At 73.6% G+C, this 57,671-nt stretch carries 44 protein-coding genes (1 of these 44 running past the window's edge); 32 read left to right on the plus strand and 12 right to left on the minus strand.

Annotated elements, in window-relative coordinates:
- On the plus strand, positions 1-1,074 hold a 1,074-nt coding region (locus ACWDYF_RS27940; RefSeq protein WP_389469173.1), incomplete at its 5' end, for a sulfate adenylyltransferase subunit 1.
- Between the two features lie 53 nt (positions 1,075-1,127).
- Positions 1,128-1,676 (plus strand): AAA family ATPase, encoded by a 549-nt coding sequence (locus ACWDYF_RS27945; RefSeq protein WP_389469175.1) that lies wholly within the window; start codon positions 1,128-1,130, stop codon positions 1,674-1,676.
- Between the two features lie 6 nt (positions 1,677-1,682).
- Here ACWDYF_RS27945 and ACWDYF_RS27950 read toward each other — a convergent pair whose 3' ends face one another.
- Positions 1,683-2,591 carry a phytoene/squalene synthase family protein gene (locus tag ACWDYF_RS27950; protein ID WP_389469178.1) on the minus strand — a complete coding sequence of 303 codons (909 nt, stop codon included), beginning with the start codon at positions 2,589-2,591 and terminating at the stop codon, positions 1,683-1,685.
- Positions 2,592-2,796: 205 nt separating this feature from the next.
- Between ACWDYF_RS27950 and ACWDYF_RS27955 the strand changes: the two genes are divergently transcribed.
- Both ACWDYF_RS27955 and ACWDYF_RS27960 read left to right on the plus strand, forming a co-directional pair.
- Positions 2,797-4,293, plus strand: a complete 1,497-nt coding sequence (locus ACWDYF_RS27955) for a catalase (protein WP_381744476.1) — start codon at positions 2,797-2,799, stop codon at positions 4,291-4,293.
- 155 nt (positions 4,294-4,448) lie between these two features.
- Positions 4,449-4,820, plus strand: a complete 372-nt coding sequence (locus tag ACWDYF_RS27960) for an ankyrin repeat domain-containing protein (protein ID WP_389469182.1) — start codon at positions 4,449-4,451, stop codon at positions 4,818-4,820.
- A gap of 124 nt (positions 4,821-4,944) precedes the next feature.
- On the opposite strand, the gene ACWDYF_RS27965 is transcribed toward ACWDYF_RS27960, so the two are convergent.
- Positions 4,945-5,556, minus strand: coding sequence for an NAD(P)-dependent oxidoreductase (locus tag ACWDYF_RS27965; protein WP_389469185.1), 612 nt, complete (start codon positions 5,554-5,556; stop codon positions 4,945-4,947).
- A 133-nt stretch (positions 5,557-5,689) separates the two neighbouring features.
- Between ACWDYF_RS27965 and ACWDYF_RS27970 the strand changes: the two genes are divergently transcribed.
- Positions 5,690-6,358, plus strand: a complete 669-nt coding sequence (locus tag ACWDYF_RS27970) for a TetR/AcrR family transcriptional regulator (protein ID WP_389469188.1) — start codon at positions 5,690-5,692, stop codon at positions 6,356-6,358.
- Positions 6,359-6,506: 148 nt separating this feature from the next.
- Here the strand turns inward: ACWDYF_RS27970 and ACWDYF_RS27975 are convergent, their stop codons facing one another.
- Positions 6,507-7,481 (minus strand): L-threonylcarbamoyladenylate synthase, encoded by a 975-nt coding sequence (locus ACWDYF_RS27975; protein WP_389469190.1) that lies wholly within the window; start codon positions 7,479-7,481, stop codon positions 6,507-6,509.
- A gap of 189 nt (positions 7,482-7,670) precedes the next feature.
- Entirely contained in the window at positions 7,671-8,618 is a 948-nt protein-coding gene (locus ACWDYF_RS27980) for a methionyl-tRNA formyltransferase (RefSeq protein WP_381744481.1), read from the minus strand.
- A 331-nt stretch (positions 8,619-8,949) separates the two neighbouring features.
- On the opposite strand from ACWDYF_RS27980, the gene ACWDYF_RS27985 reads away from it, so the two are divergent.
- The 8 genes from ACWDYF_RS27985 (at position 8,950) to ACWDYF_RS28020 (ending at position 29,109) form a co-directional block, all read left to right on the plus strand.
- Entirely contained in the window at positions 8,950-10,317 is a 1,368-nt protein-coding gene (locus tag ACWDYF_RS27985) for a lysine N(6)-hydroxylase/L-ornithine N(5)-oxygenase family protein (protein WP_389469193.1), read from the plus strand.
- 156 nt (positions 10,318-10,473) lie between these two features.
- The gene (locus ACWDYF_RS27990) at positions 10,474-11,535 is read left to right on the plus strand and encodes a FecCD family ABC transporter permease (RefSeq protein ID WP_381744483.1); all 1,062 of its coding nucleotides are present in this window, start codon (positions 10,474-10,476) and stop codon (positions 11,533-11,535) included.
- Complete coding sequence (locus ACWDYF_RS27995; protein WP_389469197.1) at positions 11,532-12,593, plus strand: FecCD family ABC transporter permease; 1,062 nt, start codon at positions 11,532-11,534, stop codon at positions 12,591-12,593. The genes ACWDYF_RS27990 and ACWDYF_RS27995 overlap by 4 nt, the downstream gene beginning before the upstream one ends.
- 41 nt (positions 12,594-12,634) lie before the next feature.
- Complete coding sequence (locus ACWDYF_RS28000; RefSeq protein ID WP_018567750.1) at positions 12,635-13,501, plus strand: ABC transporter ATP-binding protein; 867 nt, start codon at positions 12,635-12,637, stop codon at positions 13,499-13,501.
- An 83-nt stretch (positions 13,502-13,584) separates the two neighbouring features.
- Positions 13,585-14,649 carry an iron-siderophore ABC transporter substrate-binding protein gene (locus tag ACWDYF_RS28005; protein ID WP_389469202.1) on the plus strand — a complete coding sequence of 355 codons (1,065 nt, stop codon included), beginning with the start codon at positions 13,585-13,587 and terminating at the stop codon, positions 14,647-14,649.
- Entirely contained in the window at positions 14,646-16,448 is a 1,803-nt protein-coding gene (locus ACWDYF_RS28010; RefSeq protein WP_389469205.1) for an ABC transporter ATP-binding protein, read from the plus strand. Before ACWDYF_RS28005 ends, ACWDYF_RS28010 begins: the two co-directional genes overlap by 4 nt.
- Before the next feature lie 54 nt (positions 16,449-16,502).
- Positions 16,503-27,419, plus strand: a complete 10,917-nt coding sequence (locus ACWDYF_RS28015) for an amino acid adenylation domain-containing protein (protein WP_389469208.1) — start codon at positions 16,503-16,505, stop codon at positions 27,417-27,419.
- The gene (locus ACWDYF_RS28020) at positions 27,406-29,109 is read left to right on the plus strand and encodes an ABC transporter ATP-binding protein (RefSeq protein WP_389469211.1); all 1,704 of its coding nucleotides are present in this window, start codon (positions 27,406-27,408) and stop codon (positions 29,107-29,109) included. The genes ACWDYF_RS28015 and ACWDYF_RS28020 overlap by 14 nt, the downstream gene beginning before the upstream one ends.
- Before the next feature lie 17 nt (positions 29,110-29,126).
- Here the strand turns inward: ACWDYF_RS28020 and ACWDYF_RS28025 are convergent, their stop codons facing one another.
- Positions 29,127-30,239: an alpha/beta fold hydrolase gene (locus tag ACWDYF_RS28025; protein WP_389469214.1), complete on the minus strand. Its 1,113-nt coding sequence runs from the start codon at positions 30,237-30,239 to the stop codon at positions 29,127-29,129.
- A 154-nt stretch (positions 30,240-30,393) separates the two neighbouring features.
- Here ACWDYF_RS28025 and ACWDYF_RS28030 point away from each other — a divergent pair, with 154 nt between their 5' ends.
- Together ACWDYF_RS28030 and ACWDYF_RS28035 are read left to right on the plus strand one after the other, a co-directional pair.
- Positions 30,394-30,606, plus strand: coding sequence for an MbtH family protein (locus tag ACWDYF_RS28030; RefSeq protein WP_018567756.1), 213 nt, complete (start codon positions 30,394-30,396; stop codon positions 30,604-30,606).
- A 17-nt stretch (positions 30,607-30,623) separates the two neighbouring features.
- Positions 30,624-30,854, plus strand: a complete 231-nt coding sequence (locus tag ACWDYF_RS28035; protein WP_018567757.1) for a hypothetical protein — start codon at positions 30,624-30,626, stop codon at positions 30,852-30,854.
- Positions 30,855-30,941: 87 nt separating this feature from the next.
- Here ACWDYF_RS28035 and argB read toward each other — a convergent pair whose 3' ends face one another.
- The 3 genes from argB to ACWDYF_RS28050 all read right to left on the minus strand — a co-directional run bounded on the left by argB (position 30,942) and on the right by ACWDYF_RS28050 (position 33,651).
- Positions 30,942-31,880, minus strand: coding sequence for an acetylglutamate kinase (gene argB, locus ACWDYF_RS28040; protein WP_389469218.1), 939 nt, complete (start codon positions 31,878-31,880; stop codon positions 30,942-30,944).
- Between the two features lie 121 nt (positions 31,881-32,001).
- Entirely contained in the window at positions 32,002-32,727 is a 726-nt protein-coding gene (pepE, locus tag ACWDYF_RS28045; protein ID WP_389469220.1) for a dipeptidase PepE, read from the minus strand.
- A gap of 63 nt (positions 32,728-32,790) precedes the next feature.
- Positions 32,791-33,651, minus strand: coding sequence for an IclR family transcriptional regulator (locus tag ACWDYF_RS28050; RefSeq protein WP_389469223.1), 861 nt, complete (start codon positions 33,649-33,651; stop codon positions 32,791-32,793).
- A 173-nt stretch (positions 33,652-33,824) separates the two neighbouring features.
- Here ACWDYF_RS28050 and ACWDYF_RS28055 point away from each other — a divergent pair, with 173 nt between their 5' ends.
- The 4 genes from ACWDYF_RS28055 (at position 33,825) to ACWDYF_RS28070 (ending at position 40,292) form a co-directional block, all read left to right on the plus strand.
- Positions 33,825-34,778, plus strand: a complete 954-nt coding sequence (locus ACWDYF_RS28055) for a DUF1177 domain-containing protein (RefSeq protein ID WP_381744492.1) — start codon at positions 33,825-33,827, stop codon at positions 34,776-34,778.
- A 2-nt stretch (positions 34,779-34,780) separates the two neighbouring features.
- The gene (locus ACWDYF_RS28060) at positions 34,781-36,187 is read left to right on the plus strand and encodes a cytosine permease (RefSeq protein WP_389469231.1); all 1,407 of its coding nucleotides are present in this window, start codon (positions 34,781-34,783) and stop codon (positions 36,185-36,187) included.
- On the plus strand, positions 36,184-37,521 hold the full coding sequence (locus ACWDYF_RS28065) for a M20/M25/M40 family metallo-hydrolase (RefSeq protein ID WP_389469234.1): 1,338 nt from the start codon (positions 36,184-36,186) through the stop codon (positions 37,519-37,521). Before ACWDYF_RS28060 ends, ACWDYF_RS28065 begins: the two co-directional genes overlap by 4 nt.
- A gap of 353 nt (positions 37,522-37,874) precedes the next feature.
- Complete coding sequence (locus ACWDYF_RS28070) at positions 37,875-40,292, plus strand: SpoIIE family protein phosphatase (RefSeq protein WP_389469237.1); 2,418 nt, start codon at positions 37,875-37,877, stop codon at positions 40,290-40,292.
- A 126-nt stretch (positions 40,293-40,418) separates the two neighbouring features.
- Here ACWDYF_RS28070 and ACWDYF_RS28075 read toward each other — a convergent pair whose 3' ends face one another.
- Positions 40,419-41,348 (minus strand): helix-turn-helix domain-containing protein, encoded by a 930-nt coding sequence (locus tag ACWDYF_RS28075; protein WP_389469240.1) that lies wholly within the window; start codon positions 41,346-41,348, stop codon positions 40,419-40,421.
- A gap of 261 nt (positions 41,349-41,609) precedes the next feature.
- Here ACWDYF_RS28075 and ACWDYF_RS28080 point away from each other — a divergent pair, with 261 nt between their 5' ends.
- The 5 genes from ACWDYF_RS28080 to ACWDYF_RS28100 all read left to right on the plus strand — a co-directional run bounded on the left by ACWDYF_RS28080 (position 41,610) and on the right by ACWDYF_RS28100 (position 45,592).
- A complete protein-coding gene (locus ACWDYF_RS28080; protein ID WP_389469243.1) occupies positions 41,610-41,798 on the plus strand; it encodes a hypothetical protein in 189 nt (62 codons plus the stop codon).
- 236 nt (positions 41,799-42,034) lie between these two features.
- Positions 42,035-42,610: a MauE/DoxX family redox-associated membrane protein gene (locus ACWDYF_RS28085; RefSeq protein ID WP_389469245.1), complete on the plus strand. Its 576-nt coding sequence runs from the start codon at positions 42,035-42,037 to the stop codon at positions 42,608-42,610.
- A complete protein-coding gene (locus ACWDYF_RS28090) occupies positions 42,607-43,131 on the plus strand; it encodes a S26 family signal peptidase (RefSeq protein WP_389469247.1) in 525 nt (174 codons plus the stop codon). The genes ACWDYF_RS28085 and ACWDYF_RS28090 overlap by 4 nt, the downstream gene beginning before the upstream one ends.
- Positions 43,119-43,697, plus strand: coding sequence for a TlpA family protein disulfide reductase (locus ACWDYF_RS28095; protein WP_389469250.1), 579 nt, complete (start codon positions 43,119-43,121; stop codon positions 43,695-43,697). Before ACWDYF_RS28090 ends, ACWDYF_RS28095 begins: the two co-directional genes overlap by 13 nt.
- On the plus strand, positions 43,694-45,592 hold the full coding sequence (locus ACWDYF_RS28100) for an ABC transporter ATP-binding protein (RefSeq protein ID WP_389469253.1): 1,899 nt from the start codon (positions 43,694-43,696) through the stop codon (positions 45,590-45,592). Before ACWDYF_RS28095 ends, ACWDYF_RS28100 begins: the two co-directional genes overlap by 4 nt.
- Before the next feature lie 146 nt (positions 45,593-45,738).
- Here ACWDYF_RS28100 and ACWDYF_RS28105 read toward each other — a convergent pair whose 3' ends face one another.
- Positions 45,739-46,272 (minus strand): hypothetical protein, encoded by a 534-nt coding sequence (locus ACWDYF_RS28105; RefSeq protein ID WP_381744499.1) that lies wholly within the window; start codon positions 46,270-46,272, stop codon positions 45,739-45,741.
- A gap of 272 nt (positions 46,273-46,544) precedes the next feature.
- Here ACWDYF_RS28105 and ACWDYF_RS28110 point away from each other — a divergent pair, with 272 nt between their 5' ends.
- From ACWDYF_RS28110 to ACWDYF_RS28120, 3 genes are all read left to right on the plus strand, one after another.
- Positions 46,545-47,729 (plus strand): TerD family protein, encoded by a 1,185-nt coding sequence (locus ACWDYF_RS28110; RefSeq protein WP_389469256.1) that lies wholly within the window; start codon positions 46,545-46,547, stop codon positions 47,727-47,729.
- Positions 47,730-47,890: 161 nt separating this feature from the next.
- Positions 47,891-48,565: a lytic transglycosylase domain-containing protein gene (locus ACWDYF_RS28115; RefSeq protein ID WP_389469259.1), complete on the plus strand. Its 675-nt coding sequence runs from the start codon at positions 47,891-47,893 to the stop codon at positions 48,563-48,565.
- A 265-nt stretch (positions 48,566-48,830) separates the two neighbouring features.
- Entirely contained in the window at positions 48,831-50,369 is a 1,539-nt protein-coding gene (locus ACWDYF_RS28120; RefSeq protein ID WP_389469261.1) for a sigma-70 family RNA polymerase sigma factor, read from the plus strand.
- Here ACWDYF_RS28120 and ACWDYF_RS28125 read toward each other — a convergent pair.
- Positions 50,273-51,127: a transposase gene (locus ACWDYF_RS28125; RefSeq protein WP_389469264.1), complete on the minus strand. Its 855-nt coding sequence runs from the start codon at positions 51,125-51,127 to the stop codon at positions 50,273-50,275. The two genes, ACWDYF_RS28120 and ACWDYF_RS28125, sit on opposite strands and share 97 nt — an antisense overlap.
- Before the next feature lie 265 nt (positions 51,128-51,392).
- Between ACWDYF_RS28125 and ACWDYF_RS28130 the strand changes: the two genes are divergently transcribed.
- The gene (locus ACWDYF_RS28130) at positions 51,393-53,168 is read left to right on the plus strand and encodes a M4 family metallopeptidase (RefSeq protein ID WP_389469268.1); all 1,776 of its coding nucleotides are present in this window, start codon (positions 51,393-51,395) and stop codon (positions 53,166-53,168) included.
- Positions 53,169-53,442: 274 nt separating this feature from the next.
- Positions 53,443-54,189, plus strand: coding sequence for an alpha/beta hydrolase (locus ACWDYF_RS28135; RefSeq protein ID WP_389469273.1), 747 nt, complete (start codon positions 53,443-53,445; stop codon positions 54,187-54,189).
- A gap of 63 nt (positions 54,190-54,252) precedes the next feature.
- Here the strand turns inward: ACWDYF_RS28135 and ACWDYF_RS28140 are convergent, their stop codons facing one another.
- Positions 54,253-55,092, minus strand: a complete 840-nt coding sequence (locus tag ACWDYF_RS28140; protein WP_389469276.1) for an SDR family oxidoreductase — start codon at positions 55,090-55,092, stop codon at positions 54,253-54,255.
- Positions 55,093-55,198: 106 nt separating this feature from the next.
- On the opposite strand from ACWDYF_RS28140, the gene ACWDYF_RS28145 reads away from it, so the two are divergent.
- The 3 genes from ACWDYF_RS28145 to ACWDYF_RS28155 form a co-directional block, all read left to right on the plus strand.
- Positions 55,199-55,576, plus strand: coding sequence for a winged helix-turn-helix transcriptional regulator (locus ACWDYF_RS28145; protein WP_389469278.1), 378 nt, complete (start codon positions 55,199-55,201; stop codon positions 55,574-55,576).
- Positions 55,577-55,771: 195 nt separating this feature from the next.
- On the plus strand, positions 55,772-57,376 hold the full coding sequence (locus ACWDYF_RS28150) for an ABC-F family ATP-binding cassette domain-containing protein (protein WP_389469281.1): 1,605 nt from the start codon (positions 55,772-55,774) through the stop codon (positions 57,374-57,376).
- 117 nt (positions 57,377-57,493) lie between these two features.
- Positions 57,494-57,671, plus strand: the beginning of a protein-coding gene (locus ACWDYF_RS28155) for an NAD(P)-binding domain-containing protein (protein WP_389469284.1). Its footprint extends 1,367 nt past the window's final position; 178 of the gene's 1,545 nt are visible here — the first part of the coding sequence; its start codon is at positions 57,494-57,496; the stop codon falls past the right edge of the window.

Genomic DNA, 57,671 nt, shown 5'->3' on the forward strand with positions numbered 1-57,671 from the left:
GTCGCCTACCGCTACTTCGCCACGCCCCGGCGCCGGTTCATCCTGGCCGACACTCCGGGGCATGTGCAGTACACGCGGAACATGGTCACGGGTGCCTCCACGGCCGAACTGACCGTGATCCTGGTGGATGCCCGTAACGGTGTCGTCGAGCAGACCCGCCGTCATGCCGCGATCGCCGCGCTGCTGCGGGTGCCGCACGTGGTGCTGGCGGTGAACAAGATGGACCTGGTGGGCTACCGGGAGCCGGTGTTCGCGGCCATCGCGAAGGAGTTCACGGCGTACGCGACGGAGCTGGGCGTGCCGGAGGTCACGGCCGTCCCGATCTCCGCGCTGGCCGGGGACAACGTGGTGGAGCCCTCCGCGGTCATGGACTGGTACGGCGGACCCACCGTCCTCGAACACCTGGAGACCGTCCGGCTGGGCGACACCTCGGCGAGCGGACCCTCCCGCTTCCCCGTGCAGACGGTGATCCGGCACGGCGGGGAACGCCACTACGCCGGGCAGTTGCTGAGCGGCCGGCTCCGGGTCGGGGACACCGTGACGGTGCAGCCCTCCGGCCGCGTCACCACCATCACCTCGCTCGACGTCCTCGGACAGCCGGCGGACGCCGTCCGCGCGGGCCGGTCCCTCAGCGTGCGGCTCGCGGACGAACTCGACGTCGGGCGCGGCGACATGCTCACCGCCGGACCGCGGCCGCCACGGATCGCCAAGGAGACCGAGGCGACCGTCTGCCATGTCGCGGACACCCCGCTGACCGTCGGCCACCGGGTGCTGCTCAAGCACACCACACGCACCGTCAAGGCGATCGTCACGGAGATCCCCTCGCGGCTCACCCTCGACGACCTCTCCCAGCATCCCGAACCGGGACGGCTCGTCGCCAACGACATCGGCCGGGTGCGGATCCGCACGGCCGAGCCGCTCGCCCTCGACTCCTACGCCGACTCGCGGCGCACCGGCTCGTTCCTGCTGATCGACCCCGCCGACGGCACCACGCTCGCGGCCTGCATGGTGGGCGACGCGTTCGCGACCCGTACCGCGCAACCGGCCGCCGACGGCGACGGGTGGGACTTCTAGGATGGGCGGACGGGCGGGCGCCCGAGGGGACCGCCGGAGGTGGGGGAGAGCCTGTGATCGTCTGGGTGAACGGCGCGTTCGGCAGCGGGAAGACCACGCTGGTCGAGGAGCTGCGTCTGCGCCGGCCCGACGCACTGGTCTTCGACCCGGAGCTGGTGGGCTTCGTCCTGCGCCGGATCGTGGAGGTCCCGACCGGTGACTTCCAGGATCTGCGGCAGTGGCGGCGCCAGGTCGTCGGCATGGCCGTGGGCCTGGTGGAGGAGTACGGGCGCCCCGTCCTGGTGCCGATGACCCTGGTGGACCCAGCCTATCTCGCCGAGATCCTCGGTGGCCTGAAGGACGCGGGCGTCGAGGTGCACCACTTCTTCCTCCAGGTCCCCGAGGACGTCCTCGTCGGGCGGATCGACGGGCGGAGCTTCACCCCGGACGATCCCGCCAAGGACGAGGAGGTCCGCGCCTGGTGCAGATCCAGGATCGCGTCGTGCCTGGCCGCGGTGGACGCCCTGCCGCCGGACACCGTGCTGCTCGACGGCCGCTCGGCCCCGTCCGAGCTGGCCGACGCCGTGCTCGCGCGGATCCCGCGGCAGGCTCAGGGGAGCTGAGTCCGCTCAGCGCTGTCGGCGGGCCCGGCGGCGGGCGCCCAGCAGGACCCGCAGCGCCCCCGCCACGGGCGGCTTCGCCGATCCGCGCAGCAGCCCGGTGCCGCGCGCCAGCGCGGCGTCCGCCGTCAGCAGCTCGATGTCGATGAGCGCGACGATCAGAGCGCTGTACGGGGACGAGGTGAGGGCGGGCAGCTCCCGGGCGGTGAGCAGATCCGCTCGGGCCGCCTCGATCTGATGCCGGACCAGTGCGCCGACGCCCGGCGAGGCCCGGCCGGCGGCGATGTCCCGCGCCGTGACGGAGAAGCGCTCCAGCGTCCGTGCCGGGACACCGGTCCGCCCCTCCCGTGCGTCCTCGGCGAGGTCGTTGACGAAGTCCAGCCGCTGGGTGCCGTCGATGAGCGTCCGGCAGGCGGTCCGGTACGGCCCGTCGTCCCCCTCCGGCGCCAGCAGGATGCCGACCAGCAGGAAAGCGGGCATCGAGTAGGCGTCCAGGTAGACCTGGTAGTCCGCCTCGTCGGCGAACCCGGCGAAGTCGAGCTCCGCGTCGGCGGTGGACAGATACGCCTCGACCACGTCCCGCAGCCGCGGATGGGCGCCGATCGTGTGCGTCAGCGCGCGGATCATGGGATCGGTGCTCCGCCCGGTCGCCAGCGCCTCGCGCACGTCCCGCCGGAACTCCGCCCATGCCTCTGCCCGCCGGGGCATGGGACCGGTGTCGAGAAGATCGTCGCCGTGGTGCATCACCGCCGTCGCCGCCACCACGTGCGGCAGCAGCGGCCGGGGCAGCAGCGTCCTCGCCGCCAGGTACGCACTGCGCCGGAAGCGCGCCACCAGTTCCCGCTGTGCGCCGTAGTCGCTGTGCAGCCCCGGCTCCCGTATTCCCGCCGCGTCCAGGGACCGGCTCCATGCGCTCATGATCGCATCGTAGGCGTACCGCCCGAAGTCCGGTCACGCACGGTCCCCCGGCCGACTTCACACGTATGCTGAGGGCGAGCCGAAGACATGTGTTTCGGAAACCCGGTCCGGCAGGGACGGCGTCCGCTATAGGGTGTGCGCAGATGTGAGACGCGGGCACACATACGCGGGCACCCGGCCGACCGGGACCACCGGGCCGTGCGCCATGCCGAGAACCACTTCCACCGAGGAGCGAGCAGTGCCCGAGAACAACCAGAGGCCCCTGACCACGGTCGCCGGTGCGCCGGTCCCCGACAACCAGAACTCCCTGACGTCCGGCCCGCGCGGTCCGATGCTCCTCCAGGACGTGTGGTTCCTGGAGAAACTCGCCCACTTCGACCGCGAGGTCATCCCGGAGCGCCGGATGCACGCCAAGGGCTCCGGCGCGTTCGGCACCTTCACCGTGACCCATGACATCACGCGGTACACCAGCGCGAAGATCTTCTCCGAGGTCGGCAGGCAGACGCAGTTGTTCGCGCGGTTCTCGACCGTCGCGGGCGAGCGCGGCGCGGCCGACGCCGAGCGCGACATCCGCGGCTTCGCCCTGAAGTTCTACACGGACGAGGGCAACTGGGACCTGGTGGGCAACAACACCCCGGTGTTCTTCTTCCGCGACCCGCTGAAGTTCCCCGACCTCAACCACGCGGTGAAGCGCGACCCGCGCACCAACCTGCGCGACCCCGAGAACAACTGGGACTTCTGGACCAGCCTCCCCGAGGCCCTGCACCAGGTCACGATCGTGATGTCCGACCGCGGCATCCCCGCCTCGTACCGGCACATGCACGGCTTCGGATCGCACACCTACAGCCTGGTCAACGCCGACGGCGAGCGGTTCTGGGTGAAGTTCCACCACCGCACCCAGCAGGGCATCGAGAACCTCACGGACGCCGAGGCCGAGGCCCTGATCGGCAAGGACCGGGAGTCCCACCAGCGCGACCTGTTCGACGCCATCGAGCGGGGCGACTTCCCGAAGTGGAAGCTCTTCGTCCAGGTCATGCCGGAGGCGGAGGCCGAGCACTACCGCTTCCACCCCTTCGACCTCACCAAGGTCTGGTCGAAGCGGGACTACCCGCTCATCGAGGTCGGTGAGTGGCAGCTCGACCGCAACCCCGAGAACTACTTCGCGGACGTCGAACAGGCCGCGTTCACCCCGGCCAACGTGGTCCCGGGCATCGGTTTCTCCCCGGACCGCATGCTCCAGGGCCGGCTCTTCTCCTACGGTGACGCCCAGCGCTACCGCCTCGGTGTGAACCACCACCAAATCCCGGTCAACGCCCCCAGGAACCCGGTGAACTCCTACCACCGCGACGGCGGCATGCGCGTGGACGGCAACCAGGGCGCCACCCCCGGCATCGAGCCCAACTCCTACGGCCGCTGGCAGGAGCAGCCCGCGTACCGCGAGCCGCGGCAGGCCGTGGGCGCCTTCGCCGACCGGTTCGACTTCCGCGAGGACGACGACAACTACTTCGAGCAGCCCGGCGACCTGTTCCGGCTGATGAGCCCCGAGCAGCGGCAGGCGCTCTTCGAGAACACCGCGCGGGCGATCGACGGCGCCTCGCGGCGGACCGTCGAACGGCACATCGCCCACTGCACCAAGGCCGACCCCGCCTACGGCGAGGGCGTCCGCAAGGCGATCGAGGCCCTGGCCGCGGGCGACCGCTGAGCCCCGCCCGGCCCGGCGCGGGCGCGGCCCGTCCCCGCCGGGCCGGACCCGTTGCCGTGCCCGCGCGGCCGCCCCGTACGACCACGATCACTTGTACGGGCGGCATCGCCCGTACGGCCGGACCAGGAGGAGCCGCGCATGAGCGGAGGCGGGTTGTGACCCCCGAACAGACGCGTCGCGTCGTCGACCTGGCCCTGGACCTGGCGCGGGAGGGCCGCACCGGGGAACTGGCGGAGTTCGTGGAGCACGGGCTGCCGGTGGACATCGGCGACCCGTCCGGCAACACCCTCCTGATGCTCGCCGCCTACCACGGCCACGCCGACACCGTCCGCGCGCTGATCCGGCTCGGCGCCGACCCCGACCTGCGCACCGTCCGCGACCAGACACCTCTCGCCGGTGCCCTGTTCAAAGGCGCCGACGACGTGGTGGGGGTCCTCAGGCAGGCGGGTGCCGACCTCGACTCCGGCACCCCCACCGCACGGGCCGCCGCCGCTCTGTTCGGCCGCGCCCACCTGCTCGCCGACTGAACCCGAGCCCCGGACCGGTCCGGTCCGGTCCGGACTGGGTCGGGTCAGGTCAGGTCGGGACGTGGTTCCCCGTGGCGCACTCGCTGCGGGACGGGGAACCGGCGGGCACCCTACCCGCCGCCGGTCAGCCGAGCGGTACGACGACCTCACCGCGGTACGCGGCCTTCTCCGCCTCGTCCAGCATCAGCGCGGCCACGGAGGCGCGGGACATCCTCGGCGGCAGCAGGGGCCGACGCAGCTCCGCGAGCCGTACGACGCGGCGCCCGGGACCGAGGGGCCCGCCGGTCAGATCCGGTGCGTGGAACACGGTGGCGCCCGCGCCCAGGGCGATCCGGTCGGCCTCGGCCTTCTCGGCCAGTTCCCCGCCGACCGCCAGCCGCATCACCGCCTGGTAGAGGCGCCCGCCCGCACCGATCGACACGCCGGACCCCAGCGCGCCGAGCCACACCGTGCGGACGCGCGCCGCGGCGAGCAGTCCCGCCCCGGCGACCAGGGCGCCCGGACCGTCCTTCTTCCCGATGCCGATGGCCGAGACGGCCGCGTCGACGTCGTCCAGGCCGGGGAAGGTGTCTGGGGAGAAGACGTCCGCCCGCCGTACGTCGATGTGCCGCCCCGGCGGCAGAGCGGCCCGCTCCGGGTCGCGGACGAGGGCGACGACCTCGTGCCCCCGCTCCAGGGCCTGGGTGGTGAGCAGGCCGCCGACCCTGCCCGACGCGCCGAGTACCGCGATGCGCATGATGATCCGCCTCTTAACTGAACAACCGTTGGTGTCGTAAGTAAACGGCTGTTGGTAATGGCTGTCAAGGCGCCTCGTGGCTGTAGCATGAACACCTGTTGGTCAACGGTCCACGCTGGTCGGAAGGGGGAACGTGTCGACTGACGAGGAACCCGCCACCACCCGGCGCCGCCGTAATCCGCGCGGGCAGGGGCAGGTGCTCAGGGCCCAGCTGGTGGAGGCCGCGGCGAAGCTCCTGGCCACCCTCGACCAGCCGGAGACGCTGACCCTGCGGCAGGTCGCGCGGGAGGTCGGGATCGCACCCGCCAGCATCTACGGCCACTTCCCGGACCTGGGCGCGCTGGTCGAGCACGTGCTGCGGCTGCGCTACGACGAACTGGCCGGTCTCATGCACCAGGCCGCGCGGTCCGCGCCGGACCCGCTGGCGGACCTCGTCGCCCGGTGCGCCGTGTATGTGCGCTGGGGTGTCGAGCAGCCCGGCCACTACCGGACTCTCTTCGGCGGGCGGATGCCGGCCGACCTCGTCCCCGGATCCGCCCACGGCGCCGGTGCCGAACTGCTGGAGTCCGTCGTCGCCTCCCTGGCGGCCGTCACCGGCACCGACGCGAGCCCCGACGCGGAACGCCGGTGGCAGGCCGGGCTCCTGCTCTGGACCGCGATGCACGGTCTGATCAGCCTCTACAACGACCACGGAGACATGCCCTGGCCGCCCCTGGACGACCTGCTCGCCGACCTGATCGGCCTGCACACCGCCCGGCCTTCGGCCGAGATCGCCGCACTCCTGGTCCAGGACGGCGGCTGACCGCTCCCGGACGGCAGACCGCACCGGAGCGGGCCCGGCGCTCCTGAACACGCTGCGCCGGCTCGGCAGCGCCCTCGGCGCGACGCACCGGACAGGACCGGTCGCGCCCGCACCCCGGGGAGGGGTGCGGGCGCGGTGTCCGTGCAGGTCAGGCGGTGGAGCGGGGGCCCGCGGCGCGGCGGAGCCGGTTGGCGATCGCCAGGCCGAGCCCCTCCTCGGCCGGAAGGGAGGCGACGATGAGATCGCACTCCTGCCGGTCGAGCTCGCGCAGGAACCCGTACAGACCGCGCGCGTAGGCGGCCGTCGAGGCGGGGACCGCGACCACGGCGTGCGCCTCGACGGCGGTACCGGCGAGGGCGGGCGGGAGGAAGACACCCACCCGGTGCCCGCGCTCCCGCGCGAGCCGCGCCTCGGCGACGACCTCCTCGGGCTCGACGAGGACGACCCGGGCCCGCGGCGCGTAGTGCGACGGATGCTGGCCCGGCACCCGGACGGCGCTGGTCGAGGGGACCGCGAGCGGGTGGCCCAGCACCGCCTCGAGATCCTCGCGGGTCACCCCGCCGGGCCGGAGGATGCTCGGGACATCGCCCGTGACGTCGACGATGGTCGACTCGACACCGACCTCACACGTGCCGCCGTCCAGCACGAAGTCGACCGTGTCGCCCAGCTCCGCACGGACATGGTCGGCGGTGGTGGGGCTGACCGAGCCGAAGCGGTTGGCGGACGGTGCCGTGACCCCGCCGCCGAAGGCCGACAGCAGCGCGAGCGCGACGGGGTGGTCCGGCACCCGCACGGCCACCGTCTCCAGGCCGCCCGTCGCTTCGAGGGGCACACGGGCGCCGCGCCGCAGCACCAGCGTCAGCGGCCCCGGCCAGAAGGCCCCGGCCAGCAGGCGCGCCGTCTCGGGCACCTCCTGGACCCAGTCGTCCAGGTGCTCCGCGCCGCCGATGTGGACGATCAGCGGGTGCGAGGGCGGACGGCCCTTGACCTGGAAGATGCGCGAGACGGCGGCGGGGTTCTCGGCATCGGCCCCCAGGCCGTACACGGTCTCCGTGGGCAGGGCCACGAGCCCTCCGTCGCGCAGCACACCGGCCGCCTTCTCGATGTCACTGGTTCTTGCCATCACCCTCGCCATCCTAGGCGCGCCGGGGACCGGCGACGGCCGCCGGAGGTCCGGGCGCGGGCCGCGGACGGCCGCGGCCCCCGGGACGGCAGGGCGCCCGGCCGCGCACCGGACCCGGAGCGTCATCCGATCGGGACGTACCGGTGTGCCGCAGCGGCGCTCGGGCGGGGGAGAGGTGTGCCGGCCGGGTCAGGGGCGGTCGGTGAGATAGCCGCCCATGGACCGGAAGTACTCCGTCGCGGGCAGCTCGCGGCCGTCCTCGGTCCGGACGCGGGTGACGGCCAGGCCGTGGTTGCGGCCCGTGCGGGCGTCGGCACCGGCGACGATGACCACGCCGTCGCCCTCGCGGTAGAAGACGCGGCCCGGGGTGCCCCCGTAGCGGCCCTCGGACACGACGGCGGCGAGGATCTCCAGGCGCCTGCCCCGGTGGAAGGTGAAGGCGGCCGGGTAGGGGGCGGACTGGGCGCGGACCAGGCGCTCCAGGTCCTCGGCGGGCCAGCCCCAGTCGATGCGGATGTCCTCCTCGGCCCGCTTGTGGAAGAAGCTGGCCTGCGACCGGTCCTGCCGGGTGAACTCGGTCTCACCGGAGGCGATCCGGTCGAGGGCGCCGATCGTGACCGGGGCGATCAGGTCGACCGTCTTGTGGAACAGGTCGGTGGCCGTGTCCTTCGGGCCGACGGCGACCGCGCGCTGGAGGACGATGTCACCCGCGTCGAGCACCTCGTCCATCAGGTGCGCGGTGACGCCCACTTCGGACTCGCCGTTGATGAGCGCCCAGATCAGCGGGGAGAATCCGGCGTACTTGGGCAGCAGCGAGTCGTGCACGTTGAGGGTGCCGTGCGGCGGCAGGGCGTAGACGCGCGGCGGGATCCAGGTCCGCCAGTTGTTGGCGACGATGATGTCCGGGTCGGCCTCCTTGAGCCGCTGGAACAGCTCGTCGTCGTCGGGGCGGTTGCGGATGACCACCGGGACGCCGTGCTCCTCGGCGAGTTCGGCGACCGAGTCGCTCCAGATCTTCTCGTAGGCGTGCTCGCTCCTGGGGTGGGTCACGACCATCACGACGTCGTGTTCGGAGTCCAGGAGCGCTTTCAGGGTGCGATGGCCCCAGGTCTGATAGCCGAACATGACGACCCGCATCAGGGGTTCCTCCTCGGGGAGAGCGATATCACCAGAGGTGAGTAAAGCAAGCCTTACCTAACGTTGCAACAGCCATGTTTCCGGGTGCGGTTGGCGGGCGGCCGGACAGGTCGTCCGCTTTGTCTGGTCGACAGCGTCGGGCGATGAGGTTAGCTTTACCTAAGTTCCGTTCGGCCGTCGGTCCTCGGCGTGCCTGGAACCCGTACCGCCCCGTCCCCGCAACCCCCGTATCCGCACATCCCCGCATCGGTACCGGACTTCCTCCGGTCTTCCGGCTTCCCCACCCCGACAGGACGCCCGCAGGCGGCTGTCCCGCACGAATGGGAGTGACATGTCACAGGCTCTTCCTGGCGACGCTCCACTGATCCACGATCTGATCGGTGTCGGCTTCGGGCCGTCGAACGTCGCCATGGCGATCGCGCTGAGCGAGCACAACGCGCGCGTCGGAAGACACGAGACGGTCACCGCTCACTTCTTCGAACAGCAGACCGGCTTCGGCTGGCACCGCGGCATGCTGATCGACGACGCGACGATGCAGGTGTCCTTCCTGAAGGACCTGGTGACGCTCCGGAACCCGGCGAGCGAGTACAGCTTCCTGTGCTATCTCCAGGACAAGGGCCGTCTGATCGACTTCGTCAACCACAAGAACCTCTTCCCGCTCCGGGTCGAGTTCCACGACTACTTCGAGTGGGCCGCGGCGAAGGTCGACGACATGGTCTCCTACGGGCACCGGGTCGTCGCCGTCGACCCCGTGGTGCGCGACGGCGTGGTGGAGTACTTCGACGTGACCGCCCGGTCCGGCGACGACGTCGTCGTCCACCGCGCCCGCAACCTCGTCCTCGGCACCGGACTGCGCCCGCTCATGCCCGAGGGCATCGAGCGCGGCGACCGCATCTGGCACAACTCCGACCTGCTGGCCAAGGTGGACGGCCTGACGGGCACCGAGCCGACCCGCTTCGTCGTCGTGGGCGCCGGCCAGAGCGCCGCCGAGAACGTCGCCTATCTGCACCGCCGCTTCCCCCGCGCCGAGGTCTGCGCGGTCTTCTCCCGCTACGGCTACAGCCCGGCGGACGACAGCAGCTTCGCCAACCGCATCTTCGACCCCGAGGCGGTCGACCAGTACTTCGCGGCGCCGGAGGACGTCAAGCGCCGGCTGATGGACTACCACGGCAACACCAACTACTCCGTGGTGGACATCGACCTCATCGACGACCTGTACCGGCAGGCGTACCAGGAGCGGGTGCTCGGCACCGAGCGGCTGCGCTTCCTGAACGTCTCGCGGCTGACGGACGTGGCGCGGACGCCCGACGGTGTCCGGGTCACCGTCAGGTCCCTCGTCACCGGCGAGGAGACCCGGCTGGACGCCGATGTCGTGGTGTGTGCCACCGGGTACCTGGAGGCCGACGGCCTGGGCCTGCTCGGCGAGGTGGCGGACCGCTGCCTCCGCGACGACCAGGGCCGCGTCCGCGTCGAACGGGACTACCGGGTGGCGACCGATCCCGAACTGGCCTGCGGCATCTACCTCCAGGGCGGCACCGAGCACACGCACGGCATCACCTCCTCCCTGCTGTCCAACACCGCCGTACGCGTCGGCGAGATCCTGGACTCGATCCTCGACCACGGCCTCAAGGCCGCGCCCGACGCCATCCGGCCCGTCGCCGGGGGAGCCGGCGGCCAGATCCACCAGCCGGCCGGCTAGCCGGTCCGCGGCACCCAGCAGATCCGCGGCACAGCAGAAAGGAACGTCGGTGCCCCTTGTCACCCGCCCGCGTCCCGGCGGCCGGCCCCCCGGCCGGTGCGGAGCACCCCGGCACCCCGGCGGCCGGGCCCGAGGCAAGGGATAACCTTCGTCGACATGGGCACGACTACAGTGGAACGTCCCGCGCCCTCGCGGGTGGTCGCGGGGGCCCGGCGGCGGCGGATCGCGGGCCTGGGCATCATCGTCGGGATCCTCGTGGTCGCCGCGGTGCTCTCCCTGGCCGTCGGCGCGCGGGCGTTGAGTCCGGCCGAGGTGTGGCACGGACTGTTCGGCGCGCCGGACCCCGACCAGAGGGCCACCGAGATCCGGCTCATCGTGCGGACCGTACGGGTGCCCCGTACGGTGCTCGCGATCGTGGCCGGGATCGCGCTGGGCACCAGCGGGGCGCTGATCCAGGGATACACGCGCAACCCCATCGCGGACACCGGCCTGCTGGGGGTGAACACCGGCGCCTCGTTCGCCGTCGTGTCGGCGATCTCCCTGCTCGGGCTCACCAACCCCTTCCAGTACGTGTGGTTCGCCTTCCTGGGTGCCGCGATCGCCGGTGTCGTCGTCTTCGGTCTCTCCAGCATCGGCCGGGGCGCGGGCAACCCGCTGACGCTCGCGCTGGCCGGACAGGGTGTCACCGTCTTCCTCGCGGCGATGACGACGGCGGTGGCGCTGTCGGACAAGGCGGCGATGAACGCGCTGCGCTTCTGGAACGCGGGCTCGGTGGCCGGCGTCGGGTTCGACGTCATCTGGCCGATGACGGCCTTCATCGTGGCCGGGCTGGTGCTGGTCCTCGCCACCCTGCCCTCCGTCAACCTGCTCAACCTGGGTGACGACGTGGCACGGGGACTGGGTGTGAACATCACGCTGATCCGGACGGTCGGCATCGTCGCCATCACCCTGCTCGCGGGCGCGGCCACGGCGGCGTGCGGTCCCATCGCCTTCCTCGGGCTGATGGTGGCGCACGTGGCCCGTTATCTGGCCGGTCCCGACTACCGCTGGCTGGTGCCGTACGCGGGTCTGCTCGGCGCGGTCGTCCTGCTGGTCTGCGACATCGTGGGCCGCCTGGTGGTGCGTCCGGGGGAACTGGAGGCGGGAGTCCTCGTCGCCCTCCTCGGCGCGCCGTTCTTCGCGGTCCTGGTGTGGCGGGGAAAGTTCAAGAACGCATGAACACGACAGTGGTGAAGTCCTCGGTGGCGCCAGGTGTGCGCATCGGCTCCGTGTCCTTCGTGTGGCGGCCCAGGGTCGCGCTGGTCACGCTGGTGCTGGCGGCGGCGGCCTTCCTGGTGTTCTGCCTGTCCATCGCCGTGGGGGACTTCCCCCTGAGCCTCGGCCAGGTGATCGCCACGCTGTTCGGGCGGGGCGAGCAGGTGGACCGGTTCGTCATCATGGACCTGCGCATGCCGCGGGCCCTGGCCGGTCTCGTGGTGGGCGTCGCGCTGGGCGTGTCCGGGGCGATCACCCAGTCCATCGCCCGCAATCCGCTGGCCAGTCCGGACGTGCTGGGGATCACCGGGGGCGCCGGCGCGGTCTCGGTGTTCCTGGTGACGGTCTCGGGCGGGGCCACGACGGCGGTCGTCACCTCGGTCGGCCTGCCGGCCGCGGCGCTGGCCGGCGGTCTCGGCGCGGGACTGCTGGTGTACTTCATGGCGTGGCGCCGCGGGATGGACGGCTTCCGGCTCATCCTCATCGGCATCTCGGTGAGCGCCGTGACGGAGGCGCTCACCACCTGGCTGCTGGCCACCGCCGACATCCGGGACGTGGCGCGGGCCCAGGCGTGGCTGGTCGGCTCGCTGGACGACCGCTCCTGGGACCAGGTCCGGCTGGCGCTGTGGGGCACGCTCGCCGTCCTGGCCGTCGTGACGTGCGCCGCCTTCCAGTTCAAACCGCTGCACTTCGGCGACGACGTGGCCGCCGGGCTCGGCGTCCGCCACCGCCTGGTGCGGGCCGTCCTGATGCTGTGCGCGGTGCTGCTGGCCGGGTTCGCGGTGAGCGCGGCGGGACCGGTGCCGTTCGTCGCGCTGGTGGCGCCGCAGGTGGCCCTGCGCCTGACGAAGTCCCCGACACCGCCGATGACGGCGTCCGCCATGGTGGGAGCGGTGCTGCTGACCGGCGCCGACCTCGTCGCGCGCACCGCGCTGCCGGTCTCCCTGCCGGTCGGCGTGGTCACCGCCGCGATCGGCGGCCCCTTCCTCGTCTACCTCCTGGTGCGGGCCAACCGCCGCTAGGTGATAGAAAGTTAGGCAAGCCTAAACTTGAGGGGGAGGCCGTGGTCGCTCAATACACCACCGAGACCGGTTCCGTGACACAGGACGTCCCGCGGCTGGCGGCCCGGGGCGTCACGGTCGGCTACGGCGACCGGACCGTCATCGACGCGCTGGACGTGGCGATCCCGCCGGGCGTGGTCACCACCATCATCGGCCCCAACGGCTGCGGGAAGTCCACCCTGTTGCGGACCCTGTCCCGGCTGCTGAAGCCGACCCGGGGCTCGGTCGTGCTGGACGGCGCGGACATCGCGGAGCTGAGGACCAGGGACGTGGCGAAGAAACTCGGTCTGCTGCCGCAGTCGCCGGTCGCCCCGGAGGGCCTGACCGTGGCCGACCTGGTGGCCCGGGGCCGCCATCCGCACCAGAGCTGGCTGCGCCAGTGGTCCTCCGACGACGCCTCGGTGGTGGAGCGCGCGCTCGCCATGACCGGGGTGTCCGATCTGGCCGGCCGGCCGGTCGACGCGCTCTCGGGCGGCCAGCGGCAGCGCGTCTGGATCTCGATGACCCTTGCCCAGGGCACCGATCTGCTGCTGCTCGACGAGCCCACCACCTATCTGGACCTGGCGCACGCCATCGATGTGCTGGACCTCGTCGACGACCTGCACGAGTCGGGATGCACGGTGGTCATGGTGCTGCACGACCTCAACCTGGCCGCGCGCTACAGCGACAACCTCGTGGTGATGAAGGCGGGTTCGGTGCTCGCGCAGGGCCACCCGCGCGACGTGGTGACCCCCGAGCTGCTGCACGAGGCGTTCGGCCTGCGCGCCGAGGTGATGGTCGATCCGGTGGGGGAGCGGCCGCTCATCGTGCCCATCGGCCGGACCCATGTCCGGGATCCGGGCAGCCGGAAGGCAACTCCCGCGACTTAGGCTAGGTTTGCCTTACTCATCGCGGGTAAGGTGTGCCTGCCCGCACGGGCCGCAGCGGACAGCACGAAAGCAAGGGATACCGGATGCTCCTCGATCGAACGGCACGTATGAAGTCCTGGCGGCGGCTGGCGGCGACCGTGTCCGCCGTGGCCCTCGGCGCGGGTCTCCTCGCGGGCTGCGGCTCCGGTTCGTCGGACGACAAGGACGACAGCGCCGGTGCCGGTGCCTCGGCGTCGTCCGGCGCCTTCCCGGTCACCGTGGAGCACGCGTTCGGATCCACCACGATCACCAAGGCCCCCCAGCGGGTCGTGACCGTGGGCTACACGGACGACCAGGACGTCCTCGCCCTCGGCGTCAAGCCGGTCGGCATGGTCGACCAGTACCCGAACCCGGCGGGCAAGAGCCCCGACATCAACACCCAGTGGCCGTGGGTGAAGGACAAGTGGGGCGACGCCCGGCCCACGGTCATCATGAGCAACGGCGACTCCGGTCCCAACTACGAGAAGATCGCCGCCCTCCGGCCGGACCTGATCATCGCCGTCTACTCCGAGATCGACCAGAGCGCGTACGCCAAGCTCTCCAAGATCGCTCCGACGGTGGGCCGCACCAAGGCCGAGAAGGAGCCCTTCAGCGCCCCCTGGCAGGACAACGCCCTCCAGATCGCCACGGCCCTCGGCAAGGCCGACGAGGGCAAGAAGCTGGTCCAGGGCATCCGCGACCAGCTCGCCGCGGTCAAGAAGGCCCACCCGGAGTTCGCCGGCCAGAAGGCCGTCGCGCTGTCCTGGTACAAGGACGCGGTCGCCCCCTTCACCACCACCGACGTCCGCGGACAGCTCCTGGCGGGCATGGGCTTCAAGGGCCAGACCGAGATCGACAAGATCGCGGGCGACAAGTTCTACACGACGCTCTCCCCGGAGCGCATGGACCTCGTCGACGTCGACCGGGTGTTCGTCATCAACGACAAGGCCGACACCGAGGCGCTGAAGAAGTTCGCCCTCTTCACCAACCTGAAGGTGGTCAAGAACGGCAAGGTGTCCTACCTCCTCGACAGCGAGGGCCCGGCCGTGGGCGCCGCCATGTCGCAGGCCACCCTGCTCTCCCTGCCGTACGCCGTCGACGAGCTCGTCAAGTCGGTCGGCCAGGGGTGAGCACCCCGCAGACGTGTGCCGCCCCGGCGGTCCTGCGCACCACGACCGGCCGTGAGGCGGCCCGGTGGGTGGCGGCGCACTGCCGCGGCACACCCTGGCTGACGGCCGGCACCGTGTTCAGCACGGTGGCCGGGGCGGCGCTCCAGATGCTTCCGGTGCTCCTGCTCGGCCGGGTGGTCGACGGGGTGACCGGGGGCAAGGAGCGCTCGGCCCTGATGGCCGTCGGAGTGCTGATGGTGGCCGCCGCGCTGCTCGGCGCGGCGGCCACCGCCGTCTCCACCTATCTGATCGGACGGCTCGGCGCCGACCTGCTCGCGCAGTTGCGCGAGGGCGCCGTCCGCGCCGTGCTGGGCATGCCCAGCGCCCGGATCGAACAGGTGGGCCGCGGCGATGTGCTCTCCCGGGTCGGCGACGACGTGGCCGTGCTGTCCAAGGGCATCCGCGCGGCCGTCCCCACGGTGTTCTCCGCGGGGGTGCTGGTGGCCGTCGCCACCCTCGGCATGTTCGGCCTCGACTGGCGGCTCGGCCTGGCGGGCGCCGGTGCGCTGCCCGCCTACGCGCTGGCCCTGCGCTGGTACCTGCCCCGGTCCGCCCCGCTCTACCGGAACCAGCGGGCCGCCCAGGCGGACCGCGCGCAGTCGCTGATCAGCGGCCTGAACGGCATCGAGACGGTGCGGGCGTACCGTCTGGAGGAGGCGTTCCGCGAGAAGGTGGACGCCGACTCGCGGCGGGTGCGCGACCTCGGCATCGAGGTGTTCCGCTTCTTCGGCCGGTTCGTCGGGCGGGAGAACCGCGCGGAGTTCATCGGCCTGGTCCTGATCCTGGTGGTGGGCTACGCCCTGCTGGAGACCGGATCCGCCAGCCTCGGCGAGGTGGCGGCGGCCCCGCTGGTGTTCCACCGCCTGTTCACCCCGCTGGGCGCCATCATGTTCACCTTCGACGAGGCGCAGAAGTCGGGCGCGAGCCTGACGCGGCTCGTCGGGGTGCTCGCGGAGCCCACCGAGGAACGGCTGGTGGGCGACTCGACCGCCGCCGCCGCCGCCGCTGCCGCCGACGATGCCGCCGCGTGCTCCGTGACGGTCAAGGGGCTGACCTACACCTATCCCGGCGCCGAGCAGCCGGTGCTGCGGGACGTCGACCTGGCGATCCCCGCGGGCGGTTCGCTGGCCCTGGTCGGCGCGACGGGCGCGGGCAAGACGACACTGGCCGCGCTCATCGCCGGTATCGGCACCCCGCAGGCCGGGTCGGTGCGCGTCGGGACGACCGATCTCGCCGAGCTGGACGAGGCCGGGGCGCGAGCGCTGGTGAGCATCCTGACCCAGGAGACACATGTCTTCTCCGGCCCGCTCGCCGAGGACCTGAGACTGGCCGCGCCGGGCGCGAGCGACGCCGAGCTGACGGACGCGCTGCGTACCGCCGGTGCCCATGAGTGGGTCGAGGCGCTGCCGGACGGGCTGTACACCGCGGTCGGCGAAGGCGGCGAGCGGCTGGACGGCACCCGGGCCGCCCAGATCGCCCTGGCCCGGCTGGTGCTGGGCCGGGCGCCGGTGGTGGTGCTCGACGAGTCGACGGCGGAGGCGGGCAGCGAGGGTGCCGCCGAACTCGAACGGGCGGTGCTGGCGGCGTGTTCCGGCCGCACCGCGCTGTTCGTGGCGCACCGGCTGACCCAGGCGGTGGCCGCCGACCGGATCGCCGTGCTGGACGCGGGACGGGTCGTGGAGCAGGGGACGCACGAGGAACTGGTCGCTCTGGACGGCCGTTACGCACGGCTCTGGAGGGCCTGGCGAGAAGGTAGTTAGGCGCCGTCAGTTAGGTTAGCCTTGCCTTAATCCCTGGAAGGTGCTGAGACTTCGATGATGGAACCGAGCGCTCGTCTCGTGCAGATCTCCTCCGCGCGTCTGGCCGACGTACGCCGGCGCATCGGCGAACACTCCGACCGGACCATCGCCGAGGCATGTGCCGTCGCACTGTCGTACTGGGCGACGGACCGCGGCCCGGACGGCATCGACCTCGCCCCCGGCACCCTCTTCGCCGATGTGCTCGGCTGGGTCCGCAACGGCGGCGGCGCCCCGCACGGCTGGGAGGTGGACGAGGCCCCGGACGGGATGCGCGTCGCCCTCCCCGAGGGCGTGCCTGCGCCCCGGGCGCAGCTCGCGCTGGACGACCTGGCCGACTTCCCGGACCGGCCCCTCGGCTCCATCGGCCCGTCCGGGACGGCCGAGCGGCTGAAGACCCTCGCCGCGTGGAACGACACCGCCGCCGAACGGGTCCGGCCGACCATCGTCGAGATGTTCCGCGAACAGGCGCGGCTCAGGCCGGACGCCGTCGCCGTCGTCGACGGACACCGGTCGCTGACCTATCGCGAGGCGGCACGCCTGTCGGCCCAGCTGGCCCACCATCTGATCGCCCGCGGACTCACCGCGGAACAGGTGGTCGGCATCTCGCTGGAGCGCTCGGCGGACATGGTGATCGGCCTGCTCGGCGTGCTCCAGGCGGGCTGCGCGTTCGTCCCGCTCGATCCGCAGTGGCCCGCCGCGCGCCGCGCCGTCGTCATCGCCGACGCACAGGTCGTGGTGCAGCTCAACGCCTCCGGCGAGCACGACGGCACCGAACCCCCCGCCGTCGCCGTCGGCCTCGACGACTGGCGCCACGGCTCCCACCCCGACGAGGCACCCCGGATCACCATCCCCGGCGGGGCCCTGGCCTACGTCATCTTCACCTCCGGTTCGACCGGCCGCCCCAAGGGCGCGATGATCCGGCACGAGGCGATCAGCGAGCGCCTGCTGTGGCAGTCCGGCGAGATCCTCGGCTTCGGCCACGACGACGCCTCGCTGTTCAAGGCACCGCTGTCCTTCGACATCTCCGTCAACGAGATCTTCCTGCCCCTGGTGTGCGGCGGCAGACTGGTGGTCCTGCGGCCGGGCGGCGAACGCGACCCGCACCACCTGCTGAGCGTGATCGCCGGACAGCGCGTCACCTTCACCTACCTCGTGTCGTCCATGCTGGACGTCCTGCTGGAGATCGCCGGTGACTCCGGGCGGCTGGACAGCCTGCGACACGTGTGGTGCGGCGGCGAGGTGCTCACCCCGGAGCTGTACGAACGGTTCCGCACCCGGCTCGACATCCCCATGTACCACGGCTACGGACCGGCCGAGACCACCATCGGCGTCTCCCACGTCATCTACCGGGGCGCGGCGGAACGCCTGTCTACCTCCATCGGCAGGGCCAACCCCAACACCCAGCTGTACGTCCTGGACGACGAACTGCGCCCGGTCCCGGTCGGCGTCGGCGGCGAACTCTACGTCGGCGGCTTCCTGCTGGGCCGCGGGTACGTCAACGCGCCCGGCCTGACCGCGACCCGCTTCGTCGCCAACCCCTTCGCGGACGACGGGTCCCGGCTGTACCGCACCGGCGACCTCGCGCGGTTCGCCCCGGACGGATCACTGGACTTCCTCGGCCGGGCCGACAACCAGGTCAAGATCCGCGGCATGCGGCTCGAACTGGAGGACGTCGAGGCCGGTCTCGCCGAACACCCCGGCGTACGGCACACCTGCGTCGTCGCCAGGAAGAACAGCGCGGGCGGCACCTACCTCGTCGGCTATGTGATCCCGGCCGCCGGGCACGAAGGACTGCGGGCGGCCGAGGTCAGGTCCTGGGCCGCCGGGCACCTGGTGGAGTACATGGTGCCCGCCCACATCGTCGTCCTGCCGGAGTTCCCGCTCACCCCCAACGGCAAGCTGGACCGGCGCGCGCTGCCCGAGCCCGAGATCGCCACCGGCCCCTCCGTCCGTCCCGTCACCGACGAGGAGCGGACGGTGTGCGCGGCCGTCGCCTCGCTGCTGCGGCTGGAGGAGGTCGGCGTCGACCAGGACTTCTTCCAGCTCGGCGGCGACAGCATCCTCGCCATCTCGCTGCTGAGCGCGCTGCGCGACGCCGGTCTCTACGTCACCGCCGGGCAGATCTTCGCCCACAGCGTCCTGGGCGCGCTGGCCGCGGTGGCCGGCCGCGAGGACCTCACCGGCATGGACCACGACGACGTACCGACCGGCCCCGTCACCGGGTCGCCCATCGTCCAGTGGCTCGGCCGGACCACCGACGCGGTCGACGGCTTCGTGCAGTCGGTCGTGCTGAACACCCCGGCACAGCTCACCGCCGACGCCCTCGACACCGTCCTCACCGCCGTCGTCGCCCGCCACGACATGCTGCGCGCCCGCCTCGTACGCGGCGAACGCTGGAGCTTCGACATCCCGGAGGCCGCCACGGCACGGGCCGACTGGGAGGAGAGCGACCGGCCGCTGGAGGAGTGCGTGGCCCTCGCCACCGGCGGACTGGACCCGGACGGCGGGGTCATGCTGCGGGCCGTCTGGCGCCGCGCGGCACGCCAACTGGTCCTCGTCGTCCACCACGTGGTCGTCGACGGTGTGTCCTGGCGGGTCCTGATGGACGACCTGGCCACGGCATGGCGCCGGTGCGCCGCGGGCGAACCCGTCGAACTGCCCCCGGTGGGCACCTCGTTCCGGCGCTGGACACAACTGCTGGAGAGCGCGGACTTCGACCGGGACCGCGCGTACTACGAGCGTCCCCTGCCGGGACCCGACGCCCCGCTCGGCAGACGGGCGCTGTCCGGGGCCGACACCGTCGCACGGGAGAGGTCCCGGACCGTCACGGTCGGCGCCGGCATCACCGCCGCCCTGCTGGGCGAGGTCCCGGCGCGGTTCCACGCGGGCGTCAACGACGTCCTGCTGACCGCGCTCGCCGTCACCCTCGCCCGGTGGCGCCGCGACCGGGGCCAGGACCAGACGTTCGCGCACATCGAACTGGAGGGCCACGGCCGCGAGGGCCGCCATGTCGCCGCCGCCACCGGCGTCGAACCCGAACTGTCGCGCACCGTCGGCTGGTTCACCACACTGTTCCCCGTGACCGTCGACCCCGGCCCGGCCGACGACCTCACCGACCCCGGCTACCTCGCCGCCGCGCTCAAGGCGGTCAAGGAGGACCTCGCCCGGGTGCCGGGCAACGGTCTCTCCTACGGCGCCCTGCGCCACCTGGCCGACGCCTCCTTCACCGCCCCCGCACCCCAGGTCCTCTTCAACTACCTGGGCCGCTTCGACGCGGGCGCCTCCGGGGACTGGCAACTGACCGCGGCCACCGGGCACCTGGGCGAGAAGCGCGACCCGGGCATGCGCCTGCCCCGCGTCCTGGAGTTCAACGCGATCGCCGAACCCGCCGCCGGTGGCGAGTACGAACTGGTCACCACCCTCACCTGGCCCGACGGCATGTTCACCGGCACCGACATCGACACGATCGGCGGCTACCTCCGTACGGCCCTCGCCGGGCTCGCCGCGCTGGACGGCGGCGGCCACTCGCCCAGCGACTTCCCGCTGGTGCGGCTCACCCAGGCCGACGTCGACGCCCTGGACGGCCCCGCGCTGCGCGACATCCTGCCCCTGACCCCGCTCCAGGAGGGCCTGTACTTCCACTCGGTCTTCGACGACGACTCCACCGGCAGCTACGTCGAACAGCAGGTGCTGACCCTGGAGGGCGAAGCCGACGCCGACCGGCTCGCCGCCGCGGCCACCCGGCTGCTCGCCCTGCACCCCAACCTGGCCGCGCGGTTCACCGCGCTCTCCGACGGCCGCGTCGTCTCCGTCCTGGAGAGCGGGGCCCACGCGCCGTTCACCGTGCTCGACCGGCCCGGCATCACCGACGCGGAGATCCGCGACCACGCCGAGCAGGACCGCCGCGCCGGATTCGACCTGGCCACCGGCCCGTTGATGCGGTACACGCTGTTCCGCGACGCGGCGGCCGGCCGCGACGTGCTGGTGCAGACCGTGCACCACATCATCGCCGACGGCTGGTCCGTGCCGCCCATGCTCCGCACCCTGCTCGCCGAGTACCACGCGCCCGGCACCGTGTATCCGGCGGGCGGCTACGCCGACTACGTCGCCTGGCTCGCCGGACGCGACGCCGACGAGAGCGACCGGGTGTGGGACGCCGAACTGGCCGGGCTGCCCGGCCCCTCGCTGGTCGCGGCGGACCACACCCCCTCGGGCCGGTTCGCCGACACCTCCGTGCGGCTGCCGCAGGACATCGACGCGGCCGCACGGGCCGCCGGAGCCACGCTGAGCGTGGCCGTGCACAGCGCCTGGGCACTGACCCTGGGCGGCCTCCTGCACACCGGCGACGTGGTGTTCGGCTCCACCGTCTCCGGCCGCGACGCGGACGTCCCCGGCATCGGCGACATGATCGGACTCTTCATCAACACCGTCCCGCTGCGGGCCCGGTGGGACGAGGGGACCACGGCGGCCGAGCTGCTCTCCGCGGTGCGCGCCCACCAGGGCGCGGTCCTCGCGCACCAGCACGTCTCGCTCGCGCGGATCGGCCGCCGGGCCGGCACCGGCCCCCTCTTCGACACCCTCGTGGTGTTCGACGTGGCGACCGACGTCGCCGCCCTGCGCCGCCCCGGCGACACCCTGTCCGTCACCGGCATCGCCAACGAGGGCGCCCCGCACTACCCGCTGACCCTGGTCGTGGAGCGGACCCCCGACGGGCACCCGCGCTTCAACCTCATCCACGACACCGCACTGCTGCGGGAGAACGCCGCCCAGGACATCCTGCGCGGGTTCACCCACGTCCTCACCGGCCTCCTCGACCGGCCGGACACCCCCGTCGCCGACCTGCTGCCGGGTCAGACCCGGAGCGCGGCGCCGACCGAACCGACCACCCTCGGCGCCCTGTTCGACGCCGCGGCGCTCCGCGACCCGGCGGCCACCGCCGTCACCCAGTGCGCCCTGGACGGCACCACCCGCTCACTGACCTACGGCGAACTGGCCGAGGCGAAGGACACCCTGGCCGCCGCCCTGCGCGTGGCCGGAGTCCGGCCGGGCCGTCGCGTCGCCGTGGCCGTCCCCCGCTCCGTGGAACAGGTCGTCGCCCTGCTCGCGATCGTCTCCGCGGGCGGCGCCTATGTACCGCTGGACACGGCCTACCCCGACGAACGCCTGGAGTACATCCTCGCCGACGCCGCCCCGCAGGCCGTCCTCGTCGGCCCCGGAGAGCGGGACCGCTTCACGGCGCTGCTGGAGCGGGCGGGCGTCGCGGCCCGCGTCCTCGTGCAGGGCGACGAACCGCCCCACGACGCCGCCGGTTCCACCGCTGACGCGGCCGGCCCCTCCGACCCCGCCTACGTCATCTACACGTCCGGCTCCACCGGACGGCCCAAGGGCGTCGTCGTCCCGCACTCCAGTGTGGTGGCGCTGCTCGCCAACACCCGCCAGGACATGGGCTTCGGCCCGGACGACGTATGGGTGCAGTTCCACTCGTACTCCTTCGACTTCGCGGTCTGGGAGCTGTGGGGCGCCCTGGTGCACGGCGGCGAACTGCTCGTCCCCGACTACGCGTTGACCCGCTCCCCGGTCGACTTCCACCGGCTGGTCCGCGAGCGCGGGGTGACCGTGCTGAACCAGACGCCCTCCGCCTTCCACCGGTTCACCGAGGCCGACCGGCAGGCGGGCCTGCCCCTTCCGGCGCTGCGCCGGATCATCTTCGGCGGCGAGGCACTCGACCTCGCCCGGCTGCGCGGCTGGACCGAGCGGCACGGCACCACCACGCCCGAACTGGTCAACATGTACGGCATCACCGAGACCACGGTCCATGTGACCCACCGGGTGCTCACCGGCGACGACTTCGGCTCCGACGGCGCCAGCCCCATCGGCGGCCCGGTCCCCGGCCTGGTCACCCATCTGCTCGACGACCGGCTCCGGCCGGTGCCGCCGGGCCGGGAGGGCGCCATCTACGTGGCCGGGGACCAGGTGTCCCTCGGCTACCTGGGCCGTCCGGGGCTCACCGCGAGCCGGTTCGTGGCGAACCCGTTCGCGGCCGACGGCTCCCGCATGTACCACACGGGCGACCTCGCCCGCCGCACCCTCGGCGGCGAGCTGGAGTTCACCGGCCGCGCCGACGACCAGGTGCAGCTCAAGGGCTTCCGCATCGAGCTGGGCGAGGTCGAGTCCGCCGTACGGGACCTCGACGGGGTGACCGACGTCGCCGTCACCGTCGCGGACAGCGGGGACCACCTCGTCGCCCACGTCGTGGGCCGCGCACCCGCCGGCCTCGCCGGACTCCTCGCCGCGAAGCTGCCCGCGCACATGGTGCCGGGCCGCGTCCTGCCGGTGGACGCCCTGCCGCTGACCGTCAACGGCAAGCTGGACCGCAAGGCCCTCGCGGAACGGGCCGCCGCAGCGCCGGACGAGGACGCCTCGGCGGCCGCCACCGACTCCGTACTCTCCGCGCTGACCGCGCTGACCGGCATCTTCGCCGACACCCTGGACCAGCCGGGCGCCGACGCCGACACCGACTTCTTCGGCGCAGGCGGCGACAGCATCGTCGCCATCACCGTCGTCAACCGGGCCAGGGCGCTCGGCCTGCCGGTCACCCCCCGCGACGTGTTCCTGCTGAAGACACCGCGCGCACTCGCCGGAGAGCTGGCCGCCCGCGCACCGCGGAGCCCGCGGGCCGCCGCGGCGCCCGCGCGACGCGAGCACGGCCCGGTGCCGCCCACCCCCATCATCCTGCGCCAGCGCGAACTGGGCGGCTCCCTTTACCGGTTCGCCCAGGCCAGGACCCTGGACGTGCCCGACGGCATCGCGCACCCGGACATCGAGCGCGCCGCCAACGCCGTCCTGGCCGCCCACCCCGCCCTCGGACTGCGGCTGAGCACCGAGCACGGCGTGTGGAGCCTGCGCACCGGCCCCGCACGCGAGGCCACCGTCGTACGCGCCGACACGGCCGACGCCACCGCGGCCGCCGACGAGGCCGCCGCCCGGCTCGACCCCGCGACCGGCGACCTCACCGCGTTCACCTGGCTCCCCGCCACCGACACCCTGGTCGTCACCGTCCACCATCTCGCGGTCGACTCGGTGTCCTGGCTGATCCTGCTGGACGACCTGGCCGCCGCCCTGCGCGGGCGCGCACCCGCACCGGCGACCACGTCCTACGCCGAGTACGCCGAGGCACTCGTCCAGGCGTCCGCCGACACCACCGGCCTCGGCCACTGGATCGACACCCTCCGGGCACCCGCCCTGCTGCCCGCGACCGGAGCGCTGCGCGAGACCACCGCCGTCCTCGATCCCGGCACCAGCGACCGGGTGACGCGCACCGCGCCCGCCGCGCTCGGCGTCGCCCTCACCGAACTGCTCTGCGGCGCACTGCGCACCGCGCTGACCCGGATCCAGCCGGCCCCCACCGATCTCGCGATCGACCTGGAACGGCACGGCCGCGTCCCCGTGCGCGAGGACCACGACTACACCCGCACGGTCGGCTGGTTCACCGCCGTCGCCCCCGTCCGGCTCACCGCGCACACCGACCCCGTCGCCGCGGCCCGCGAACTCGCCGGGCGGCAGCCGGACGAGGCCGGACACCTCGCCTACGGCCGGCTGCGCCACCTCAACCCGCAGACCGCCCCGCTGCTCACCGCCCGCCCGCAGGTGCTCCTCAACTACCTCGGCCGGGGCGGCGAGTCCTGGGCCCCGCGCATCACCGGCGGCGACCAGGGCAGCCCGTACGCCGTGGAGGTCAACGCCTGGACCGACGCGGCCACCGGCAGCCTGCACGCGGACTTCACCCTCGCCGAGGAGATCCCCGACGAGATCACCGCCCACTGGCTGGACGCCCTGAAGGGCATCGCGGACGCCGCCGCCACGGCCGAACGCACCGCACCGGTCACCCCGCTCCAGCGCGGACTGTTCTTCCAGGCCCAACTGGCGGGCCCGTCCGGGCACTACGTCGCCCAGAGCCACTTCGCCTTCGACCGGCGACTGGACACCGACGCGCTGGCCGAGGCCATGGCCGCCGTGACCGCCCGGCACCCCGCCGTCGGCGCCGGCTTCACCACCGACGACGACGGCAACCCGGTCCAGCTCCTCAGGGCGGGCCGACGGGTGGCCGTCCGCACGGTCGAACTGTCCACCGAGGCGGACGTGCGGGACCTGTGCGTGCGCGACCGCGGCACCGGATTCGACCTCGCCGATCCACCCCTGATCCGGCTGACCGTGATCCGGCGGCCCGACGGCCGCGACGACCTCCTCCTCAGCTACCACCTGCTGCTGTGGGACGGCTGGTCCCGCGCGATCGTCCTGCGCGACCTGTTCGCCGCCTACGAGGCCGTCCTCGCGGGCGAACAGCCGGACACCCGCCCCGCCGCCCCCGGCTTCGAGGACCACGCCCGGACCCTCGCCGCCAGGGACCAGGCCGCGGCGGAACGCTTCTGGGCCGGGCACCTGGCCCCGCTGACGGGCCCGACCCTGCTCGCCGGACCGGCACCCGCCCTCTCGGCGGACCTGCCGCCCGCCCTCGTGCGCACCCTCACCGCCGAGCAGTCGGACCTGCTCCGGGAGGCGGCCAAGGCGCACGGCGTCACCCTGAACTCCGTCCTCACCGGCGCGTTCGGCCTGCTCCTGGCCGCCCACACGGGCCGCGCCGACGCGGTGTTCGGCGTGACCGTCTCCGGCCGCGAGGGCGAGGGACTCGCCGAGGTCGTCGGGGTGCTGCTCAACACCGTGCCGATGTGGACCCGGGCCCGGCCCGACGACACCGTCGAGGACTATCTGACGGCGGTCCAGGCGTCCCGGGTCGCGGCCATGGAGCACGAACACCTCGGCCTGGGCGAGATCCAGCGGGCCGGCGGCCACGACACCCTGTTCGACAACCTCTTCGTGCTCCAGAACTTCCTGGACCTGGACGCCTTCGCCGAGATGAACGCCCGCCACGGCATCACCGCCGTACGCTCCGACGACTCCACCCACTACCCGTTCACCTGGGTCGTCACCCCCGGCGACCGGCTCACGGTCAAACTGGAGCACCGCCACGGCGACAGCGACGGCGCCCGCCGCCTCCTCGACGGCTATGTGCGCGTACTGGAGGACCTGGCCACGGCGAGCGGACCGGTGGGCGCCCTGCGCGGCTTCGGTCCCGAGCCCGAGCCGGCCGTCCGCACGGACATCGGCACGGACACCGTCGTCGACCGGTTCGACGCGGCGGCCGACCGCGCCCCGCGGCGCACCGCGCTCGTCTCGCACGGCAGCAGCATGACGTTCGCCGAACTCCGCGACCGCAGCCGGGCGCTGGCGGGCGTGCTCGCCGGACGCGGCATCGGCCCCGAGCGGACCGTGGCCCTCGCGGTCCCGCGCTCCCTCGACTCGATCGTGGCGCTGTTCGCCGTGCTGCGCACCGGAGCCGCGTACGTGCCGCTGGAGCTGGACCACCCCGACGAGCGGATCGCCTCGATCACCGCCGACGCCCGCCCCGACGTGACCCTCACCGTCAGCGCCGTGTCACCCCGGCTCACCGGCGACCTGATCGAACTCGACCGGCCGCTCCCGCCGGCCGAGCCGTTCGTGACGTTCGCGCCGGACGACCCGCACCGCCTGCGGCACCCGGCCTACACGATCTACACCTCCGGCTCCACCGGGCGGCCCAAGGGCGTGGTGACCGAGTACGCCGGCCTCACCAACATGCTCGTCAACCACCAGCGCCGTATCTTCGGTCCGGTGCTGGCCGGCCACGGCGACCGGGTCTTCCGGATCGCCCACACCGTGTCCTTCGCCTTCGACATGTCGTGGGAGGAGCTGCTGTGGCTCGCCGACGGCCACGAGGTGCACATCTGCGACGAGGAACTGCGCCGCGACGCGCCCGCCCTGGCCGCCTACTGCCGTGAGCACGGCATCGACGTCGTCAACGTGACCCCCACGTACGCCCAGCAGCTGGTGGCCGAGGGACTGCTCGACACCCCCGGCCGACGTCCCGCGCTGGTCCTGCTGGGCGGCGAGGCGGTCACCCCGGCCCTGTGGCAGCGGCTCACCGACACCGAGGGCACCGTCGGCTACAACCTGTACGGACCCACCGAGTACACCATCAACACCCTGGGCGTGGGCACCTTCGAGTGCCAGGACCCGGTGGTGGGGGTGGCGATCGACAACACCGACGTGTTCGTGCTGGACCCCTGGCTGCGGCCGCTGCCGGACGGGGTGCCCGGCGAGCTGTACGTCTCGGGCATCGGCATCGCCCGCGGCTACCTCGGCCAGAGCGCGCAGACCGCGCACCGCTTCGTCGCCTCGCCCTTCGGCCGGCCCGGCGAACGCATGTACCGCACCGGCGACCTCGTGGTCCGGCGGCCCGACGGCAACCTGGCCTACCTCGGCCGCACCGACCAGCAGGTCAAGATCCGCGGCCACCGGGTCGAACTCGGCGAGGTCGAGGCGGCGTTCGCCGCCCACCCGGCGGTACGCTTCACCGCGGCCGTCGCCCAGCCTGACCCGCAGGTCGACGGCGCCCACCGGCTGGCCGCCTACCTGGTGCTCGACGGCGCCGACCTGGCGACCGTCGCCGCCGAGGTGGGCGCCGCGCTGCCGGACTTCCTGCGGCCGACCCACTACGCCGAGGTCGAGCGCATCCCGCTCACGGTGAACGGCAAGGCCGACACCAAGGCCCTGCCCGAGCCCCGGCCGCTCGGAGCGCTGACCACCGCGGGCGAGCGCCGCCCGCGGACCGGCACCGAGACACTGGTCTGCGAGTATTTCGCCGAGGCCCTGGACCTGGACGACGAGGAGGTGAGCGCGGTGAGCGACTTCGTGTCCCTCGGCGGGCACTCCATGCTCGCCGTCCGTCTGAACGGACTGCTCCGCCGCGAGTTCGGACCCGTGATCACCATCCGCGACCTGTTCACCCTGCGCACCCCGGAAGCGATTGCCCGCCACCTCGATGACCACTCCTGACGTCCAGCGGTCCCGCACCCAGGGATCCGGCATCCTCCGCACCGCCGTGCGCCGCAACGTGGGCGCGATGGCCTGGGGCACCCTCCTGATGGGGCTGTACCAGGCGGGCGAGACCGCCTTCCCGATCGCACTCGGCCTGATCGTCGACCACACGATGCGGCACCGGAGCACGGCGGCGCTCGCCCTGTCGGTGGCGGCGCTCGCCGTGATCATCACGACCGTGTCGCTGTCGTGGCGCTTCGGGATGCGCATCCTCCAGAAGGCCAACACAACCGAGGCCCACCGCTGGAGGGTGCGGGTCGCGGCCTGCGGCCTCCAGCCGGTGGCCCGGGACACCGGCCTCAAGTCCGGCGAGGTGCTCACCATCGCCACCGAGGACGCCGACCAGACCGCCGACATCGTGGAGGTGGTCCCCATGCTGATCAGCTCCCTGGTCGCGGTGCTGGTCGCGGCGGTCACCCTGAGCCTGGCGAGCCTGCGGCTCGGCCTGCTCGTCCTGGTGGGCACCGTCGCCATCCTCTCGGTGCTCAGTGTGATGTCCCGGCGCATCGGCACCAGCACCAAGGAGCAGCAGGCCCGGGTGGCACGAGCGGGCGCGAAGGTCGCCGACCTGATCACCGGCCTGCGCCCGCTGCACGGCTTCGGCGGCAACCACGCGGCGTTCCTGTCCTACCGGAAGGTCAGTCAGCAGGCCAGGCAGCAGGCGGTCACCGTCGCCCGGGTGAACGGCCTCTACGCGGGCGCCGCGCTGGGCCTGAACGCCGCCCTCGCCGCCTCGGTGACGCTGACCGCCGGATGGCTGGCCCTCGACGGGCGGATCAGCATCGGGGAACTGGTCACGGCCGTCGGCCTGGCGCAGTTCATCATGGAACCGCTCAAGCTGTTCTCGGACATGCCCAAGTACGTCATGATGGCGCGCGCCTCGGCGGAGCGGATGGCCCTGGTGCTGTCCGGGCCGCCGGTGACGACCCCCGGCACCGAACACCCGGCCCCGGGCGGGGACCTGGAGGTCGACGGCGTCCGGTACGGGTCCCTGCGCGGCGTGGAGTTCCGGGTCCCGGCGGGCTCCTTCACGGCGATCGCGGTCCACCAGTCGCGCGCCGCGGGCGAACTGACCTCGATCCTGGCCCTGTCCGTCCCGCCGGACGCCTACGAGGGCACGGTGCGCGTCGGCGGGCGGCGGCTCGCGGAGCTGTCGGTCGAGTCGGTCCGCGAGCATCTCCTCGTGAATCCGTACGACGGCGAGATCTTCGCCGGTACCCTCCGCTCGAACATCGACCCCTCCGGGACGAGCCGCACGGTGGCCGAGGCGGTCGAGGCGTCCCTGCTGACCGACGTCGTCGCCCTGCACCGCGAGGGACTCGACCACGAGGTCCGCGACCGGGGCTCGAACCTCTCCGGCGGCCAGCGCCAACGGCTGTCCCTGGCACGGGCGCTGGCCGCCGACAGCGACGTCCTGGTGCTGCACGACCCGACGACGGCGGTGGACGCCGTGACCGAGCAGCTCGTCGCACGCAACATCGCGCGGCTGCGCCGGGGCCGTACCACCGTCGTCGTCACCACCAGTCCGGCCCTGCTGGACGCCGCCGACCGGGTCCTCGTCCTGGACGGCGGGGTCGTCACCGCCCGGGGCACCCACCGGGAACTGCTGGCCACCGACGAGGCGTACCGCCTGGCCGTGACCAGGTGACCCGGGCCCCGCGCCCGTCAGCCCAGCGCCCAGGCGACGTCCCTGAGCAGGGAGTGCCGCCAGCCCGCCCGGTCATGGTGCGAGGCCGACCTCGACACCCGGACGGTCGCGCCCGAGCGCCGGGTCAGCTCCTCGACCAGTTCGCAGTGGGGACGCATACGTGTCTCGTGCTCGCCCAGGTCGAACGCGATCCGCAGCCCGGCCGGGGCGGGCCGCTCGCGCAGCCGCGCGGCGACCGCGCCGCCGGCCGGGCCGCCCAGCGGGTCGGGCAGCTCCATGGCCCCGGGCGTCCACCAGAACGACCCCGACTGGCAGGCGACCCGGGACACCAGCTCCGGGAACTCCAGCGCCGCGTACAGCGCGCTCAGCCCGCCCAGGCTCTGCCCGGCGACCACCAGGCGGTCCGGGTCGGCGGGCACCCCGCTCTCCGCCACCAGCGGCAGCAACTCGTCCCGCACCGACTCCCACAGCTCGGGCCGGCACCCGAACTCGGCGAGCCGGTCCCGGGACGGCACGAAGACCAGCGTGACGGGAGGCACGTCACCGGCGGCGAAGGCCGCGTCGAACGCCGCCATGGCCGGATGCAGGTACAGCCAGTCGTCGCCGTCCAGCAGCAGGACCACCGGGCCGCCGCCGCCCACCGGATGGACCCGCACCGTCCGCCGCCCGCCCAGCCGTCCGGCGGGCCAGCGGACCCGGGTACGGGGCAGCGGCAGCACGTCGTCGGCGCCGACGGACGGCCAGTGCGGCTGCGGGGGAGCGTCCGGTGTGGCGGTCACGGACCGGTCGCCGCCCATCCCGGCGGGGTTGAGCGGATCGGCGCAGGAGGCGTCGCCCACCACGAAGCGGTAGGTCGCCCGGAACCGCGCGGGCAGCGGCACCTGGGCGTACCAGCAGTCCGTGTCGCGCCACCGGGCCAGCGGCACCGGCTCCGGCCAGCTCTCGAACGTGACGACCGCCGGACCGCCGCGCCGCAGGAACAGGGTGAGCCAGCCACCGTCGCCGGACGGCACCGACACGGGAGCCGCCGCGGCCCAGAACGCGTCGGTGCCGGGCGTACCGGACAGGCCGAACGCGGCGAAGGGGCTCTGTGCGCCGTCCGCGTCCGGGACCCGTTCGACTGCGCGCATCGGTGTCTCCTTGTGAGGGGAAAGAGGGAACGTTAAGCTGCGATTAGGCGAGCCTAACCTAAGTGTGTGGCTCCCTTGTTGCCGAACCCATCCCCGACCGAGCACCCCGTGGACATGGCGCCCGCCGTCCCAACGGGCCAGGAGGAAACCGGACATGAGCACCAACCCGTTCGACGACGCCGAGGGCCGCTTCCTGGTCCTGGTGAACGACGAGGGCCAGCACTCGCTCTGGCCGTCCTTCGCCGCGGTGCCCGGAGGGTGGACGGTCGCCCTGGAGGAGACCACCCGCGACGCCTGCCTGGAGTACGTCGAGACCCACTGGACCGATCTGCGCCCCCGCTCCCTCGCCGAAGCCGCCGACGCCTGACCGGAAGCGGGACAACCGTGAGCAGCCCGACGAACGTCCTGGAGCGGTACGCCCACCTCTGGGAGGAGCCCGACATCCTGCCCCGCTGGATCATCTGGCGCGCGGGCGCGGGGGAGACCCTCGTCTTCGACCGGCACGTCAATGTCCCGGTCGACGTGGACGACGCGTCGCTCGCCGAGGTCCTGCGCCGGATGCGCGAGGCGGGGGCACCGGAGACGGACTCCTACCCGGGGCGGCGCTGCGGCTAGCACCCCGGCGTCCCGGACAGGGCGGTGGCCCCTCCCGAGGGCGGGGCCACTGTCATGTCCGGCGGTCACCCGCCGTGTCGTGTGCCGTCAGATCCCGTCCGGGACCACCGTGGTGCCGGACGGAGTCCCGGCGAAGACGCCGCGCAGCAGCGCGTGCGGGACCCGGCCGTCGACGACCTGGGCCCTGGCGACCCCGGCCCGTACGGCGCGCAGGCAGCCCTCCATCTTGGGCAGCATCCCGGCGGCGAGCCCCGGCAGCAGCGCGTCCAGCTCACCGGCCGTCAGACGCCCGATCACCTCGGTGCCGTGCGGCCAGTTCGCGTACAGGCCCTCGACGTCGGTCATCACCACCAGCCGGTCCGCCCCCAGCGCCACGGCCAGGGCCGAGGCGGCGAGATCGGCGTTGACGTTGTAGACCAGGCCGTCCTCGCCGCGCGCGACGGGCGAGACCACGGGGATGCGGCCCTGCTCCAGCAGCGTGTCGATCGTGGCGGCCTCCACGGCCACGACATCGCCGACCAGGCCGATGTCCACCGGCCGGCCGTCCACCCAGGCGGGGCGCCGCACGGCGGTCATCGTGTGGGCGTCCTCGCCCGACAGACCCACGGCGAACGGTCCGTGGGCGTTGATGGCCCCGACCAGTTCGCGCTGGACATGGCCGGTGAGCACCATCCGGACGACGTCCATGGTCTCCGGCGTCGTCACCCGCAGCCCGGCCTCGAAGCGCACCTCCAGGCCGAGCCGGTCGAGCAGGGCGCTGATCTGGGGTCCGCCGCCGTGCACGACGACGGGCCGCAGGCCCGCGTGCCGCAGTTCCACCAGGTCCTGGGCGAACGTCCTGTGCAGGGACGGATCCACCATGGCGTTGCCGCCGAACTTCACGACGACCGTGCGGCCCCGGAGCTCCTCGGGCCACGGCAGGTCCCGGCCGCCCGGCGCCGGGGACGGCACCGGCCTTGCGGCCGCCCCCGCCGTCCCCGCCGTCCTCGTCGTTCCCGCGGCCTGCGCCGTACTCGGCTCCGTCATCTCCGCCCCGTTCACGAGCTGTACGCCCTGGGCGCGGGGAGAGGGTGCCCCGCGCCGATCTCCCGCTTAGCTTAGCCTAACCTAAGCGGGGTCGACGGCGCCGGGCCCCGGCGTGCGCGGGCTAGGCCCGCCGGTCGAACTCCGGTGCCACCGTGAGCAGTTCGGTGACGTCCGACCCGACGGCCAGCTCCCGCGGCTGCGCACCCCGCCAAAACAGCCGGGCCGGACGCTCGCCCCCGACCGCGGCGCGGCCGTCCGCCACCCGCAGCCAGGAGCCCTCGCGCAGCCCCAGGACCGGCACGTCGTTCTCCTCCAGGAACTCCGTCAGCCGCTCCTCGCGGGTCTCGCCCTTGTGCGTGGAGCGCGGGTCGGGGTCCAGGTAGTGCGGGTTGATCTGGAAGGGGACCAGGCCCAGCGCCTCGAACGACGGCGGCTGCACGATCGGCATGTCGTTGGTGGTGCGCAGCGTGGGCGCGGCCATGTTGGTGCCCGCGCTGGCCCCCATGTACGGCAGCCCGCCGCGCACCGCGTCCCGCAGCGCCTCGCGCAGTCCCGTCCGGTACAGGGCGCTCAGCAGCCGGAACGAGTTCCCGCCGCCGACGAACACGGCGTCCGACGCGGCCAGTCGCGCGAGCGGGTCGCCGCCCTCGTGCACCCCCCGCACCTCGATCCCGGCGTCCGCGAGCGCGCCGCGGACCTTGGCGGTGTACGCGTCGTGGTCGGCGAGCGCGTACGGCACGAACGCCAGCCGTGCCCCGGCGGGCAGGAAGCCGGTCACGGTGTCCAGCGCGTGTTCCAGGTAACCGCGGCCGTACTGGGTGGAGTTGGACAGGAGCAGCAGATTCACGGGGTGTTCCTCATCGAAGGGACGCGACGCGGGTGCGACACGGGTGCGACGGTGGTGTGCGGGTCAGGCCGGGCGCGCGGCGCGCGGTCTGCGGTGGTGCTGCGGCGGGTGCGTCAGGCGCCGCTCCAGGAGCCGGGCCGCGCGGCGCAGCGCGTCGAGGCGGTCCTCGGGCCCGTCCGGGAAGCGCTCCTTGGCGGCGCCGAGGCTGAGGCTGCCGTAGGGCTCGGCGCCGAGGAAGACGGGCACGGCGACGGTGCCGATCCCGGCGTCGTACTCGCCCACGGTCCAGGCGTACCCCTGCGCGCGCACCTCGCGGAACTCGCGCTCCAGCCGGTCGGGGTCGGTGACCGTGCGCTCGGTGAAGCGCGCCATCGGGCGGCTGCGGAACAGCCGGTGGCGCTGCTCGTCGGGGAGGAAGGCGTAGTACGACTTGCTGGTGGCGCCCGCGTGCGCCGGGTACAGCTCGCCGACCAGCGGGTAGTAGCGCAGCGGCCCCTCCTCGCCCTCGACGGCCGCCACACAGCGCATGTGGAAGCTGTCCGGCAGACAGAACAGCACGGTGTCGCCGGTCGTCGCCCGCAGTTCCTGGAGCACCGGCTCGGCCAGCAGCTCCAGGGAGCCCGAACGCTCCCACAGCCGGCCCAGGCGCAGCGCGGCCGGGCCGATGCGGTAGCGCCGGGTCGCCGGGTCGGAGACCAGGAAGCCGCGGCCCGCGAGCGTGGACAGCAGCCGCTGGGCGACCGAGGTGTCCCAGCCGAACTCGCCGGCCACCTCCGTCACCCCCCAGTCGGGCCGGGAGCGCTCGAAGGCCAGCAGCACCAGCAGGGCGCGGTCCACGGTCTGCAACGCCCCGGCCGGGGTCCTGCGGTCGGCGGGCTGACCGGACTGGTCGGGCCGGCCGGGCCTACCGGGCTGATCGGGCACGGACGGCTCCTCTCCCTCGCTTGTCCCTCGCTTGCCGTCTCCTCGCCGCGCCGGACGAGGTGTCTCGCCATCCAGACGCGTATTGCAGATAACGGGAAACAGTTGCGGAGAACGTTAACGGATCCCGAACCTGCTGTCAGCACCGCCCCGGGTGCGGATCAGGAGAACTGCCCATGTTGAAGTACGTCCTGGACCTCGTCGAGCTGCTCGACGACCCCGACGTCGACGGCAAGCGCGTCGCCGCCCATCTCGACACCTTCGCGGGTCCCGAGGGCTCCGGCGCCCAGGTCACCACCGTCACCGGCGAGCGCGGCTCGACGGACTTCGTCCTCGTGCGGATCCCCGGGCGCGACGGCCGGGCCGGCGGCGGCACGGCCCGCACCCTCGGCGTGGTGGGCCGCCTGGGCGGCGTCGGCGCCCGCCCGGAGATCACCGGGCTGGTCTCCGACGCGGACGGCGCCGTCGCCGCGCTGGCCACCGCCGCCAAGCTGCTCGACATGCGCCGCCGGGGCGACGTCCTCGACGGCGATGTGGTCGTCGCCACCCACATCTGCCCGAACGCCCCGACCGCGCCGCACGACCCGGTCCCGTTCATGGACTCGCCCGTCGACATCGCCACCATGAACCGGCACGAGGTCACCGCCGACATGGAGGCGGTGCTCTCCATCGACACCACCAAGGGCAACCGGATCATCAACCACAAGGGCCTCGCCCTGTCACCCACCGTGAAGGAGGGCTGGGTGCTCCGGGTCAGCGAGCAGCTGGGCGAACTGCTCGCCGTGGTCACCGGTGAGCCGTTGGTCACGTACCCGGTGACCACCCAGGACATCACCCCGTACGGTAACGGTGTACACCACATCAATTCGATCCTCCAGCCGGCCACGGCCACCTCCGCCCCGGTCGTCGGTGTCGCGGTGACCTCCGCCGCGGCGGTGCCCGGCTGCCAGACGGGCGCGAGCCACGAGGGCGACATCGCGGCGGCGGCCCGGTTCGCCGTCGAGACCGCGAAGGCGTACGGCGGCGGCCGCCTCGACTTCCACGACGAGGCCGAGTTCGCCGCCCTGGTCGCCCGCTACGGCCCGCTCGCCCACCTCCAGACCCTCGGCAACGCCCCCAGGGAGTCGTGACCATGGCCACACACGAGAACACGGCCGCGCCCCCGCAGGAGGGCGGCGCCAGAGCCGTCGGCAGCGACGACTACGCCCTGTCCCGCGTCCCGCGCGACAAGCGGCTCGGCTTCTGGACCATGCTGCTCCAGTGGCTCGCCCAGTCCGGCTCCATCTCGCAGTTCACCCTCGGCGCCACCATCGGCGTCGGCATGTCCTTCGGCGACGCGTTCTGGGCCTTCACCCTGGGCGCGGTGATCCTGGAGGTGGTGATCTTCGCGATCGGCCTCGCCGGGATGCGCGAGGGCCTGGCGACCCCGCTGCTCACCCGCTGGGCCGGCTTCGGCCGCAACGGCTCGGCCCTGGTCAGCCTGGTCATCTCGATCAGCCTCGTCGGCTGGTTCGGCGTCCAGAACACGATCTTCGGCGACAGCGTGTCCTCGCTGGTCGGCGGGCCGTCCTGGCTGTGGTGCGTGGTCGCGGGCATCGCCATCACCGTCCTGGTGATCTTCGGCTTCCGCTACATGGCCGTCTTCGCCAAGATCGTCACCCCGCTGTTCTTCGCGATGGTGGCCTGGTCGGTCACCGACGCGCTCAGCGAGCACTCGCTGTCCGAGCTGATCCACTCCCCGGCGCCCGGCCAGGCGATCCCGCTCTCCGTCGCCGCCACCGCCATCGCGGGCGGCTACATGACCGGCGCGATCGTCTCGCCCGAGATGACCCGCTACAACCGCAAGGCCAGCCACGTCTTCCTGCAGAGCGCCTCGTCGATGATCCTCTCCGAGTACATCGTCGGCCTGACCGGCGTCCTGCTCGGCCACATGGTCGGCAACGGCCAGGTCTCACAGATCGTGCTCTCCACCTCCGGCGTCTTCGGCGTCCTGGTCGTCCTGATGTCCACGGCGAAGATCAACGACTGGAACCTGTACGGCTCCTCGCTCGGCGTCGTCAACTTCTTCCAGGTCGTCTTCGCCAAGCGCCTGCACCGCGGCGCGGTCACCATCGTCCTCGGCATCGCCGGGACCGTGCTGTCCGCCATCGGCATCATGACCCACTTCACCGACTTCCTGTCCGTGCTCGGCGTCGCCATCCCGCCGGTGGGCGGCATCATCGTCGCCGAGTACTGGGTCGTGCGCCGCATGCGCGCCCCGCTCGACGCCACCCGCGACGCCGGGACCCTGCCCGCCACCTCACCGACCTGGGTCCCCATGTCCCTGGTCATCTGGGCCGCCGCGTTCTGCGTCGGCAAGTTCTACGACGGTGGCATCCCCGCCCTGAACTCCCTGCTGACCGCCTTCGTCCTCTACGCCGCCCTCGGCCTCGTCGGCTGGATCCGGCCGTACGGCACCACCACCGTCGAGGACCAGCCCGGCGACACCGGCACCACGACCCCGGCCGCCTCCGGCCCGGCCCCCGTAGGAGCACCATGACCAGCACCGCCCCCGCCCTCGTCCCCGCCTCCGACGAGGCGCAGCGGGAAGTCGTCGACCTGTGCGCGGAGCTGATCCGCTTCGACACCTCCAACCCCACCAGCGACGAGCGCGCCTGCGCCGACTGGGTCGTGGCCCGCCTCGCCGACGTCGGCATCGCCTCCGAGCTGGTGGAGAGCGCCCCCGGCCGCGCCAACGTCATCGCCCGCATCCCCGGCACCGACCCCGCCCGCGGCGCCCTGCTCGTCCACGGCCACCTGGACGTCGTACCCGCCGACGCCGCCGAATGGCAGGTCCCGCCGTTCTCCGGCGAGATCCGCGACGGCTACCTGTGGGGCCGCGGCGCCATCGACATGAAGGACACGGTGGCCGTCATGCTGGCCACCGCCCGGCACTTCGCCCGCACCGGTACCCGGCCCGTCCGCGAGATCGTCCTCGCCTTCCTCGCCGACGAGGAGGCGGGCGGCAGGTTCGGCGCCCACTGGCTGGTCGAGCACCGGCCCGAGCTGTTCACCGGCGTCACCGAGGCGATCGGGGAGGGCGGCGGCTTCAGCTACGCCCTCGACGACACCCGCCGCCTCTACCCGATCGAGAACGCCCAGCGCGGCATGGCCTGGATGGAGCTGACGGCCACCGGGCGCGCCGGGCACGGCTCGTCGCCGAACACCGAGAACGCCGTCACCGACCTCGCCGAGTCCCTCACCCGCATCGGCCGCCACACCTTCCCGGTCCGGCTGATCGCGCCGGTGCGCGCCGTACTGGAGGAGGCCGCCCGGCTCCAGGGCGTCGACGTCGACCTGGACACCGAGAACGCCGAGGACCTGGAGGCGGAGCTGGCCAAGCTGGGCCATGTCGCCGACTTCCTCCAGGTGGTCCTGCGCAACTCGGCCAACCCGACCATGTTCTCGGCGGGCTACCAGACCAATGTGATCCCGGGCCGCGCCACCGCCCGCGTCGACGGCCGCTTCCTGCCCGGCCACGAGCAGGAGCTGATCGACACCGTCGACGCGCTGCTGCTGCCCTCGGTCTCCCGGGAGTGGGTCAACCACGACATCGCCATGGAGACGTCCTTCGACGGCCCCCTCGTCGACGCCATGTGCGCCGCCGTACGCGCCGAGGACCCCGACGGCCATCCCGTGCCGTACTGCAACCCCGGCGGCACCGACGCCAAGGCGTTCACCAAGCTGGACATCCGCTGCTTCGGCTTCAAGGGCCTCAAGCTGCCCCACGACCTCGACTACAGCCGTCTGTTCCACGGCGTGGACGAGCGGGTGCCGCTGGAGGGACTGCGCTTCGGCGTACGGGTGATGACCCGGCTGTGGCAGGACTGCTGAACCGGCCACGGCACCCCGGACAGTCCGCGGCGGCCCGGTCCCGCGTACGGCGGGGCCGGGCCGCCGCGCACCCGGACCCGCGCGGCCCGCGCCCCGGCCTCAGCCGTTCGGCGTAGCGGGGAGCGCCCGGCTCTCGGCGGGGCGGCCTCAGGGGCGGGTCCGGAGGCGGGTCCGGGGGCGGTTCCGGGGACCGAGGCGGTCACCGGGCTCCGGGGCGGCCGTCGTGCTCCGGAGCGCACGCCCGCGCGGCCCGCGCCCCGGCCCGCGCCCCGGCTTCTACCGGGCGGCTGCCGGTGCGCCGGGGCCGGATCCGGCAGACCATGTAAGGGACCGGAAGCCCCCGAGGTGCGTCTATGGAGAGCCAGCTCTTTCCGTTCGCCGACAGCATGGCCGGCGTCGTTCTCGACGGGCGGGGCGTCGTCGTCGGCTGGACGCCGGCCGCCGAGGACCTGCTGGGCCACCGGGCCGAGGACGTCTGCGGCCGGCCCGTGTGGGGCCTGCTGCGGGACCCGGACATCCGGCCCGCGCCCCCACCGGACCGCGACAGCGGCGCCTCCTGGTACGGCGAGGCCGTGCTCCGGCACGCCTCGGGAAGCGAACAGAAGGTCGTCTTCCGGGTGCTCCCCCTGAGCGGGGACGAGAAGAGCGACGAGAGGGACGAAGGGGCCGAGGGGGAGGAGAGAGACGAGGGGGCCGGGGCGACGGACAGCGGGAAGGCCCGCTGCCTGGTCCTGTGCGCGGCCGCCACGGAGGTCTCCCACTGGCGTCAGGACCGCGCCCTCACCCGGGGGCTGTTCCGGCAGGACCGGGTGGGCCTCGCCGTCTTCGACGACCGGCTCCGGCTGATGCGCACCAACATCCACTTCCTGCCGTACACCGGAGTCCCGCCCGACCTCACCGGCCAGGCTCTGGGCGGCTTCCTGATGCCCGAGGACGCCGCCGAGATCGAACGGAACCTGCGCCGGGTGCTGGAGACCGGCCGCCCGCTGGTCCGCTGCGAGGTGCTGGCGCGGACGCTGGACGACCCGCGCGGCGGGGTCGTGATGGACCTCTCGGCGTTCGGCCTCCAGGCGCCGGACGGCCGTGTGATCGGACTGACCGCCCTGTTCACCGACATCACCGAACTGCACCGCTCGCGCGCCCGCCTCGAACTCCTGCACCGCGCCACGGCCGCCGTCGGGGGACTCCTGTCCGTCACCGGCACGGGCGAGGAACTGGCCGCCGTGCTGGTGCCCGACCTGGCCGACACCGCCGTCGTCGAGATCGCCGAAGCCGTCTTCTCGGGCGCCGAACCCGCCGTCGAACCCGACGGCAGGCTCCTGCTGCGGCGCACCACCGCCACCCGTGACGGCCTCACCGTCAGCGGCGCCGTCCTGGCCGCCCGCGAGGAGACCACCGGCCCCGGCGCCGCCGCACCACCGGAGCTGACCGCCCCGCTGCGCGCCCGGGGCATCCTCCTCGGCCATGTCACGGTACGGCGCGCACCGCACCGGGGCGCCTACGAGGCCGCCGACCTGGACCTGCTGCGCGAGATCGCCGCCCGCGCCTCCCTCGCCCTGGACAACGCCCGCAGCTACACCCGCGAGCACCGGGCGGCGGTCGGCCTGCAACGCAGCCTGCTGCCGCCGTCCGAGGCGGGCAACGCCGCCGTGACCACGGCCGGTGCCTATCTGCCCGCCGACTCCTCCACCGGCGTCGGCGGCGACTGGTTCGACGTCATCCCGCTCTCCTCGGCCCGGGTCGCCCTGGTCGCCGGTGACGTCGTCGGGCACGGTCTGGGCGCCAGCGCCACCATGGGCCGGCTGCGCACCGCCGTCCGCACCCTCGCCGACCTCGATCTGGACCCGGAGGAACTGCTCGTCCACCTCGACGATCTCGTCGCCGAACTGGTCGTCGAGGACGGCGAGCCGGAGGGCGCCGAGTGGCGGCCGCTGGCCATCGGCGGGACCTGCGTCTACGCCGTCTACGACGCGGTGTCCGGGCGGTGCGCGGTCGCCTCCGCCGGACACCCGCCGCCCGCCGTGGTCGACCCGGACGGCCGGGTCACGTACGTGCCGGTCAGCCCCGGCCCGCCGCTCGGTGTCAGCGGAGTGCCCTTCGAGGCGACCGAGGTCGAACTGCGGCCCGGCAGCATCCTGGCCCTGTGCACCGACGGCCTGCTCGAAGAGATCGGCGGCGACCTGGACGGCGGGATGGCCGAGCTGGCCCGGCGGCTGGCCGGTGCCCGCGCCCCGGACCTGCCCCTGCGGGAGGCGGTCGCCGAGGTCGTGGCCGACCTGCCGGCGCACGAGCTGGCCGACGACGTCACCCTGCTGCTCGCGCGCACCCGGCGCGTCCCCGCGGCGGACACGGCCGTCTGGTCCCTGGAGGCCGACCCGGCGGCGGTCGCCAAGGTGCGCGAGCTGGCGAGCGGACGGCTGCGCGAGTGGGGCCTGGAGGAGCTGGTCTTCACCACCGAGCTGGTGCTCAGCGAACTGGTCACCAACGCCATCCGCTACGCGGGCGGCCCCTTGCAGGTGCGGCTCATCCTCGCCGAGTGCCTGACCTGCGAGGTGTCCGACCCGAGCGCGACCCAGCCCCGGATGCGCCGGGCCCGGCTGACCGACGAGGGCGGCCGCGGCCTGTATCTCGTCGCCCAGCTCACCACCCGCTGGGGCAGCCGCTACACCCGCCACGGCAAGACCCTCTGGGTGGAACAGGACCTGCCGGCCGGACTCGCCGACGCCCCGTCCCCCGGCCGGGGGCGGGGACGCGGCCGGGGCCGGGGCTGATCCGGCGGAGGCCCGGACCCCGATCAGCGCCGTCCGTGCGGCCGTACGTGCCCGCGAACCCGCCCTGCCGCAGCGCGCGGACGGCGACGCGGCCACGGCGGGGGAGCGGGCGACCGCCGCGGACCGTCAGCCGGTCCGGATGAGGAACCGCTGGTCGGCCGCGCCGGTACACCGTTCCTCGACCGCCTCGGCTCCCGTGGCGACGTCGTTCGCGGTGATGCCGATGCAGCCGTCGCCGCCTGCCGGGCGGAGCCGGAAGCCCCCGGCACCGCCGGACGCGGTGGCTTCCACCCGGAAGACGGTGGCCCGGCCGCAGTCGTTCCAGGGTTCGAGCATCCCCTTCACCGGGCCGTTGCGCATGACCGTCAGACAGCCCTTCCCTTCTTGCGGGTGGTGCCACTGGATGCGGTAGAGACCTTGCCCGGCCGGTTCGAGATAGGTGCGCGGCACGGGGGCCTGGGCGCAGGGGAGCTGGACGGCGACGGCGTTCGGATAGGCCCCGCCCCGGTCGCGGCCGTCGGTGAGGCAGAGCGCGGGGGTGCGGGCGGGGCGGATGGTGACCCAGCCGTCGACGGGGCGGCCGGAAGCGTCCGGGCCGCCGGAGCCGTCCGGGAGCAGCACCCGGACACCCAGCGCGAGCAGCACGGCGGCGAGCGCGCAGGCGGCCGCCCCTACGGCACGGAACCGGAGCCGCCGCGACGGCGGACGGTCGGAAACGGTGCCCGTGACCGGGGTGCCAGTGGCCCCCACGTCGGTGACGACGGCCTCCACGGGCCCCTGCGCCGCGATGCGTTCGCGCAGCTCCAGCCAGACACCGACACGGTCCCCCTGCCCGCACGCGCGGACGAACGCGGCGAGCAGTTCGGGACGCGGCAGCGTCCGCCGCCGCAGCACGTCCGCCAGGGTGCTGCGCGCCAGTACGTCACCGCCCCTCGCGGCCCGCTCCTCCAGCTCGCGGAAGGTCAGCCCCGAGCGCTCCTTGAGCCGTCGCATCGCCTCGCTCAGACCGGCCGCGTCACAGGCGCCGACCGGCGGTAAGCCGCTCTCCTTCTCCATGCCCCACATACTGCTGCGGCCCCGGCACCCCCCACAACGACCGATCTTGTCAATCCCGACTGTCCGGGACGTTCCCGGACAGGGGCCCTGACCGGCCCGGACAGCCCGGCCCCTGTCCGGGACAGGGAAGATCCGTTGCCTGAGCGCGCCCGGCTCAGCAGGCTCTGTGCTGCCGGCCCGCTCCGTGCTCCACGCACCGGACGGGACCGGCGCACCTTTCGCACCGTCCTCGCCAACCACCCAAGAGACCAGGAGCACTTCATGCGCATCCGACTCCAGACCATGTCCGACCGGCTGATGGACCTGGTGGCTCCGAAGAAGGCCGCGGCGGCCCTCTCGTGCTGGCAGTACGAAGGCTGCTTCAAGAACCACTGCGGCAAGAACCGGAACGGCCTGTACGAGGTCGACCCGTGCAACGACAAGCAGCGCATCACCTGCGGCGGCTGCTGACCGCACACAGCCCGGTGCGTGACGTCCCCCGGTGACGAGAGGCCGCGGGACACCTGATCCGGGTCCCGCGCGGCAGGTGCCGGGCGGAGACACGGACATCACTCGCGCACCTGGACCACTTGTCTCCCGTCCGGACCGGGCCGGTTCGCAAGCCGGACCCGGTCCGGACGGAAGCCCTGTCCGCGGGGCGCCCGCCGTCGCGGACGCGCCCCGCCCGGTGAAAGGTTGGGATCGCTGTGCATCATCCGGTCGACTGCACGGTCGTCGGCGGCCGGGTCCTCCTCGGCCTGGTCTTTCTGTGCTCCGTCCTGGGCAAGGCACGCGGCGCCGACGCCTACGGAGACTTCCGCGAGGCGGTGGGGCACCTGGTGCCCGCCCTTCGGCGCCGTACGGCACCGGTCGCCGCGGCGGTGGTCGCGGCCGAGGCGGCGGTGGTCGTCCTGTTGGCCGTTCCGGCGTCCGCCGTCGCGGGCTTCGCTCTCGCCGCGCTGCTGCTGCTGGCCTTCACGGCCGGACTCGCCGGGGCGCTGCGCCGGGAGGTGAGCACCGCCTGCCACTGCTTCGGCTCCGGCGCGGCACGGATCGCGCCCCGGCACGTGGGACGCAACCTGATCCTCGTCACCGTCGCCCTCGCCGGAACGGCGGCGGCACCGGCCGCGCCGCACGCGGGCGCGGCCCCGTCGGCGCAGCTCCTGCTGACCATCGGCGTGTCGGCCGTCCTCGCCCTGGTCACGGTGACCCTGGACGATCTGGTGAACCTCTTCACGGCGACGGACGCCCCGGTCGACACCACCGCGGAGCCGACCCGGTGAAGGCGGCCACGGCAGCCCTGTGGGCCGTACCGGCGGCCTGCCTGATCCCGGTCGCGCTGATCCGCAGCCGCTACCTCGTGGTGACGGTGGAAGGGTCCAGCATGGTGCCCGCGCTCGCCGACGGCGACCGCGTGCTGGTCCACCGCGTGCGGCTCGCCGCCATCGCGGCGGGACGGCTCGTCGTCACCAGGCCGCCCGCCGACGGGCGTCGGGGCGCCGTCGGCCCGTCACGCTGGATGATCAAGCGGGCGGCGGCCGTACCCGGGGACCCGGTGCCGCGCGACGGTGCGCCGGCCCTGCGCAACCTCCCTGAGGAGCGGGTGCCACGGGGCCGGATCGTCCTGCTCGGCGACAACCCCGGGGAAAGCCTCGACTCCCGCTTCTGCGGCTACTTCCGCGCCGAGCAGATCATCGGTGTCGTCGTCCGCCGCCTGCCGCGCACGGCACCCGAGCGGATCCCGGCCGCCGGGGCGCGGCCACCCCTCGTCACAGGAAAGGGCGACCCCTCATGGACTGGCTGATCGCGAGCGTCGTGCTCGTCGGACTGCTCTGCGTCCTCAACCTGGTACTGACCTACGGAGTGATCCGGCGCCTGTCCCGGCGGGCGGACGGAGTGGACAGCCGGTCGCCGGACGTCCCCCGCCCGGTCCTGGCCGCCGGTGCCACCCTCGGCTCCTTCTCCGCACGTGACACCGAGGGCGGCGCCCTCACCCGGGACGACCTGCCCGAGGGGCAACTGGTCACTTTCCTGTCACCGGGATGCCCGGCCTGCGAGGAACTGCTGCCCCTGGTGGCCGAGCGGGCCGGCGGACACGGCCCCGGACGCGTCCTGGCGGTCGTGGTGCGCGATGCGGGCAAGGACGCCGCGGGCGACGGCGTCCGCGCGTACCTGGAACGGCTGGCACCGGTCGCCCGGGTCGTCGTCTGCGACCTCGGGGACGAGCTGACGGACGCGTTCGCCCTGACCGGCGTGCCCGCCTACGTCGAGATGGGCCGCGGCGGACGGGTCGCGAACAGCGGCCGGACCCTGCCCCACCGAGCGGAGCGGGAGGCCCGCCCGGCGGAACCGGCCGAGGCCGGCGCATGACCCGGGCCGAGGAGAGACTGCGGCCGCTCGAAGCGCTCGCCTCGGCCCGCAGGGCCGCCGCGTCGGCCTGGCGCGCTTCGCCCCAGGGCACGGCGGCCCTGGTCGCCCTCACCGTCGCGGCATCCGGTCTGCCGGTCGCCGCGGCCTGGGTGACCCGGCTCGTACTGGACCGGCTCGTCGGGGCGGACGGCGGCGCCCTCCTCGGACTCGCCCTGGCCCTCGCCGGGCTCGGCCTGGCGGCGGCGCTCGTACCACCTCTCACCACGTTCGCGGGCAACCACCTGGGCCGGGCCGCCGGTCTGACCGCACTCGACACGCTCTTCACCGTCGTCAACTCCTTCACCGGACTGTCCCGGCTGGAGAACCCCGCCTTCCAGGACCGGCTGAGGATGGCCCAGTCCGCGGGCGCCCAGGCCATCGGCGGCACCGTCCGGTCCGGGCTGCGGATTCTCGGCGGCATTCTCACCGCGGCCGGTTTCGTCGGCGCCCTGTGGATGGTGAGTCCCGCCATGACCGCCGTGGTGACGGCCGCCGCGCTGCCGGGGCTGCTGGCCGAGCTCAGGCTCTCCCGCCGCCGGGCACTGAGCGACTGGCGCATCAACGCGGCCCAGCGCAGAGAGGTCTTCTACCAACTGCTGCTCTGCAACCTGGACGCGGCCAAGGAGATCCGGCTCTTCGACGCCGGCGGGTTCTTCCGGGACCGGATGCTCGGCGAGCGGCGCGCCGCGGACGCCGAACGCCGGTCGGCCGACCGGCGCGAGCTCGCCACCCAGGGCGCCCTGGCCCTGCTCGGCGGGCTGGTCGGCGGCGCCGGACTGGTCTGGGCGGCACTCGCGGCACGGCACGGGCAGCTGACGGTCGGTGACGTCTCGATGTTCGTCGCCGGAGTCGCCGGTGTCCAGGCCGCCCAGTCCGGCCTCGTCCGGTCCCTGGCCGACCTGCACCACCTGCTGCTGATGCTGCGCCACTACTTCGCCGTCGTCGCAGCCGCCCCGGAACCGGCCGCGGCGCTGGACGGCGCGCACCCCGTCGTCCACCGGCCGCCGGATCCCCCGCGGTCCGGGGCCCGGCGAGAGCTGCCGGAGCTGCGTGAGGGCATCGAGTTCCGGGACGTCTGGTTCCGGTACGACGACCACCATCCCTGGGTGCTGCGCGGGGTGGACCTCTTCATCCCGCACGGCCGGGCCGTCGCTCTCGTCGGACCCAACGGAGCGGGCAAGAGCACCCTCGTGAAGCTGCTGTGCCGGTTCTACGAGCCGACCCGGGGCGCGGTGCTGTGGGACGGCCTGGACATCCGGCGGGTCCCCGCGCAGGAACTGCGCCGCCGGCTCGGCGCCGTGTTCCAGGACTACATGCACTACGACCTGACCGCCGCCGAGAACATCGCTGTCGGCGACGTCCGGGCGCTCGGCGACCGGCCACGGCTCCGTGCGGCGGCCCGGCAGGCCGGCGTCGACGGGACGCTCGACGCGTTGCCGCGCGGCTTCGACACCTTTCTGAGCAGGATCTTCGCCGACGGCCAGAGCCACGACCCGGACACGGGCACGTCGCTCTCGGGCGGCCAGTGGCAGCGGCTCGCTGTGGCCCGCGCCTTCCTGCGGCCGGCCCCCGATCTGCTGATCCTCGACGAGCCGAGCTCCGGGCTGGACGCGGAGGCCGAACACGACCTCCACCTGAGGCTCACCCGGTACCGGTCCGACCGTACGAGCCTGCTCGTCTCGCACCGGCTCGGCGCGGTCCGTGACGCCGACCGGATCGTCGTGCTCCGCGAGGGCCGGATCACCGAGGAAGGCACCCACGACACACTCCTGGCGGGCGGGGGCACCTACGCCCGGCTGTTCACCGTCCAGGCCGACGGCTACCGGGAGGAGCGCCCGGCAGGACGGCAGAAGTAGACGCCCGGGGCCGGGAGCCGGAGCGCCCGGACCGCGCGCCGCCTCGTCGCCGCGGGCCGCCGACGCGCGCTGCCGCGTTCAGAGCATCGTCGCCTTCAGAACGCCGGCTCGTTCAGAACACCGTCGCGTTCAGAGCACGGTCTCGCTCAGAACCCGACGGCGGCCCGTGCGCGCAGGTGGTCGCGGGTGACCTTGGTGATCTCGTGCCAGAACGGCGCGGCGGTCAGATAGAGACCCAGGGTGCTGAGGATGCCCAGGGAGACGTCCACGCTGACACGCCCCTGCCGGGCCCAGTACACGTCCTTGAGATCGAGCAGCAGGGCGAACTCGTCGGCGATGAGCGCCGAACCCGCGCCGTACGCGGCGCCCAGCGCCGGGTGGCCGACGTAGGCCCGGTCGCCGCGCACGGCCACCAGCCCGACACCCGCGAGTGTGGCGATACCGAAGTTGTAGTGGTGCAGATGCGTCCCGCCGGTGGAGATGTTGCCCCAGGGAAGCCAGCCGCCCCGGATGCCGTGGGTGATCAGCCGCACGGTGCCGAAGGTGCAGCCGAAGCCGAGCCAGGCCGCCATGAGCGAGCGCTGGGTGGGCACGGTGTGCTCGTCGAGCACCCGGCGCCAGCGTGTGCGCAGAGGCAGCCGGTCGCCGTCGGCGTACCGAGCCGTGGAGGCTGAGGGCATTGTTCGCTCCTGACCGTCGCCGGGTGACCGGGTCCGGGCCGACCGATGTGTCCGGACACCGGCCAGACCTACCACCGGGCGGGCGCGCTGATGCCCATGCGTCCCCCGGACGGCGCAGGAGAGGTCATGCGCCGACGCGCGGCGGGGAAGGGGCGGCCGGGAGGCGGAGGAGAAGGATTCATCATTTTGATTGCGCAACTGAGGAACTGACGGGCCCTCGGGGCCGTTGACCGTGGTGGATTCGAGAGCGTGAGCAGTCGCGGAGGACGTGGATGAGCGTGACCCTGACCAAGGGCGGCAATGTGTCGCTGAGCGAGCGGGCCCCGGGTCTGACTGCTGTGTCGGTCGGGCTGGGCTGGCAGGCGGACACGGGATACGAACCGGACGCCAGCGCCCTGCTGTGCGACAAGTCGGGAAAGGTGCCCTCCGACGAGTACTTCGTCTTCTTCAACAACCTGACCAGCCCGGACGGTTCGGTCCGCCACAGCGGCAGCGGCGGCCCCGTCGGCGAGGACGACCAGCGGATCGAGGTCGACCTCACGCGGGTCCCCGCCGAGATCGAGAAGATCGTCTTCCCGGTCTCCCTCTACGAGGCCGCGAGCCGCGGCCAGTCCTTCGGGCAGGTGCGGCGCGCGCACATCCGTGTCCTGGACCGGGACAGCGGCACGGAACTGGCCCGCTACGACCTCGCGCCCGGCGGCCTGTCCGCCGAGACCGCGCTGGTCTTCGGCGAGCTGTACCGGCACGGCGCGCGGTGGAAGTTCCGTGCGGTCGGCCAGGGGTACACCGCCGGGCTCGCCGGTATCGCCACCGACTACGGCGTGGGCGTCCTGGAGGAACCGCCCCCGGCGGCCCCGGCCCCGGCCCTGTCTCCTTCTCCGGCTCCGGACCGGGCCGCGTACCCGGCGCCTCCGCCACCGGTGCACACGCCGCCCGCCCACGTTCCACCGGCGCCCACGGCACCTGCGCCGACACCGACCCTCTTCTCCCCGGCCGCCCCGGCGGCGGCAGTATCACCGCAACCCTCAGGGAGTTCCCCCGTGACATGTTTCTTCGACCCCCACCACGGCCCCGGTGAGACGACCGTGACCTGGTCCCCGCAGTGGGGCGTGCCCCGGCCCGTGCAGGTGTGCGGCGGCTGCGCCCAGCGGGTGCAGAGCACCGCGCCGCCCTTCTACACCCCGCCCCAGCAGGGGTACCCGCAGACCGGTGCGCCGCAGGGCTATCCCCAACAGGGCTATCCGCAGCAGGGGTACCCCCAACCGGGTTACCCCCAGCAGGGATATGGTCAGCCGTACCAGGACCAGCACGCACAGCAGCAGGGCGGCGGCCGCCGCTTCGGCACCGGGGCCCTCATCGGTGCGGGTGCGGCCGGTCTCGTCGGAGGCGCCCTGCTGAACGAGGCGTTCGACGACGACGAGCCCGACGTGGTCGTCAACAACTACTACGAGGACTGATCGGACGACGGCCCCAGATTCCGGCGCCCGGCCCCGGACTCCGGCGGCGGGGCAAGCGGGTCCGCCCGCCGTCCGGGGCCGGGGCCGGGACCGGGAGGCCGTCCGTCCTCCCGTACACGTGCGTCATCGGTCGAAGACGGGGCGCGAGAGAAGAAGGTGGCATGTCGACGTCCCGGAAAGCCAAGCGCCGCCTCTGGCTGCCCGCCGTGGTCCTCACCCTGGTGGCCTGCGCCCTGGTGCGGACGGGCCACTTCTCCCGGAGCGACGCCCCGCCTTCCGGGGGAACGCCGGTCTCGCACCCGTCCTCTCCGGCGGGCTCGGCGGCGCCCTCGGCGTCAGGGACTTCCGCGACGTACGACCCCGCCGCCTACGCCTCCGAGGTCCGCACCCAGGCCGGCCGGGCGGGTGTCAGCGTCCGGCTGCTGATGGCGATCCTCTGCAACGAGGCGTACAAACCCCACGATCCGGCCTTCGAGCGGGCGTGGCAGAAGTACAAGCCGGACGCCGCTTTCGGCATCGCGAACATGCACCGCGCCACCTTCGACCAGGTCAAGGAGGGCAGGGACTTCGCCGACCGGCGATGGTCGGAGCTGCCCGACGACAGGAACCTCGCCATCGAGGCGGCGGCGTGGTACCTGCACGACCTCAAGGCGCAACTGCCCGCCCACCGGACCGGCTCCCTCGGCGAGGACGAACTGCTGGCCCTGGGTTACAACACCGGCGCGGGCAACATGCTGGCCTTCGCCCGCGGCGTACGGCCCGGCAGCCAGGCCCGGTCCTACCTCGACAAGCTGCACGCCAACTGGTCCAAGGCGGAAAAGGCCGTCGCACACTGACCGACGCGCGTCCGGACTGACCGCCGCGTCCGGACCGGCGCCCTGACACCCCGGGCGCTGCTCCCTCCCGGCCGCCGCTCGCCACCCCGGAACGGCCCGGAAGGCCGCTGCCTCAGATGCGGCCCGGAAAGCCGCTGCCCCGGGACGGCCCGGAAGCCGCTGTGACAGACGTCACGCGCGTCGCGCCCGCGATTCCTGTTGTGCGAGGGTTCGCGCGGGGTCTCCCTGTCGTGGCACCCGTGGTGCGGAGACCGGAAGGAAGCTGATGCGCGAACAGAGCACGGACGAGACAGCGCTCGTCGCCGCGGCCCGGCAGGGGGATCCCGCCGCGCGGGACCGGCTGGTGTCCGCGTATCTGCCCCTGGTCTACAACGTCGTCGGACGGGCGCTGAACGGCCACGCGGACGTCGACGACGTCGTACAGGACACCCTGCTGCGGGCCCTGAGCGGTCTCGACGGGCTGCGGGACCCGGCCAGGTTCCGGGCCTGGCTGGTGGCGATCGCCATGAACCAGGTCCGCCGGAGGTGGTCCGTCGCCCAGCGCAGGCCGCTGCCGCTGGACGCCGCCGCCGTGGACGCGGTCGAAGGCGACTTCGCCGAACTGACCGTCCTGCGCCTGGGACTGTCGGGACAGCGGCGGGAGGTCGCCGAGGCGGCCCGGTGGCTGGACCCCTCCGACCGCCAGGTGCTGTCGCTGTGGTGGCTGGAGGCGGCCGGTGAACTCACCCGCGGGGAGGTCGCCGAGGCGCTGGGGCTCTCCCGCGCCCACACCGGGGTACGGGTGCAGCGGGTCAAGGAGCAACTGGACGTCTGCCGACAGGTCGTCCGGGCGACGGGATCCCGCGACGGATGCCGGGCCCTGGGCGCGCTGACCCGGACGTGGGACGGGACCCCCGGCTCCCTGTGGCGCAAGCGCATAGCCCGCCACCTGCGCGGATGCGACAGATGCGCGCGGTCGGCCACGGACCTGCTCCCGGTCGACGGACTGCTCGCCGGGATGGGACTGGTGGCGGTTCCCGTCGCCCTGCACGCCGCCCCCCTCACGGCGCACGGCACGGCGGCCCTGGCCGCCCACGGCGGCGCGGCGCACGCGGCGGGCGCCGTCCACCGGACGCTGGACGCCGCGTGGCGCGCCGTCCGGCCCGGCACCGCGGCCAAGGGCACGGCGGCCGCGGCGGCGGTGGCCGCCGTCGCCCTCCTGATCACGGTGTACCGGGCACCGGAGAAGGAGCCCGACGCCGCCCCGCCCGTCCGCCCCACGGCCGCCGCCCCCGCCGCCTCGCAGCCACGGGCCCTCCCCGACCCGGCCGCGAGCCCCGACGTTCGGCCGACCGCGACCATCCCCGCGCCCGCCCGCACGTCCGCGCCCGCCCCCACGCGTACCACCCCTGCCTCGACACCGGCCGCCACCGCACGGGCGGCCGAGGCCGCGAGCCGCGACGAACTGCTCGACCGGACCAACACGCTGCGCACACGCGGCGGCTGCGCACCCCTGCGGACCGATCCGCGGCTGACCCGGGTGGCCCAGAGCGACGCACGCGCCGTCGCGGCGCACGGCACCCTCGACCCGCCGGACGGCCGGACGGCCGACGTGGGGGAGCGGGTGACGGCTGCCGGGTACGCCTGGACGTCCGTCGGGGAGGCCGCCGCGTACGGGGACAAGGACGCCGCGGCGGTGGCGCGGGAATGGGCGGAGGACCGCATGCGTCAGCTCCTGCTGGACTGCCGGTTCACCGACGTGGGCGTGGGCCTGGTGGTCTCGGGCAGCGAGCGCGCGTGGACCGAGGTGCTGGCGGGCCCGTAGTGAGCCGCACGGGACGCGCGGTCGGGCAGCCCGCTCGCGGACGCCACGGCGAGCGCTTCGCCCAGGCGCAGCACGACCCGGGGGTCGGCCCGACCGGCGAGGCGCCTGAGCAGCGGTCCGAGCACCGCCTCGTCCGCCGCGGCCACCGCGCGCGTGATGGCCGCGACCAGCGCGTCGTCGTCCTCGCCGCCCGTGGGCGACGTACCCGTGGGCGAGGGGGAGCGCGGCTCCGGCGGCGCGGCGGACGACACCGGTCCGGGGTGCGCGGCGGTGCCGTCCGCCCCCGACCGCGCCGCCCCGAGGGCGTGCACGGCCCGCAGCCGGGCGGGCCCGTCGAGTTCGCCGAGCACGGCCTCGCGGATCCGCGGCCAGGTGTCCGCCCGTGCCCAGACGCGCAGGCGGCGCCAGGCGGTCACACCGGAGCACCCCAGTTCTCCGGTGCGGGCGGTGTGCCAGGGGATGCCCTCACGCAGCACGTGCAGCACCACGGACAGCACCACCCGGTCGGGCACGGGCCTTCGGCCCGGGTACCGCGACCGCCGCTCGGCGGGCGGGGGCAGCAGGGGAGCCACGCGCGCCCAGACCCTCGCCAGGGCCGAACGCGCCGCCGCCTCCCGCGTGTCGTACGGATCCGCGAGCCGCACACCCTGCCGCTCGCTGTCGGCCGGATGCCGTGGGCACACCGGCTCCCGGGGCGGTACGGGCGTGGTCCCGGGCGGTGAGGTGCGCGCCGCCGGGCGGTCGTGATGGTGCGTCATGCTGCGGGTGACCCCGTGGCCGTGCGGCCATAACGAAAAATCTCTCCGCCGCCGTGTCGTCCGCGCGGGCCCCGTCCGGCACCGTCCCCACCACGGCCGTTTCACAATGAGCCGCGGAAATAAAGGGTTCGGCAATCTGCGCCGCCACCTTCTTCACGTGCGCATGCCAAGCATGTCAGGGTCCTCGGCAGCGGGCACCCCGGCCGTCCCGGACGAGGGGCCCGCACTCCCCACTCCCCACATCTTCGACTTCCGAGGACCACGCATGCGTTCCGCGCGAATATCCCGAACGGCTCTCGCCCTCGTCGCCGCCACCGCCCTGGCCGCGACCGCCGGCACGGCCGTGGCCGCACCGGCCGGACACACCCCCACGGTGGCGGCCCGGGCGGCCGGCCGGACGTCCGCGACCGTCGAAGCCGCCCAGGCCGCGGCCTTCGCCCACGCCGCCGCCACCGGAGTCGGCGCGCAGACCCGGCTCAGGGCTGTCGAGGTGATGGCCGATCAGGACGGCAAGCGGCATGTGCGCTTCGCCCAGCTCTACCGCGGTGTGCCGGTCGTCGGCGGTGACCTTGTCGTCCACCTGGGCGCCGACTCCGCCTACCTCGGGGTGACGCGCGCGGCGGGCAGCGCCGTCTCGCTGCCCTCGACCGCCGCGGAACTCACCCCGCGCGAGGCCGAGAAGCACGCCGCCGCCCAGGTGCGCGACGGGCGCCCCGCCGCGGCCCGGCTGGTGGTGGACCACACGGCGGGCGCGAGCACCCTCGCCTACCAGGTCGACGTCACGGCCGCGGACGGCGCCCCCGACGCCGCCCGGACCGTCCTGGTCGACGCGGCCACCGGCAGCGTGCTCCGCAGCGCGCCCACCGTCGACGGATTCCTGTCACCGCGGGTCGTGGCGCGCCTCCAGCAGCGCGGCGAGACTCCGCACCCGAGGACCGCCGCGGGCAGCGCCCTCGTGCGCGCCTCCGGCAGGAGCTCCGGCTACCCGGCCCCCGCCGTCGGCAAGGGCCTGTCCCTCTTCTCCGGCACCGTCACCCTCGACACCACGCAGACGGCCGCCCGGACGTTCCTGCTCAAGGACACCACCCGCGGTGACGCCGAGATCCGCGACGCCAGGCACGCCACCCGTGAGGACGCGAAGATCTTCACCGCGGCCTCCCCGCTGACGGACTCCGACGACACCTGGGGCGACGGCACCACCAAGGACAACGCCACCGCCGCGGTGGACGCCTCGCACGGACTCACCGCCACCTTCGACTTCTACAAGAAGACGTTCGGCCGCAACGGCATCCGGAACGACGGCGCCGGCCCCCAGGGCGTGGTCCACTGGGGCACCGACTACGGCAACGCCGCCTGGTACGACACCTGCCACTGCATGATCTACGGCGACGGGGACGGCCAGACCTTCACCAAGCCGCTGGTCCAGCTGGACGTCACCGGCCACGAACTCACCCACGGCGTCGTCGCGGCCACCGCCGGTCTCGAACCGACCCGGGTCGACTCGCGGGGCAACCAGTACGGTGAGCCGGGCGCCCTCAACGAGTCGCTCGCCGACATCTTCGGCAGCGCCACCGAGTTCAGCACGAACCCGAAGACCGGCAACTACCTGATGGGCGAACAGCTCGGCCTGGACCAGGGCTTCCTGCGCCGCCTGGACAAGCCCTCCCTCGACCGGCTCGAAGGCACCGTCGACTACTGGACCCAGTCCACCGCCGACGCCGAGGTGCACGCCGGGTCCGGTGTCTCCTCCCACGCCTTCTACCTCCTCGCCGAGGGCAGCGGCCGCAAGACCGTCAACGGCGTCACCTACGACTCCGCCACCTACGACGGCTCCACCGTCCAGGGCATCGGCCGGGACAAGGCGCTGCGCGTCTTCTACCAGGCCCTGACCCGGTACATGGTCTCCACCACCGACTTCCACGACGCCCGTGAGGCGACGCTGAAGGCGGCGGGCGACCTCTACGGCACCACCAGCACCGAGTACGCCGCGGTCGACAAGGCCTGGGCGGCGGTCGACGTCACCGCCGCCAACCGGCCCTGATCCGCCGCGACCAGACGTCCGGCCCGCCCGGCTGCCACGAGCCGGCGGGCGGGCCGGACCTCCACCCGCCCAGCGCGCCCGCGGTCGGCGCCGGTCCCGGGGCGGGTGCACCCGGGCGGGCCGTCCGCGCAAGGACGGCCCGCCCGAAGTGACCGTCGCCGCCGGTGCGCGCGCGGCCGTACTGTGGCACTCCGGCCACACTTCGGCGGGCCGGGCCGGGGACCGGAACGGATCCCCGGTGCGAGCGCCCGGCGCGGGGCCAGGGAGGACGACGATGACGGCGACGGCACAGGACCGCGGAGGCACGGGCGGATCCCCGCTGCGGGTGCGGCAGCTGCCCCCGCGGGTCCGGGCCGCCGTACTCGCCCTGCACGGCGGACAGGAGGAGAGCCGCGCGCCCTCCCGGCGCTGGCACCCGGCCGCGCTGCGCATGCGCCCCGTGCTGCGGTCGGCGGCATCGGCGGTCCCGTCCGGACATGTGCTCCTCGGCGAGGTGCGCTACCGGTACCGGGGCTGGAACGAGGGCGATCCGGCCCAGGACGCCCTGGCCGCGCTGGACGAGCTGACCGCGGCCCACGGCGAGGTGCCCGTCGTGCTGATCGGGCACTCCATGGGAGGCAGGGCCGCGCTGGCGGCATCCCGTCACCCCCAGGTCACCGGCGTCCTGGCGCTCGCTCCCTGGGTGGTCGAGGACGAACCCGTCGACCAGCTGCGCGGCAGCGGCCTCGTCGTCGTGCACGGCGACCGGGACCGGGTGACCAGCCCCGCCGCCTCCGTCGCCTACGTCCGGCGCGCCCGCGCCCGCGGCGCGTCCGCCGGTACGGTGCTGGTCCGGGGCGGCGACCACGCGATGCTGCGCCGGGCCGGCCTCTGGCACCGGTCCGTGGCGGAGATCACCGCGGACCTGCTCAGCGACGGGGAGGGCGGGGAACTCGTCGCGCCGGGCCGCACGCCCGAGGACGGACGGCGGACCGGGCTGGCCGCGCGGAGCATGACGAGCACCGACCCGGTCATGGTGTAGGCGGGGTGACCGGTCCCGGTCCCGGACGGGTGGAGAAGGATCCGGGACCGGGGGAGTCATGCCTCAGCGGAACGCCGCCACATGGCGCGCCGCCCAGTCGGCGAAGGGGCGCGGGGCGCGGCCGAGGACCCGTTCGACGTCCGGGCTGACCCGCAGCTCGGCCGGGTTCGGCGAACCGAGGATGTCCAGGGTGTCGTCGGCCAGCTCCGCCGGCATGCTCTGCGCCATGGCGTCCCTGGCCTCAGCGCGGGTGAGCTCCTGGAACCTCACCGGTGAGCCCAGCGCGTCGGCCAGGGCCCGCGCCTGCTGACGAGGAGTGATCACCTCCGGGCCGGTCAGCTCGTAGACGCCGCCGGTGTGGCGGTCGTCCAGCAGGCAGGCCGCCGCGACCGCCGCGATGTCCGCCGGGTCGACGACCGGCACCCCGATGTCACCGAAGGGCGCGGCGACGAGCTGCCGCGTGCGCACGGACTCGGCCCACCACAGGGCGTTGGAGGCGAAGCCGCCCGGCCGCAGGACCGACCACTGGAGACCGGACTCGCGCAGCGTGTCCTCCAGCGCGCGCATCGCGATCCGCGTGGCACCGAAGGGCCTGGTCACCACGCCCAGCGTGGAGAGCAGGACGACCCGCCGGACCCCGCTGCCCGCCGCCTCCCGGACGATGTCGGCGGGGCTGGCTCCGGCGGCGTGCAGATCGCCGGAGAGCAGCAGGAACAGCGCCTCGGCCCCCTCCAGCGCGGGCTTGAGGCCGGCCGGCTCGGACAGGTCGGCCACCCGGTGCCGGACCCCGTCCGGCACCGGTGCAGGACGCCGCGACACGGCCGTCACCCGCTGTCCCGCCTCGGCCAGCGCCCGCGTCAACGGCCGGCCGATGTTCCCCGTGGCCCCGGTCACGACGATCATGAAAAGCTCCTTGCAAGAGATGGTTCGTCAGAAGTTCTGTGCGCTCGTCACGCTAGGAGCACGGGCTAACTTTCGGTAAGGACGTACCTCCGGGTAAGCTCATGACATGGCGGGAGGCGTGCAGGACAGACAGGCCGGGGCGGGGGAGCGGTATGACGTGTTTCACACGGACTGCCCCGCGCGCGACGTGGTCGACCATGTGACCAGCAGGTGGGGCGTCTGGGTGCTGATCTCCCTGCGGAACACCGATCTCCGGTTCTACGAGCTGCGCGAGAGCATCCGGGGCATCAGCGAGAAGATGCTCGCCCAGACCCTGCGCGCGCTGGTCGAGGACGGCCTGGTCTGGCGGAAGGTCGAGCCGACGACACCCCCTCAGGTCACCTACGGGCTGACCGAGTTCGGCCGGGACGTCGGCGAGCCGCTGACGGACCTCTTCGACCGGATCACCCGGCGGCTGCCGCCGGGCGACGCGCAGGACCGCTGACCACGGCCGTCGCCGTGGCGAGACGCACGGCGCGTCCGTACGTGCCCCCGCCGGAGCCCCGGGAACCGGGCGCGGCTGTGGCCCGCCGGGCGGCGTCGGCTAGGGTGAGGCACATGTCCACGCCCCGAATCTCCTAGCCGAGGACCCGCTTCCACGCCAGAAGTGTGTCCTTTCGCTTTTTCGGAGCGTCATCCCGTGATCACTGTTCGCGATGCCGAGTTGCGTGCGGGCGCCCGCCTGCTGCTCTCGGGAATCTCCTTCACCGTCTCCCCCGGTGACCGTATCGGCCTGGTCGGCCGCAACGGAGCGGGGAAGACCACCTTGATGACTGCCCTCGCCGGACGGGCCGAGCCCGCCGCCGGGACCATCACCCGCACCGGCGCGGTCGCCCACCTCGCGCAGGACTCCCGCGCCGCCGACCCGGCGGTCACGACCATGGACCGGATCCTGTCCGCTCGCGGCCTGGACACGGCGCTGCGCCGCCTGCGCGCGGCCGAGACCGCGATGGCCGCGGCCGCCTCGCCGGGCGACCTGGAGCGGGCGATGCGTGCCTACACCGGGGCCGAGGCCGCCTTCCAGGCCGGCGGCGGATACGCGGCCGAGGCCGAGGCCGCCCGTGTGGCGGCCGGTCTCGGTCTGCCCGAGCGGGTGCTGCCCGAGCCGGTCGGCGACCTCTCGGGCGGCCAGCGGCGCCGGGTCGAGCTGGCCCGGATCCTGTTCGCCGGCCACGACGGCGTGCTGCTGCTGGACGAGCCGACCAATCACCTGGACGCCGATTCCGTCGGCTGGCTGCGCGCGTTCCTGCGCGAGTACCCGGGCGGTCTCGTGGTGATCAGCCATGACACCGCTCTGCTCGCCGGTGTGGTCAACCGGGTCTTCCACCTGGACGCCACCCGGGCGACCATCGACGTCCACAACACCGGCTGGGCCGCCCACCTGACCCAGCGTGCGGCGGACCGGCGACGGCGGGAGCGGGAGCGGGCGAACGCCGAGCGCAAGGCCGCGGCCCTGCACACGCAGGCGGAGCGGATGAAGGCCCGCTCGGCCACCGCCGCCATGGCCCGCAGCATGGCCCGGCGCGCGGACCGCATGCTGGCCGACCTGGAACCGGCCCGCCGCACGGAGAAGACCGCCAGGATCCGGCTGCCCGAGCCGCTGCCGTGCGGCCGGATGCCGCTGGGCGCGGTCAGCCTGACCAAGTCCTACGGCGGCCGCCGGGTGCTCGACGGCGTGGACCTGGCCGTGGACCGGGGCAACCGCCTGGTCGTCCTCGGCTTCAACGGCGCGGGCAAGACCACCCTGCTGCGCGTCCTCGCCGGGGCCGAGCGGCCCGACACCGGCCGTGTGGTGCACGGACACGGGCTGCGGCTCGGCTACTTCGCCCAGGAGCACGACACCCTCGACCCCGGGCGCACGGTCCTGCAGAACCTGTCCGACGCCGCGCCGCACCTGACGGAGGGCGAGGCGCGGCGGGTCCTGGGCGCGTTCCTGTTCGGCGGGGACGACGCGGACAAGAGCGCCGGGGTCCTGTCCGGCGGGGAGAAGACCCGCCTGGCGCTGGCCGGGCTGGTCCACTCCGGCGCCAACGTGCTGCTGCTGGACGAGCCGACCAACAACCTCGACCCCGCCTCCCGCGGCGAGGTCCTGGCGGCCGTCGGCTCCTACCCGGGCGCGATCGTGATGGTCACCCACGACGAGGGCGCCATCGACGCCCTGCGCCCCGGCCGCGTCCTGCTCCTGCCGGACGCGGCCGAGGACCTGTGGAGCGAGGACCACCGCGCCCTGGTCGCCCTCGCCTGATCCGCCCCGCCCGCGCTCGTCCGCACTCGTCCGCCGGGGCCGTCTCCGGGCCCGGCGGACGGGCGGCGGGGCCGCAATCTCAGAGTCCTCTGATCCGTGCCCGCTAGCGTCCGCCCCATGGTGCGCGACTACCTCATCATCGGGGCCGGACCGGCCGGACTCCAGCTCGCCGCTCTGCTGGAACGCGAGGGACGCGACTACGCCGTCCTGGAGCGGGGGAGCGGGCCAGGGACGTTCTTCACCCGCTTCCCCCGGCATCGGCAGCTCATATCGATCAACAAGGTCAACACCGGTT

Source organism: Streptomyces sp. NPDC003284 (assembly GCF_053589675.1).

Bases quoted from the DNA above. Each gene is read 5' to 3' on its own strand.
- ACWDYF_RS27950 (WP_389469178.1), bottom strand. From the start codon at position 2,591: ATGAGCGCATGGAGCCGGTCCCTGGACGCGGCGGGAATACGGGAGCCG.
- ACWDYF_RS27955 (WP_381744476.1), top strand. From the start codon at position 2,797: ATGCCGAGAACCACTTCCACCGAGGAGCGAGCAGTGCCCGAGAACAAC.
- ACWDYF_RS27965 (WP_389469185.1), bottom strand. From the start codon at position 5,556: ATGCGCATCGCGGTACTCGGCGCGTCGGGCAGGGTCGGCGGCCTGCTC.
- ACWDYF_RS27975 (WP_389469190.1), bottom strand. From the start codon at position 7,481: ATGGCAAGAACCAGTGACATCGAGAAGGCGGCCGGTGTGCTGCGCGAC.
- ACWDYF_RS27980 (WP_381744481.1), bottom strand. From the start codon at position 8,618: ATGCGGGTCGTCATGTTCGGCTATCAGACCTGGGGCCATCGCACCCTG.
- ACWDYF_RS27985 (WP_389469193.1), top strand. From the start codon at position 8,950: ATGTCACAGGCTCTTCCTGGCGACGCTCCACTGATCCACGATCTGATC.
- ACWDYF_RS27990 (WP_381744483.1), top strand. From the start codon at position 10,474: ATGGGCACGACTACAGTGGAACGTCCCGCGCCCTCGCGGGTGGTCGCG.
- ACWDYF_RS27995 (WP_389469197.1), top strand. From the start codon at position 11,532: ATGAACACGACAGTGGTGAAGTCCTCGGTGGCGCCAGGTGTGCGCATC.
- ACWDYF_RS28005 (WP_389469202.1), top strand. From the start codon at position 13,585: ATGCTCCTCGATCGAACGGCACGTATGAAGTCCTGGCGGCGGCTGGCG.
- ACWDYF_RS28015 (WP_389469208.1), top strand. From the start codon at position 16,503: ATGATGGAACCGAGCGCTCGTCTCGTGCAGATCTCCTCCGCGCGTCTG.
- ACWDYF_RS28020 (WP_389469211.1), top strand. From the start codon at position 27,406: ATGACCACTCCTGACGTCCAGCGGTCCCGCACCCAGGGATCCGGCATC.
- ACWDYF_RS28025 (WP_389469214.1), bottom strand. From the start codon at position 30,239: ATGCGCGCAGTCGAACGGGTCCCGGACGCGGACGGCGCACAGAGCCCC.
- ACWDYF_RS28030 (WP_018567756.1), top strand. From the start codon at position 30,394: ATGAGCACCAACCCGTTCGACGACGCCGAGGGCCGCTTCCTGGTCCTG.
- argB (WP_389469218.1), bottom strand. From the start codon at position 31,880: ATGACGGAGCCGAGTACGGCGCAGGCCGCGGGAACGACGAGGACGGCG.
- ACWDYF_RS28055 (WP_381744492.1), top strand. From the start codon at position 33,825: ATGTTGAAGTACGTCCTGGACCTCGTCGAGCTGCTCGACGACCCCGAC.
- ACWDYF_RS28060 (WP_389469231.1), top strand. From the start codon at position 34,781: ATGGCCACACACGAGAACACGGCCGCGCCCCCGCAGGAGGGCGGCGCC.
- ACWDYF_RS28065 (WP_389469234.1), top strand. From the start codon at position 36,184: ATGACCAGCACCGCCCCCGCCCTCGTCCCCGCCTCCGACGAGGCGCAG.
- ACWDYF_RS28070 (WP_389469237.1), top strand. From the start codon at position 37,875: ATGGAGAGCCAGCTCTTTCCGTTCGCCGACAGCATGGCCGGCGTCGTT.
- ACWDYF_RS28075 (WP_389469240.1), bottom strand. From the start codon at position 41,348: ATGGAGAAGGAGAGCGGCTTACCGCCGGTCGGCGCCTGTGACGCGGCC.
- ACWDYF_RS28080 (WP_389469243.1), top strand. From the start codon at position 41,610: ATGCGCATCCGACTCCAGACCATGTCCGACCGGCTGATGGACCTGGTG.
- ACWDYF_RS28095 (WP_389469250.1), top strand. From the start codon at position 43,119: ATGGACTGGCTGATCGCGAGCGTCGTGCTCGTCGGACTGCTCTGCGTC.
- ACWDYF_RS28100 (WP_389469253.1), top strand. From the start codon at position 43,694: ATGACCCGGGCCGAGGAGAGACTGCGGCCGCTCGAAGCGCTCGCCTCG.
- ACWDYF_RS28105 (WP_381744499.1), bottom strand. From the start codon at position 46,272: ATGCCCTCAGCCTCCACGGCTCGGTACGCCGACGGCGACCGGCTGCCT.
- ACWDYF_RS28110 (WP_389469256.1), top strand. From the start codon at position 46,545: ATGAGCGTGACCCTGACCAAGGGCGGCAATGTGTCGCTGAGCGAGCGG.
- ACWDYF_RS28115 (WP_389469259.1), top strand. From the start codon at position 47,891: ATGTCGACGTCCCGGAAAGCCAAGCGCCGCCTCTGGCTGCCCGCCGTG.
- ACWDYF_RS28120 (WP_389469261.1), top strand. From the start codon at position 48,831: ATGCGCGAACAGAGCACGGACGAGACAGCGCTCGTCGCCGCGGCCCGG.
- ACWDYF_RS28125 (WP_389469264.1), bottom strand. From the start codon at position 51,127: ATGACGCACCATCACGACCGCCCGGCGGCGCGCACCTCACCGCCCGGG.
- ACWDYF_RS28130 (WP_389469268.1), top strand. From the start codon at position 51,393: ATGCGTTCCGCGCGAATATCCCGAACGGCTCTCGCCCTCGTCGCCGCC.
- ACWDYF_RS28135 (WP_389469273.1), top strand. From the start codon at position 53,443: ATGACGGCGACGGCACAGGACCGCGGAGGCACGGGCGGATCCCCGCTG.
- ACWDYF_RS28140 (WP_389469276.1), bottom strand. From the start codon at position 55,092: ATGATCGTCGTGACCGGGGCCACGGGGAACATCGGCCGGCCGTTGACG.
- ACWDYF_RS28145 (WP_389469278.1), top strand. From the start codon at position 55,199: ATGGCGGGAGGCGTGCAGGACAGACAGGCCGGGGCGGGGGAGCGGTAT.